Source organism: Kaistia sp. UC242_56 (genome assembly GCF_044452255.1).
GTDB lineage: Bacteria > Pseudomonadota > Alphaproteobacteria > Rhizobiales > Kaistiaceae > Kaistia > Kaistia defluvii_A.
In genome coordinates, this window is the sequence record NZ_JBIOAN010000001.1 from 222,914 (window position 1) to 279,891 (window position 56,978).

Genomic DNA, 56,978 nt, shown 5'->3' on the forward strand with positions numbered 1-56,978 from the left:
CAGCATCGCGATGATGACGCAACCATAGATCACCTGCCGCCCGGCCTCGGGCATCTGCATCACCGACAGGATCGACTGCAGCAGGGTGATCAGGATGACGCCGGCGATGGTGCCGAGATAATTGCCCTTGCCGCCCAGGATGTTGGTGCCGCCCAGCACCACCGCGGCGATCGCCGGCAGCAGGTAGGCGTCGCCCATGTTCTGGTAGGCCTTGTTGGAATAGCCGGCGAGCAGCACGCCGGCAAAGGCCGCCATAGCGCCGGAGAAGGCGAAGCAGCCGATCAGCACGCGGTTGGTGTTGACGCCGGAGAGATAGGCGGCGGATTCGCGGTTGCCCACGGCATAGACGGCGCGGCCGAAGGCCGTGCGCTTCAGCAAATAGATGACGAAGGCGCCGACCAGCGCCCAGACGAACAGCGCATTCGGGATGCCGAAAAGGCTGCGCTGCACGGCGATGAAATGCATCGCCTCCGTCGCCTGGTCGAGCGGCGCAAAGCCGCCCGTATGCAGCACCATCAGGCCCTGCACCACGGCGTTCATGCCGAGGGTGAAGATCATCGACGGTAGGCGGAGATAGGCGACGCCGAGGCCATTCAGCACGCCCACGACGGCTCCGCAGAACACGCCGAACGGAATGCAGAGCCAGACGCCGGCGGGGCCGCCCCAGCCGACCATGGCGGTCGCCATCATCGCGCCGAGCGTCACCACCCAGGGGATCGACAGGTCGATATGGCCGAGCAGGATCACCATCATCGCGCCGGAGGCGACGATGCCCAGGAAGGCGCCGACCTGCAATTGCTGCAGCAGATATTCCGGCGACAGGAATTCACGCGAATAGAGCGCGCCGCCGCAAAGGATCAGCAGGATGCAGCCGAAAGCGATCGTCACCGAACGATCGATGCCAAGCCGCGCGGCCAAGGTCGGACCTCTCACGGCCCCCGTGTCGACGCCGGTCACGAGAACAGCTCCAGTCGGTTGCGGACGCGCAGGATGCGGAAGGCGCCGAGGCTGACGGCGAAGAGCAGCACGACGCCCTGGAACAGAGGCTGCCAGAGCGGCGGCAGGTCGAAGACGAACAGCAGGTCCTCGATCGTGCGCAGCACGAAGGCGCCGAAGATCGAGCCGATGGCCGAGCCCCAGCCGCCGAACAGCGAGGTGCCGCCGATGACGACGGCGGCGATCGAGTTCAGCGTGTAGGTGCCGGCGATCGGCGCCGAGGCTTCGCCCGAATAGGTGTTGAAGGTCAGCATCAGCCCGGCGATCGACGCCAGGACACCGGCCAGCGTATAGGCCAGCAGCTTCGCCTTCTGCACCGGCACGCCCGACATGTAGGCGGCCTGCTCGTTCGAGCCGACGGCATAGGCAGCGCGGCCGAGCACCGAGCGGCGATAGGGGATCCAAACCACCAGTACGACGATTGCGAGCACGACCAGCGCCGCCGGAACCACCCCGAAGACCTGGCCGGTGAGGAGATCCGCGATATCGGACTGGACATCACCGCCCGGACCGGGACGGACGAACAGCGAGATGCCGTAATAGACCGCGCCGGTCGCGAGCGTCGTGATGATCGGCTGCAGCCGTCCCCAGACGACGATGGCGCCATTGATGAAGCCGGCCAGCGCGCCGATCAGTAGCACGGCGACGATGCCGAGCAGACCTTCGCCGACCGTGCCGACGACGATGACCGAGGCGATGCAGTTCGCCATCACGAACACCATGCCGACCGAGAGGTCGAGGCCGCGCGTCAGCACCGGCAGCGTCTGCGCCATGGCAACCAGCGCCAGCAGCACCGCCTTGTTGGCCGCCGTGGTGGCGACGGCCGGCGTCAGGCCGGCGCTGTGATTGGAGATGTAGAGCGTGAACATCGCCGCGAACAGGACGACCGCCGTCAGCACGCCGGCATTGTGGGCGAACCAGTAGCGCCAGTTGCTCATGCTGCCTGCTCCGACGAGTCGATATTGAGGGCGCTCTGCAGCAGGTTGCGCTCGTTGAGCGCCTCGCCGGCCAGTTCGCGCCGGATGCGACCGTCATAGACGACGAGCACGCGGTCGCAGCAGCCGATCAGCTCGGCATAATCGGTCGAATAGAACAGGATCGCTGCCCCCTGGTTCGCAAGCTCCCGCATCAGGCGGTAGATTTCCTGCTTGGTGCCGACATCGATGCCGCGCGTGGGATCGTTGAGCAGGATGATGCCCGGCGCCGTCATCAGCCACTTCGCCAGAACGACCTTCTGCTGGTTGCCGCCGGAGAGCGCCGAGACGGGCGCCTCGAGGTCCGGCGTCTTCACCCGGAGCCGGTCGACCATCACCTTGACGGCGGCGTTCTCCTTGTCGGCATCGATGCCGAAGCGACCGAGCAACTGCGGCAGGGCGGCGAGGGTCATATTGTCCCGCACGCTCATCGGCAGCATCAGGCCTTCGGTCTTGCGATCCTCGGGAATCAGCGCCATCGGCAGCGGCGCATGCATCGCCTGGCGCGGGCCATCTAGCGAGATCGGCTTGCCGTCGACGGCGACGGTGCCCGAAACGCCCTTCAGCACGCCGAAGAGAGCGAGCAGCAATTCGCGCTGGCCCTGGCCGTCGAGGCCGCCCAGGCCGACGATCTCGCCCTTGCGGAGATTGAACGAGACATCCTGGATCTCGCGACCCCAAGCGAGGTTGGCGGCGGCCAGCGCCACCGGTTTGTCGGTCGAGGGCTCCGGCTTCGGCGGATATTGGTGCGTCACCTCGCGGCCGATCATCATCTCGATGATGGCGTCGACGGAGCGCGCGCCCTTGGTGAAGGTTTCGATCTTGCGGCCATTGCGGAAGACGGTCGCCGTATCGGCCAGCGCCTCGATCTCGCGCATGCGGTGCGACACGTAGAGAATGCCGACGCCGGACTTCTTCAGCTCGCGAATGATGCCATAGACCCGCTCGACATCGTCGGCGGTCAATGCCGAGGTGGCCTCGTCGAGGATCAGGATGCGCGGATCGCGGCCGAGCGCCTTGGCGATTTCCACCATCTGGCGGCGCGACAGCGGCAGGTCGCGCACCAGCTCGAGCGGATGCACGTCTTCGCAGCCGACGCGCTTCAAGAGCGCCCTGGCGCGCTCGCGCTGGCCCTTGGCGTCGATCAGGCCGAGCCATTTCGGCGGATCGACGATGGAGAGGTTGTCGGCGACCGTCATCTCCGGCAGCAGCGACAATTCCTGGAACACGCAGACCACGCCGGCGCGCATCGCCTCGGTCGGCGATTTGAACCGGACCGGCCGTCCTTCGATGAAGACTTCGCCCTCGGTCGGATCGGTGACGCCGGAGGCGATCTTGATCAGCGTCGACTTGCCCGCGCCGTTCTCGCCCAGCACCGCCTGGATCTCGCCGGGATAGACGGAAAAATCGACCTCGGTCAGCGCGGCGACGCCGCCATAGCGCTTCGAGATCCGCTTGAGCTCGAGATAGGGCTTCCGGTCGGACAAGGATGGACCCGCAGAACTGGAGGACAGAAGAAGCCGGCGGGCCTCGAGGGCCCGCCGGTCGATCTCTCGGAAGATCTTACTTGTTCTCTTGGGTCTGACCCATGATTTCCTGGGCGGTGAAGTTGATGCCGCAATCCGGGAAGGCGTTGCCGACGAAGAAGTTGTCGGATTCCTTCGAGTAGAAATTCACGCCGTCCTTGAAGTCCGGGTCGTGGTCGATGGCGAGCGGCAGGGCGATCGACTGCGGCACGACATCGCCTTCGAGCGCCGCGATGGCGGTCTTGATGGCGACGGCAACCTGCGCCGGGCCGCTGCCGGCCGAGGTGCACTTCAGGCCATCGGCCGAATGCTCGGAGCAGAGCTTGCGGAAGCCGTTCTCCGTCTCGCCGCCGACCGGCACGAAGGCATGGCCCGCATCCATCAGCGCGCGAACCGTACCGGTCGAGCCGCCCTGAACGGTGACGCCATCGAACTTCTTGTGCACGGCAACGGCGTCGGCGGTAACTTTCTGCGCGGTGCCATCGTCCCAGCGGCCGATGACTTCGACCGTCTCGAACTTCTTGCCCGACTTGCCGAGCACTTCCTGCACGCCTTCATGACGGTCGCGGTCGACCGAGGTGCCGGTCACGCCGCGCACTTCGAGCACCTTGCCGCCATTCGGCAGGTGATCGACCAGCCACTGGCCCCAGAGTTCACCGAGGCCCTTCTGGTTGACGTTGACGTTGATCGCCTCGTCGGTGTCGAGCGTGTTGTCGAAGGCGACGAGCACGACACCGGCCGCCTTGGCGCGCTTGATCACCGGCTTGAAGGAAGTCGGGTTCTGCGCGTTGACGACGATCGCGTCATAGCCGGAATTGATGAAGTTATCGACGGCGGCGATCTGCGCGGCGACGTCGTCACCGGTCGAGACGACCTTGAATTCCTTGAGCTTGGCCTTGACGTCCGGCTGCTCGGCATAGGCCTTGGCGGTCTGGATCATCTGGATGCGCCAGGTATTACCGATGAAGCCGTTGGCCAGCGCGATGCGATACGGGCCTTCCTTCTTCGGGAATTTGAAGAACTTGGTCTCGGGCGTCCAAGGCTTGAAGCACTTGGCGTCGGCGCTCGGTCCCGCGACGATTTCGGGGCCTGCCGCATGCGCGGCGGTTGCCAGGGCGCCTACGGCGATCGTCGTCGCCAGAAGCTGCCGGATGAGCTTCATCATGTCGTATCCTCCCAATGGTATCTTTGTTTTCCGGCTGACGACGGTCGCGCCGATGGCGCGCTTCTCCCCGTCCTTCATCCGTCTCGACTGGCCTGCCTTCGATCGAAGCCCGCGCGCTCCGCATCTCAGATATGATGCCCTCTTACCGAGACGCGATGCTTCTTGCACGCAAAATGCGTCCTGGCGCGAGCGCCGTCCAGAACTTCTTTGCGCCACCTTCCGGGACTGAACGTCTCTTTGCGTCAGGCGGATGCTTACCCTTCGGAGCCACCCTCCCCGCACCCGTGCATCGGATGGCGATTGTCCATTCTACGGAGACAACCTTATTCTGACATGCCGGTTGAGTTTCGAGCCAGAAAGGCCATTTTCCTGCCAACGAACTCTTTGGGAGACCTCATCATGGATCTGAAGCTCAGCGGCTTCCATCATCTCACCGCGATTACAGCGGACGCGCCGGGCAATCTTGCCTTTTACACGAAGGTGCTCGGCCTGCGCCTGGTCAAGAAGACTGTCAACCAGGATGATACCAGCGCCTACCACCTCTTCTATGGTGACGGCGCCGCGACGCCCGGTTCCGACATCACCTTCTTCGACTGGCCGGTCGGTCCCGCGCGCCGTGGCACGCATTCGATCGTCCGCACCGGCTTCCGCGTCGATGGCGACAGCCTCGGCTGGTGGCGCGATCATCTGCGCGCCCAGGGCGTCAAGGCCGGCGACGTCACCGATCTCGGCGGTCGCCAGGGCCTGAACTTCGAGGATCCGGAAGGGCAGCGCCTGTCGCTGGTCGACAATGGCTCCAAGACGCAGGGACATCCCTGGGAACGCAGCCCGGTTCCGGCCGAGCATCAGATCCTGGGCCTCGGCCCGATCTCGATCAGCGTGCGGGATCTCGCCCCGACCGAACAGGTGCTGACCCGCGTCATGCACATGAAGAAGGTGCGCGACTATCCGCAGAGCGCCGTCTCGACCAACCAGGTGCATGTGTACCAGATGGCCGAAGGCGGACCGGAGACCGAGCTGCACGTTCTGGTCGAGCCCGATGCGCCGACGGCGCGTGAAGGCGCCGGCGGCGTCCACCATGTGGCCTTCCGCACGCCCGACACCGACAGTTTGCGGCTCTGGGCCGAGCGGGTGCGCGATTTCCGCATCGGCTCCAGTGGCGAGGTCGAGCGCTACTACTTCCGCTCGCTCTATTTCCGTGAGCCGAACGGCGTCCTGTTCGAGATCGCCACCGACGTTCCCGGCTTCACCGCCGATGAACCTTTGGAGACGCTCGGCGAGCACCTGTCGCTGCCGCCCTTCCTGGAAGGACGTCGCCAGTCGATCGAAGACAATCTGAAGCCGCTCTAGGCGCTTCGGAACGAAAGGAAGGCCGGATCGCGGGCAGACCGCGGTCCGGCCAAACGGGAAAGGGGACGGGACCACCATGACCATCGACAGGACCAGGGGCTCCGGCCCGCATTCGGGCCAGCGCATCCTGACAGCCGGCGCACCGATCGAGGCCGCGCGCGGCGCGGTCATCACCATCCATGGCAGGGGTGCCAGCGCCGATGACATCATCGGGCTTTCCGAGCATCTCGGCCAGGACGACATCGCCTATTTCGCGCCGCAGGCGGCCGGATCGGTCTGGTATCCGCAGCGCTTCATAGAGCCGAAGGCGCTCAACCAGCCCTGGCTCGATTCGGCGCTTGGCGCCGTGCACGCCCTGGTCGATGACATCGCCGCCGCCGGCATCGCCCGCGAGCGGATCGTGCTGCTCGGCTTCTCGCAGGGCGCCTGCTTGGCGCTCGAAGCGGTGGCGCGCAAGCCGGGCCGCTATGGCGGCGCGGTCGGCCTCAGCGGCGGGTTGATCGGCACGTCGGGCGAGCTCTGGGACGGCGCCGATGATCTGGCCGGGACGCCGGTGCTGCTCGGCTGCGCCGAACTCGACGGCCACATCCCGCTGTCGCGGGTGCAGGAGACGGCGGCGCGGTTCGAAAAGGCCGGCGCCAGCGTGACGACGCGCATCTATCGCGGCTCCGCGCATGGCGTGAACGCCGACGAGATCGAACTGACGACGGCGCTGCTTTCGGCGCTCTAGCTAGACCGCACCATGCCCTCTTCCGCAAGGCGGATGGCATGGTGTTGTTTTATCGGGGGAGCAAGAACCCGACCGGTCTGCAGGTCTCGACCTCAACATCCTGAGGAGGCTTGTGCGAGCAAGCCGTCTCGAAGGACGCACTGCCTGAGGGCCGAAGCTTCATGCTTGCTACTTTGCGTGCTTCGAGACGGCCCTACGGGCCTCCTCAGCATGTTGAGGACGGAGTTTCGCGATGTACTCTTCAGCGAGAAGCGAAGGGCAGATAACGGAGTCGGCCCCGCTCCCCTATGTCGGCGCGAGCCTGAAATCCTTGCTCTCCGGCAGGGTCTGGCCGCCATCGACGACGATAGTTGTGCCGGTGATGTAGGACGATTCATCGGAAGCCAGGAACAGGGCCGCATTGGCGATGTCGTCCGGCGTGCCGAGGCGGCCGAGCGGGATCGAATCCTCCATCCCCTTGATGAAGGCGGCGCTGCGGCCGGCCTTCATGCCTTCGGTCAATATGTTGCCCGGCTCGATGCCGTTGACGGTGATGCCGTAGCCGGCGAACTCCAATGCCGCCGCCTTGATGAAGCCGTTGATGCCGGCCTTCGAGGCCGAGTAGTGACCATGGCCGGGGCTGGTGACGCGCGGACCGGTGATCGACGAGGTGAAGATCATCCGGCCATAGCCCTTGGCCTTCATCGCCGGCAGGGCGGCGCGCGCCACCAGATAGGTGCCGCGCAGATTGACCCCCATCACCGCGTCCCATTCGTCCGGCTCGATGTTCTCGATCAGCGTCCAGGGATAGATGCCGGCATTCTGGACAACGATGTCGATGCCGCCGAAATGCGTGACGGCTTCGGCGACCGCCCGTTCTGCATCGGCCTTCTGCGAGATGTCGGTCTCGACGAAGCGCGCCTTGTCCGGCCCGCCAAGCGATGCGGCGAAGGCAGTGCCAGCCTCGACTTCGGTATCGGCAACCACCACGCGCGCGCCCTCGGCGGCAAAGCGCCGGGCGATCGCGCCGCCGATGCCGCGCGCGCCGCCGACGACCAGCGCGGAGCGGCCGATGAGCCGTTGGGGGGAATTGCTCATCAGGCGAGCCTCTTTCTGATGTTGAGCTTGAAGGTATCGAGCAGGACCGCCACCAGCACCATGCCGCCCTGGATGAGCTGCGTGAAATGCGCCGGCATGCCCATCAGGTTGATGGCCGTCTGGATCGAGGCGAGCAGGAGCACGCCCGCATAGACGCCCGGCAGGCTGCCGACGCCGCCCTTTAGGCTGACGCCGCCGATGACGACCGCCGCGAAGGTCTGGAACAGCATGCCGACGCCGAGATTGGCGGTCGCGCCCGAGGTGCGGATGGCGAGCAGCCAGCCGGCCAGGCCAGCGATCGAACCGGCCAGCACGAAGGTCATCGCGGTCAGCTTGTCGACCTTAATGCCGGCGCGGTAGGCGGCGGTCGGGTTGCCGCCGATCATCAGCAGATGGCGGCCGAACGGCGTGCGGTTCAGGATGAAGGCGAAGACCAGCGTGGCGAGGATCGCGACCCAGCCCATCAGCGGGATCTGCAGGAAGCGCTCGATCGCCAGGAAACGCAGCTCAGGCGGCAGTTCCTGCGCCGAGCGGCCGCCCGAAAGCGCCACGACCAGGCCGCGGCCCCAGATGAAGGCGGCGAGCGTGACGATGAAGGAATTCATCTTCAGCCGGACGACGAAGAAGGCGTTGCTGGCGCCGACCAGCGCGCCTACGCCCAGCGCGATCACCAGCGAGATCGGCACGACAAGCCAGGCGGGCGTGAAGGTGAAGCCGAAGCCGACACCGGACTTGGCGAACAGGATGCCCACCACCATCGCGGCCAGCGCCATGACGGATTCGATGGAAAGGTCCATGTAGCCGGCGATGATCAGCAGCGACAGGCCGATCGCCAGCGTGCCGACGAAGGTCGACTGCTCGACGATGTTGGCGAAGATTCCGATCTGGAAATAGTTCGGGATGGCCAGCGAGAACAGCGCCAGCACGGCGATGAGGATGAACCAGACGAGGTGATCGAGGACGAACTCGATCGCGGCCCTGCGGTTGGACGAGAGCATGGAGCGGCTCCGGGTGTTGCGCGATAGCGGGATCAAGGCGCGCGGTCGGCGGCATCCGGGGAGGCGGATGGGTGCGGGACCGGCAGGGACAGCCTGGCCTGGCCATTCCCGGACGAGCCGGAAAGGGGACGGCGGCGGCTGTCGTCCCGACCCTTGGCCGGGACGACGTATCAACGCCTGCGGCGCTTACTCGACCGACTTAACCGGGGCTTCCGGGGTCTTCATGTTGCCCCAGAACTTCGGATCGTCGACATTGGCCTTGGTGATGGCGGCACCCGGGATCTTGATGTTCGGGCCCCAGCTTTCCTCGGTCACGACACCCTGCAGGCCGAGCACGTCATAGGTGCCGGCCTTGATCGGCTGCTTGTTGACGACCTTGTCGGCGAACATGGCAAGCGCTGCGGCCTGGGCGAACAGCGGCTGCTCGACCTCAACCTGCTGCCAGCCCTTGCGGATCAGGTCGAGACCGACGGGCGCGCCGTTCGACGAGATCAGGAGGACGTCGCCGGGCTTCTTGCCGGCGGCTTCGAGCGACGCGACGGCGGCGACCGAGAGATGCGCGGCATGGACGAAGATCAGGTCGATGTCCGGATTGGCGAGAAGCTGGTCCGACACGATCGAGCCGGCGGCCGAGGCTTCCCACTGCATGGCCGGCTTCGAGATGATGGTGACGTCCGGAAACGCCTTCATCTTCTCTTCAAAGCCCTTCTGGATGTCGAGCGTATAGGGATCGCCGGGGTCGCCGAGGACCTGGAGAATCTTGCCCTTAACCGCGCCGTTCTTTTCCTTGAGCAGGCGCTCGGCCTCGCCGGCGGCGACATGGCCGATCTCGACGGTGCCGGCGACCGAAGTCAGGTCGCTTTTCGTCGAGGTGATCTGGCGGTCGAATTCCATCACCGGAATGCCGGCCGCGCGCGCGGCCTCGATCTGCGGCTTCAGCGCGTTGAAATCGACGGCGGCGAGTACGATCGCCGACGGCTTCAGCGCGATGACGTCATTCATCTGGCCCTGCTGCACGTCGGTCTTGTTGTCGGCGTTGAGCGCGACGGTCTCGTAGCCGACATCCTTCATGAACTTGGTGATCGCCGTCACCGAGCCGGTCTGGAATTCGTCCAGCAGGGTCGGCACGAGGTAATAGATCTTGCCCTTGTCGGCGGCCCAGGCGGCCGGGGTCAGGAAGGTTGCGGCGCCGAGCACGACGGCTCCCGCCAGAACACCCATCAATCGCTTCATATTGCTGTTCCCTTCGCTCTTGTTCAGTCTGGAAGTCCGGATGAGCTGTTAGCCAGCCCTATCCCGCGTGCTGGGCTTGACCGTTGGTCTGGTCTGCAGTCCGCGCGCGGCCGCCCAATGCCTCGCCGGTAATGAGATGCACGATCTGGTCCGGCGAGGTTTCCGTCGTGCGGACATCGCCTGCGACCATGCCCTGGCGGATGACGACCATGCGGTCGGCAACCTGGAAGGCCTGGCTCATGATGTGCGTGATGAAGACGACGCCGATGCCCTGGTCCGCGATGCGGCGGATCAGTTCGAGGCCGCGCCGCGTCTGCTCGACGCCGAGCGCCGCGAACGGCTCGTCGAGCAGGACCAGCTTGCCGCCCCAATGGACGAAGCGGTTCAATTCGATCGCCTGACGCTGGCCGCCGGAGAGATGCTCGACATTGGTGCGCAGCGACGGGATCTTGGTGCCGGCCGAAGCCATCGCCTGGGCGACGACCTCTTCCATCGCCTTTTCCTGCAGCACCGGAATGCCGAAATACTTCTTCACGATCTCGCGGCCCATGAAGAAATTGGCCACGACGTCGACATTGGTGCAGAGCGAAAGGTCCTGGTAGACCGTCTCGATGCCGGCCGCCTTGCCGTCGGCGGGCGAGGTAAAGTGCCGCTCGGCGCCGTCATAGATCACGCGGCCGGTGCTCGGCTCCAGGCCACCGGAGATGATCTTCACCAGCGTCGACTTGCCGGCGCCATTGTCGCCGAGCAGCGCGACGACCTCGCCACGACCGATTTCGAAGCTGATATCGCGCAGCGCCTGGATGGCGCCGAAGCTCTTGGAGATGTTCTCGAGCCGCAGGAGCGGTGCTTCGGTGGTCATGCAGCTACCTCTTTCTTTGCCGGGCCGGTCATGATCGGATCGCGGTCGGTCCGCTCCTCTTCGCCGGCGAAGAGGAGGCCAAATCGGGGAGAGAGAGCACCGGAAATCGCCAGCGCCGCCGCGCCGCGCAGGACCGCGTCCCGTCCGTTGCTGGAAAGCGTGAGACGCGGCGTTGTGCGGCCGCGGCGCTCGGCCACGGAATGCATCAGCGGCTCGGTTCCCGCGATCAGCCGCTCGAGCAGCGCGTCGGAGGCGAGGCCGCCAATGACGATCGTCTCGGGATCGAACAGGTTCTCGATCGTGGCGATGGCCGAACGCAAAACCGGCGCGGCTTCCGCGATCCAGGCATCGACCACGTCGAGATGCTCCGTGAGCGCGGTCTCGATGGTCGCGGTCGGATCCACCGCCTTGAGGCGACGGTCGAGCGCGTCGCGCGAGACATAGCGCTCCAGGCAGCCGCGATTGCCGCAGGGGCATGGGTCGCCGCCCGGCACAAGGGGCAGATGGCCGATCTCGCCGGCATTGCCATAGACGCCACGCAGCACCGTGCCGTCCTGCACGGTGGCCGCGCCGCCGAGGCCGACGCCGAAATAGATGTAATAGAACGCGCGGAAGTCGCGGCCGGCGCCGTAGAGACGCTCGCCCAGCGCCACAGCGCCCAGTTCGGCGCCGGCGAAGACCGGCAGGACATTGGCTTCGGCGAGACGCTCGCCTACCGCAATGCCCTTCCAGCCCTCCAGCGTGGTCGGCCCGACGAAGCTCATGGAATCGACGTCGCTCGGACCCGGCATCGCCACGCCGATCCCCAGCATGCGGCCATCGGGACGGAGCGCGCTCATTTCGGCGATCAGCGCCTCGAAGACGGGAAAGGTCGCTTCCGGCGAGACGCGGGACATCGGATGGTGACGTGTGCCGACAATCTTGCCGGCGAGGTTGACCAGGGCGGCGGAAACGCCGATCGGCGTCACATGCAGGCCGATAGCAAAGCCGCCTTCCGGGTTGAGCGTCAGATTGGTGCGCGGCAGGCCCCTGCCCTTCGGCGCCTCGCGCGAGCCCATGACGAAGCCCTGCAGCTCCAGCTCGCGGATGATGGTGGAAACCGTCTGGACGGTGAGGCCGACCTTGCGGGCGATCTCGCCACGAGCAATGGGCGCTTCCAGCCGGATCGTCTCGAGCACGATCCGCCGGTTATAGGGTCGCCCAAACTCCTGGTTCGTACCGCGCAGCGCCATCGTCGCTCCCATCCTTATGCCTCTACGTTAGGCGAGCCATTTATTAAGTCAAATGGATTTCTAGATTAGGCGGAAACGGTCCGGGAGCGGCTTCCAGGCCCTTGCACAAGTGGCGGGCAACCGGTGCAAAAGCCTGTTCGCAAGCTGTGCAAAGCCGGTGCAAAGAGCGCGGAAAAGCCTGTGCAGAAGGCAGGGGATAACGTTTGAAGAATCTGTGAGGGTCTTGTGGAGAAGTCCCCGCCCAGGCTGTGGTTTTGCGCTGGAAACCTTGTGCATGGGCTGTGGATGCAAGGCCACCCGCGCACAAAAAAGCCCCGGCGCGCGAGGCACCGGGGCGAATGTCCGTCGTTGGGAAGAGACGGCGCGCGGCCGGGTTTAGTCGGCCAGTTCGAACACGATGTCCTGCGCGCCCTTCCAGAGCGTCAGCTTGCCGAGCGCTACCAGGTTCTCGCGGCCTTCCGTGATCGTCAGGAAGTGGTTGCCCGAGAGCTGGCCGACCTTGGAGGAGAAGTCGACGCCGCCATAGGCGAGCAGGATTTCCGTCTCGCTGATGCCGCCGGGATAGAGGATGAACTCGCCGGGCGCCGGATGGCTGGTGTTGTTCTCGAAGCCGAGGCCGAGATCGAGATCGCCCAGCGGGATCCAGCAGCCCTCGCCGCTCCAGCGAACATGGATGATCTTCTCGCGATAGGGCAGCAGCGTCTTGAAGACGGCGCAGGTCTTCGGCGCCAGTTCTTCCTCGAGCTTGCCGTAGAAGGTGAACGGGCCTGCGGTGATTTTCAGCTTGGTCATTCGATCTCGTCTTTCTCGCTACGCTCGATGCAATCTTGGCGGTCGCCGCGCCCTCACCCTGACGTGATGCATTGCGACCCGCAACCGGTTCGAGAGACGGGAACAATCATCCCGGCCTCTCGTTTTCCGTGACCTGTCACCTAGCACGAGGTTCGACATGTCCGCTTCCCTCAAGATTGTCATTGCAGCTTCAACGCTGATCGCCATATCCGCCGCCATGCCGGGTGCTGCTTCCGCCGCGACCCGGACCGGCACGCTGGTGTGCAAGGTGGCGCCGGGCATGGGTTTCATCGTCGGATCGAGCAAGAAGCTCGATTGCACCTTCAACTCCAAACAAGGCGCCGAACGCTATACGGGCAAGATCAACAAGATTGGCCTCGATGTCGGCATGACGACCGGCGGCCAGATCGTCTGGGCCGTGATGGAGCCGTCCAGGCGGCATGGCGACCTGACCGGCACCTATGCCGGCGCAACCGCAGAGGCGACCGCAGGGGTCGGTCTCGGCGCCAATGTGCTGGTCGGCGGCGGCAACAATTCCGTCTCGCTGCAGCCGCTCTCCATCTCGGGACAGAAGGGTCTCAATCTCGCGGCCGGCATCGGATCGGTGACCTTGTCGCGAGCCGGGCGCTAGGCGGACCGCGGGCGACACCGGGTCGCACGGCGGGCGGACGAAACATTTAGGCTATGGCAACCAAATATGCCGTACGGTGACCCTGCTTGCTACTCTGGGCTGGGTCAACCAGAGGGTTGCGTTGGATTGACCCGTCATAACGAACCGGGTTGATCCAATGCAGTGTGAGCCGAGCACGGACGGCAAGATGTTCGACATCGCGCCGGTTTCGCTGTGGGAAGAAGACTACAGCGGACTCAAGGCACTGTTCGTCGAGTGGCGGGAGGCCGGCGTCACCGATCTTAGCGCCTATCTGCGCGCCGACCTTTCCCGCGTGAAGACCTGTTCCAGCCGCTTGCGCGTCCTCCGGGTCAACCGGAAGACGCTGTCGCTATTCGAGGCAGACAGCCTCGGTCATCTCGTCGACAATCTCGACCGCGTGTTTCGCGACGACATGCTGCACGCCCATATCGACGAACTCGTGCAGCTCTGGAATGGCCAGACCGAATTCACCAGCCACACCGTCAACTACACGCTGGGCGGCAGGCGCCTCGACATCCAGCTCAAGGGCACGCTCGTGCCCGGCTTCGAGACGAGTTGGGAGCGCGTGCTGGTCGCGATCGAGGATGTGACCGAGCGCGAGACCGCGCGCCGCGGCCTGGCCACGAGCGAGGAATATGCACGCGGCCTGTTCCACCATTCGCCGGTCTCGCTCTGGGTCGAGGATTTCTCCAGCGTCAAACGGCTGATCGACGAGATCCGGCTGAAGGGCATCATCGATTTCCGCGTCTTCACCGATGTGCATCCGGAATTCGTCACCCGCTGCATGAGCGAAATCCGCGTCATCGACGTCAACCGCCATACGCTGGAGCTGTTCGGCGCCGCCGACCTTCCCACCCTGCTGATGCATCTCGGCGACGTTTTCCGCGACGGCATGAACCGCCCGTTCCGTGAACAGCTGGTCGATCTCTGGGACGGCAAGCTGTTCCAGCAGCGCGAGGTGGTGAATTACGCGCTGGACGGTCGCGAACTGCATCTGCACCTGCAATTCTCCGTCCTGCCCGGCCACGAGCATGACTGGTCGCTGGTCCAGGTCGCGCTGACCGACATCACAGCCCGCAAGGCGGCCGAGGCCTATCTGGAATTCCTCGGCAAGCATGATGTCCTGACCAAGCTCTACAACCGCTCCTTCTTCGTCGACGAGCTGAACCGGCTGCGCCGCAACGGCCCGACGCCGATCTCGATCATCGTCGCCGACCTGAACGGGCTGAAGGCCGCCAACGACCAGTGGGGCCACGCGGCAGGCGACGAATTGCTGCGCCGCGCCGGCGAGGTGCTGGGCAAGCTGGTGACGACGCCGGCGCATTCAGCCCGTATCGGCGGCGACGAATTCGCCATCCTGCTGCCGGGCACGGACGAAGCCGGGGCGGAGAAGACGATCGAGGACATCCGCCGCCTCGTCGACCTCAACAACCAGTATTATTCCGGCAGCGCGCTGAGCCTGTCGCTCGGCGCGGCGACCAGTGCTCCCGGCGAGTCGCTGGAGGATGTGGTCAAGCGCGCCGACGCGCGCATGTATGAGGAAAAGCACCGCTACTACGGCCTGACGCCGCTGGAAAGCCGTCGCGAGGCGGCACTCGCCGAAGCCGGCCAGCAATCCTGACGTCGGGCGGGGCCGTTTGGCCTCAGTCCACTGTGGACAGAACGCCGCGCTGGGGCATCTGCTGCAGCGCCGTGACGATCCGTGCCTATAAGATGCTGGTGTAGGATGCAGCAATGCAACCGGCTGATGGCGTCACGGAGCGCCGGCGCGAATGGAGGAAAGCAAGATGACCCAGCCTGGCAACGACACCACCGACGGCGAAATCGGCTACCAGGAGCGCGAGGCCGTCGCTGTCTTCGACAGCGAGAAGGCCCTGAACGCGGCGGTCGATGCCTTGATGCAATATGGCCTCCGGCAGAAGGACCTCAGCGTCCTCGCGCCGTCCGAGAAGCTCTCCGCATCCAATCCCACCACCGCGCTCGAAGACAAGGACGACGCCGCCCGCGCGGCTTACGTGACCCCGGATTCCCGCGTCGAGGGCCTTGCCGCCCTGACTGGCGGCCCGGCCCTCGTCACGGGCCTCGGTGCGGCGCTCGTCGCCGGCACGGTCGGCCTGGCACTGATCCCGACGCTGGCGGTCACGATCGGCGGCGCCGCCGCGACCGGATCGGTCGGCTTCATGCTGTCGCGCATCTTCGGCCGCAAGCATGCCGACGCCATTCAGCAGCAGCTCGCCAATGGCGGCCTGCTGCTTTGGGTGCATGCACCGGACACCAAGGACGATGCGAAGATCCTCGAGATCCTGACCCAAAATGGCGGCCGCGACGCCCATATCCATGTCGTGCACCGCAACTGGGGCATCGACGAAGTGCCGTTCAAGGACGCGAACCCGGACCCGCTGCTGAAGCTGTAACGGCCGATCCCGTTCTCACCTTCGACCAACGGCCGGCCATGCAGCGCATCGCCGGCCGTTTGATTCAGTCGTGATAGACGACCGACCGGCCGCCATCCATCGTCAGCACCGAGCCGGTGCTGAACGCGGATTCGTCGCTCGCGAGATAGACGGCGGCGAACGCCACCTGCTGCGGCGTGCCGATACGACGGACGGGGATCAGCCCTTCGATCCGGCTGCGGGCCGCGGCCGGATCGGGGAATTCGGCCAACCAGTCCCTGACCTTGTCCGTCTCGATATAGCCCGGCGCGATGGCGTTGATGCGGATGCCCTTCGGCGCATAGTCGACGGCGAGAGAACGGGTCAGGCCGAGCAGGCCATGCTTCGCCACAGGATAGGGGAAGGTGCCGGGGATGATCGCGAAGGCGTGGGTCGAGGCGATATTGACGATCGAGCCCTGCCCCGCCTCCAGCATGCCGGGCAGCACGGCGCGGATCATGTGCCAGGCGCCTTCGAGATTGACCGCCATGCAGCGCTGCCACGCTTCGTCGGTCAGTTCCATCGGATCGGCGAAGACATTGATGCCGGCATTGTTGACCAGCACATCCACCCGGCCATAGCGCGCGAGCACGGTCTCGACGGCGGCTTCGACCGAGGCGCGTACGCCGATATTGGCCTCCGCCGTCACGACGGTGGCGCCGGCTTGCGTCATCTCGGCTGCGAAGGCAGCGAGCGCCGGCGCGTCGATGTCGACCAGCCCCAGCGAGGCCCCCTCGGCGGCGAACTGGCGGGCGATGGCCGCGCCGATGCCGCGCGCCGCCCCGGTGACGATGGCGATCTTGTTTTCCAGGCGTGCGGTCATTTTGGATCCTACCAGTCGACGATGGTGCCGTCGGGCAGGACGGCCTCGCGGGTCGGGAACGGCTCCTGCTTCCAGGGATGCTTCGCTGCCACCGCCAGGTCGACCTCGACGCCGAGGCCCGGGGCATGCGGGATCTGCCACGCGCCGTCGACGCGCTCGATCGGTCCCTGCACCACCTCGAAATACCATGGTACCGCGCCGGTCATCTCTTCCTGGATGATAAAATTGGGCGTGGCGATATCGAAATGCAGCGCCGCGACGCCGGCGATGGGGCCGAGCGGATTGTGCGGGGCGAGGCCGATGCCGGCCACCTCGGCCAGCGCCGCGATCCGCCGCGCCTCGCTGAAGCCGCCGCAATGGCAGAGGTCCGGCTGCGCCACGGTCATGGTCCGCGCCTCGATATAGGGCGCGAATTCGGCCGCGCTCGTCAGACGCTCGCCATGCGCGATCGGCACTGGCGAGGCATCGGCGATCACCTTCATCGAGGCGACGTCGCCGGGCGGGATCGGCTCCTCGGCGAACATGACGCCGAACGGCTCGAGCGCGCGCAGATAGGAGAGTGCTGCGCCGGCCGAGGCGCAGCGGCCGTGGAAATCGACCATCAGTTCGATCTCCGGCCCGACCGCCTCGCGCAGCGCGCCCATACTCCGAACGAAATCGTCGATCGCCGAAGGGGTCGCCGTGTAGTGGGTATAGGGCACGTTGACGACCTTCATCGCCTTGTAGCCCTGCTCCTTCACCGCGAGGCCGCGCTCAACCAGCGAGGAGGCATCCATCGAATGATAGACGGCATCCATCTGGCCGAGGCCGAGATGGGTGTAGATCGGCACGCGGTCGCGCACCTTGCCGCCGAACAGGCGCCAGACGGGCACGCCGAGCGACTTGCCGAGAATGTCCCAAAGGGCCATCTCGATGCCGGACAGCGCCGTCATGCCGATGACGCCGAGCGGCTGCCAGAAGCCGTGCTTCTTCATCGCGCGCACGGCGTGCTCGATGTCGCGCGGGTCGAGGCCGAGCAGGATCGGCTCGAGGTCGGCAATGGCACCGACAATGGCGCGCGCCTTCCATTCCAGCGTCGCCTCGCCCCAGCCATAGAGGCCCGGCTGGTCGGTCAGGACGCGGACGAACACCCAGTTCCGCATCTCCGCATTGACGACATGCGTCTCAATCCTAGTGATCTTCATGGATGAGGTCCTAGCGCCGGCCGAGGGAACGGGAGCGCAGATTGTCGAGAAGAACCGCGAGCAACAGGATCAGGCCGCGCACGACATACTGGTAGAAGGCCTGGATGTTGAGCAGGTTCATGACGTTCTCGGCAATGCCCAGGATGAGCACGCCGACGATGACGCCGGTGATCGCCGCACGGCCGCCGGCGAGCGACACGCCGCCGAGCACGCAGGCCGAGATGACCGAAAGTTCCAGCCCGGTCGCCGCATTGGGCTGGCCCGAGGTGATACGCGAGGCGAGCAGGATGCCGGCAATGGCGCAGACAAGACCCTGCAGCGTGAAGATCCAGATCCGCATCCAGTCGACATTGACACCGGCCAGCCGCGAGGCCTCGGGATTGCCGCCGATCGCCAGCGTGTTGCGGCCGAAGACGGTGCGGTTCAGCACGAAGCCGAAGACCACGAACAGCGCGACCATCACCCAGATCGGCGTCGGCACGCCCAGGAACTTCGACAAAGCGAGCTGGTAGAACGACGCGTCGTTGATGCCGACGGCGCGGCCATCCGAGGAGATCAGCGCCAGGCCACGCACGATCTGCATCGTGGCGAGCGTCGTGATCAGCGCGTTGATCTTCAGCTTGGCAATGACGACGCCGTTGACGAAGCCGACAAAGGTGCCGAAGCCGACGGCGATCAGCAGGCCGAGCGGGATCGAGCCGGTGGCGTTCGAGGCCATGACGGCGACCATGCCGGAAAAGGCGACGATCGAGCCGACAGAAAGGTCGAAGTCGCGCGAGGCCAGGCAGAACATCATCGTGCAGGCGACGATGCCGATGGTGACGACCGACTGCAGCAGACCGAGCATGTTGCGCTCGGTCAGGAAGTTCGGGACCGTCAGCGACACCACCGCGAAGGCGATGGCGAAGATCACGACGAGGCCCTGCTCGCCGAGCAGGATGCGTTTCAGGGAACCGGTCATCAGGAAACCTTCTGGATGGGTTCGGCGGCAGAGCGGTCCGGCAGCGCGGCCGCGAGAATGGCGCGTTCGTTGAACTCGGGACGATCGAAGGTGGCGGCGATGCTGCCGCCGCACATGACGGCGACGCGATCGGAAATGCCCATCACTTCCGGCAACTCGCTCGACACGACGACGATGGCGAGGCCCTTTTCGGCCAGCGAATAGAGCAGGTCGTAGATCTCCGCCTTGGCGCCGACGTCGATGCCGCGCGTCGGTTCGTCGACGATCAGCACCTTGACGTTCTCCTCCGCCAGCCAGCGGGCGAGAATCACCTTTTGCTGGTTCCCGCCGGACAGGTTGACGATGTCCTGCTTGCGCGACGGGGTGCGGATGCGGAGGCTCCGGATGAAGCCATCCGCCAGCGCCGCTTCCTTGCCGAGGTCGAGGATGCCGAAGGGCGAGAAGTGCCGCCGCGCCGAGATCGAGATGTTGTCGGAAACCGAGCGGCCCTGGACGATGCCGTCGAACTTGCGATCCTCCGGGCAGAGCACGAGGCCGGCGCGGATCGACTGCCGGGGGTCGCTCGCTGCGACCGGCCTGCCGTCGATCGCGACGCTGCCGGCGCCGCGGGAATCGGCGCCATAGACGAGGCGCATCAGTTCGCTGCGGCCGGCGCCGACGAGGCCGAAGAAGCCGAGGATTTCGCCGGAGCGCGCCTCGAAGCTGACCGGCTTCGGCAGGCGGGTGCCGGAAAGCCCGGTGACCTTGAGGCGGACCTCGCCGATGGCACGTCCGCGCCAGCCCCAGATGTCGCTGATCTCGCGGCCGACCATCTCGGACACGATCTGGTCGCGCGTCACGCCTTCCATCGTCGCGTGATGGGCGGCAAGCCGGCCGTCGCGCAACACGGTGCAGCCGTCGCAGAGGCGGAAGATCTCGTCGAGGCGGTGCGAGATGTAGAGGATCACCTTGCCCTGCTCGCGCAGCCGGTCGATCAGCTTGAACAGGATCTCGCTTTCGCGCGAGGAGAGCGACGAGGTCGGCTCGTCCAGCGCGATGACGCGGGCATCCTGCATCACCGCCTTGGCGATCTCGATCATCTGCCGCTCGCCGATCGACAACGCCGCGACCTTGGTGCGCGGGTCGACCTCGATGCCGATATCCCGGAGCTTGCTGCCGACATCCTCGACCAGTTCGCGAAAACTGATGATGCCGGCCTTCGCCGGAAAATGGCCGAGCCGCAGGTTCTCGGCAACCGTCAGGCCGGGCACGAGCTGCAGCTCCTGATGCACCACGGTCACGCGGGCGGCGAAGGCGTCGCGGGTCGAGTGGAAGTTCTGGGCGGCGCCCTCGATCCGGATTTCGCCGGTATCGGCGCGCGTATCGCCGGAGAGGATCTTGATCAGGGTCGACTTGCCGGCGCCGTTCTCGCCCATCAGGCCGTGAACCCGGCCCTTGCCGATGCCGAAGGAGATGTCCGAAAGCGCCTGAACGCCCGGGTATCCCTTGGAGATATTGGAAAATTCTAGAAAGTGCGTCATGTCCCGACCCCTCCCCGCAAACGAGAACCGGCGGCGGAACGGATCCGCCGCCGGAATATCCGAGGCCGCGTGACTACTCGATGCCGAGGTCCTTGCGGACGGCTTCGTAATTGTCGCGAAGGGCAAGCTGGCCGGCGGTGAGCGTGAGCGCCGGCGGCGCCTTGTCGTTGGCGATCCAGTCATACATGTTCAGCGCCGTCTCATAGCCGTGACGCTTCGGCGAGATGATGACGGTGCCGACGAAGCCGGTGGCGTCGGCCTTCTTGAACTCGTTGATCGCGGATTCGGCGCCGCCGATGCCGACGCCGATGACATTGGCGGCCGGGATGCCGACGCTTTCGGTCGCGCGGACGGCGCCGAGCACGGCTTCATCGTTGAGGCCGAAGGCGACCCAGTTCTTGATGTCGGCATGCTTGTTGAGCACGACGGTGGCGGCGTTCAGCGCCGCTTCCGTATCGGTCTTGGCCTGCGGCGCGTCAAAGATGTTCTCGGCCGGGAAGCCGGCGGCCTTCAGCGCGGCAATGGCGCCATCGACGCGGTCGGCGGCGGTCGGCAGCTGGTCATAGGAGACGCGGATCGCGCCGACTGTCTTCGGGTCCCAGCCGCGCTTCTTGATCTCGGCCGCGATCGCCTCGCCAACGGCCTCACCGATCTTGGTGGCCGAGATGCCCATATGCGGCACGGCTTCGAGCGGCTTGCCATCGGCATCGACCAGACGGTCGTCGACCGTCATGACCTTCAGGCCATTGGCCTCGGCCTTGGCTACGATGCCCGGGCCGAGCTTGACGTCCGGGGTGCAGACGATGAAGCCCTGCGCGCCCTGGGCGCCCAGATTGTCGATCGCCGACTGCAGCTTCTCGCCGTCCTCGGCGCCGATCTTGACGAGGGTGAAGCCCTTCTCCTTGGCCGCGACCTCGGCGAACTTCCACTCGTCCTGGAACCAGGGTTCTTCCGGCTGCTTGACGATGAAGCCGATCTTGACGTCGGCGGCATAGGCCGACGACAGGGCGATCATCACGGCTGCACCAGCCATGATGGCACTCTTCCAAAGGCGCATTGTTCTCTCTCCCACGAGAATTCGTTCCACCGCCTCTCCGAGCGGGGGTGAGAATCCATATTTCGAATCATCATACCCGTCAACTTCTGTTGTATGATTATATAAGCGCAGGATCCGCCCTTGATCCCGTGGCAGCCGCGTGGGATTGGCAGGGAGCCGATCCCAGAATGACGACACCCGAACCGAGTCCGATGACGAGCCCAGCCGAGACCACCGCCGAGACGGGTGCCGACACGCTTGTCCGCCGCGCCAAGCCGCGCGTGCAGAAGGAGATCATCGCGACGCTGGCGCGCGCCATCGCGTCCGGCCGTTTTCCGCCCCACAGCAATCTGCCGCGCGAAAACGACCTCTGCGCCGAATTCGGCGTCAGCAGGACGGTGATCCGCGAGGCGTTGAAGGTGCTGGAATCGAAGGGGCTGGTACGCGGCCGTCCGCGCGTCGGCACCACGGTGCGCGACAAGGAGGACTGGAACCTCCTCGATCCCGACATCGTCGACTGGATGGGGACGGGATTTCTGGATCCGGCGCTGCTGATGTCGATCCTGGAGGCGCGGCGCGCCATCGAACCGGCGGCCGCGGCCCTGGCCGCGACACGCGCCACCACGCAGGAGATCGCCGATCTCGACCACGCCTGGCAGCGCATGGCCGGCGCGGTCGACGACGAGGCCTTCACGGAAGCGGATGTGGCGTTCCACACCGTGCTGCTGAAGGCGAGCCACAACCGCGTCTTCGCGCAGTTCTCGGGGCTGATCCACGCCGCCATGCAGCGTGCGCTCGGCGCTTCCAATCGCTCGGTCGCCAACCACGAGGAAGCGCTTCGCGTGCATCACTGGCTGGTCGAGGCGCTGCGCCTTCGCGACGAGCCGGGAGCCCGCCTGGCCGTCAACGCCATCCTCGACCTCGCCGAACGCGATCTCCGCGCCGCCGCAGCGGCGGAGAGCTGATGGCCGGCAGCCAGGCTGCCGGCCCGCTTTCGATCGGTCAGGCCGTCAGGGCGGCGGCGTTGTCGTCCGCGTAGGTCGCGACCGAACGCGGCGCCTTGCCGGTCAACGTCTCGACATCGCCCGTCGGGGCCGCCGTCCAACCCTGGCGCACCGGATAGAAGATCGAGGTCAGCAAGCCGGCATAATCGGCCGGCACGCCGGCGCCGGTCAGCAAGGCGATGAAGGCGTCATCCTCGACCGGCTTGTAGGCGACCGGCTTTCCGACCACGCCGGACAGGATTTCTGCTGCATCGGCATAGCCCAGCGCTTCGGGGCCGGTCAGGTTGAAGGCGCGGCCGTCGAAGCGGTCGGTCGTCAGGGCCGCCGCCGCACTGGCCGCGATGTCGCGCACGTCGATGAAGCTCGACTTGCCATCCGCCGCCGGCACGGCGATCACGCCATGGTCGAGGCCGGCCTTCCAGTAGGTATGGAAATTGTCGGCGAACCAGTTCGGCCGCAGGATCACATAGGGCACGCCGGATTTCTCAATGGCGATCTCGACCTGGCGATAGGGGATGGAATCGTCGGCCTGGACGCCGAAGACACTCTGGAAGACGATCTTGACGTTTCTCGCAGCGGCGGCCTCGACCACCGGCAGCAGCATTTCCTTCGCCGCGACATAGCCGGCCGGCAGCATCAGATAGAGGCGGTCAACGCCGTCGAAGGCGGCTGCGACGCTGGCGGGATCGGCATAATCGAAGGCAACGCCCTCGGCGCCCTCGACCGGCTTGCCGGAACGCGACGCGGCTTTGACCGCCTCGCCCTTGGCCAGCAGCGCCTGGACCAGCGGACGACCGACATTGCCGGTGGCGCCGAGTACGAGGATCTTGTTCGTCATCTCTTCCATCCTAGTTTCATTTGGAAACCTTGTTTCGATTTGCTACATACTGCCGATCGAGACGGGGCAAAAGAGAGCACTTTTGGCTCACATGGTTTCCTCGGGGATACCGGGGCAGGAGAATGCAATGGAAACGTCGATTCTGCAGCGCGCCTATGACGTCTATGAAGACCGCTGCCCCACGCGGCTGGTGCTGGACCGGATCGCCGACAAATGGGCGCTGCTGATCCTCGACCGGCTGCAGGGCGAGCCGGTGCGCTTCAACCACATCCGGCGCGACATCAAGGGCATCTCGCAGAAGGTGTTGTCGCAGACGCTGAAGAAGCTGGAGCGAGACGGGCTGGTCTCGCGCACCGTCTTCGCCACCGTGCCGGTGACGGTCGAATACGCGCTGACGCTGCTCGGCCGGACGCTGACCGAAACGGTCGCGACGCTGGCCCATTGGGCCGAGCGCAACATGGACGCCGTTCTGACGGCCCAGAAGACGTATGACGCAGCGGCCGAGCTGCGCTGATCGCTGCGCTCGATTGCCATCATCCTGAGGTGCCCGAGCGCAGCTCGGGCCTCGAAGGACGCACGGTCGAGGGGGCGGGATCGATTGCACAGCCTACCTGCGTGCTTCGAGACGGCCCTTCGGACCTCCTCAGCATGATGAGGGAGGTGTCTCGCAGCCGAGAAACGGCGGAGGCGCAGGAGTGCCCCCTCCCCAAGACCGCCTAGGGCGGTCTTGACCCTCCCTCAAGGGGAGGGTTCAAGCATCCGGCCAGTCTCAATCCCAGGCGAGCGCGCCGCCGTTCTGGTATTCGATGACGCGGGTCTCGAAGAAGTTCTTTTCCTTCTTCAGATCCATCGCTTCCGACATCCAGGGGAACGGGTTTTCCGTCTCGGGGAACACCGGCGCGAGGCCGAGTTGGGCGCAGCGGCGGTTGGCGATGAAGTGCATGTAGCTCTCGCACAGCGCCGCATTCAGGCCGAGGAAGCCGCGCGGCATGGTATCGCGGCCATAGGACGCCTCCAGCTCGGCCGCCTCGCGGATCATCGAACGCAGCTCGTCCTGGAACGAAGCCGTCCAGAGATGCGGGTTTTCCGCCTTGATCTGGTTGATGACGTCGATGCCGAAATTCAGGTGAATGCTCTCGTCGCGCAGGATGTACTGGTACTGCTCGGCGATGCCGACCATCTTGTTGCGGCGGCCGAGCGACAGGATCTGCGCGAAGCCGGTGTAGAACCACATGCCCTCGAAGATGACATAGAAGGCAACGAGATCGCGCAAAAACGCCTGGTCGGTCTCGGGCGTGCCGGTCTTGAAATCGGGATCGTCGAGATGCTGGGTGTGCTTCAGCGCCCAGGCCGCCTTGTCGGTGATCGACGGCACTTCCCGGTACATGTTGAACAGCTCGCCCTCGTCCAGGCCGAGGCTTTCGACGATGTACTGGAAGGTGTGCGTATGCACCGCCTCTTCAAAAGCCTGGCGCAGCAGGTACTGCCGGCATTCCGGATTGGTGAGATGGCGGTAGATCGCCAGCACGATGTTGTTGGCGACGAGAGATTCTGAGGCGGCGAAGAAGCCCAGATTGCGCTTGATGGCGCGGCGCTCGTCCTCGGTCAGCCCGTCCTTCGACTTCCAGAGCGCGATGTCGGCCTGCATTGAGACCTCGGTCGGCATCCAGTGATTGTTGCAGCCGGCGAGGTATTTTTCCCAGGCCCAGCGATATTTGAGCGGCAGCAACTGGTTCACGTCGGCGCGACAATTGATCATCGCCTTGTCGTCGACGGAGACCCGGCCGCCGGCGCGGTCGATGGCGCCGAGGCCGGTGGCATCGGCGATCGGTTCACCCTGCCCGGCTGCCGCGAAAGGCGCGCCCGGGGCGGGAGCGGATTTGGGTTCGGACCAATCGAGCATGGTCAACTCCTTGGAATTTTGATGGCGCAGCATGAAGCGCGGCCGAGAGGTCTTGTTTTCACCTCTCCCTGAGGGAGAGGTCGACGCACGAAGTGCGGCGGGTGAGGGTTTAGGGAACCATCCGGAGAGGCGGAAAAGCCCCTCACCCCAGCCCTCTCCCGCAAGCGGTAGAGGGGGCGACCGAGCCTCTCCTCGGCGCCGGCTGAAAAGCCCTCGCCCGCTTGCGGGAGAGGGTTGGGTGAGGGTCTTGTTTGCGTACTGCCCCTACTGGCAGGCTTCGCAGTCGGGGTCGTCGATGGAACAGGCCTGGCCCCAGGCTTCGCCGATCGGGATCGCGATCGGCGCCGGCGCCAGCTTCGCAGCCGGCACCACGATCGGCGCAGCGGCGACCGGGGCGGTGGCGAGCACGGCCGAGACCGAATTGAGCTTGCCGTCCGTACCCTTCAGGGTCGACTTCTCGACATGCGTCGCCGAGCGCGAGCGCAGGTAATAGGTCGTCTTCAGGCCGCGCTGCCAGGCGAGGCGATAGAGCGCGTCGAGCTTCTTGCCCGAGGGATTGGCGATGTAGAGGTTGAGCGACTGCGCCTGGTCGATCCACTTCTGCCGCCGCGCCGCCGCTTCGATCAGCCAGGCCGAGTCGATCTCGAAAGCGGTCGCGTAGAGCGCCTTCAGATCGTCCGGGATGCGGTCGATCGGGCCGATGCTGCCGTCGAAATATTTGAGATCCGACACCATCACCTCGTCCCAGAGGCCGCGCGCCTTGAGATCATGCACCAGCGCCGCGTTCACCACGGTGAAGTCGCCCGACATGTTCGATTTGACGAACAGGTTCTGGTAGGCCGGCTCGATCGACTGCGCCACGCCACAGATGTTGGAAATCGTTGCCGTCGGCGCGATCGCCATGGTGTTGGAATTGCGCATGCCGACCGTCTTGACCCGCTCGCGCAGGCCTTCCCAGTCGAGCACGGTCGAGCGGTCGAGCTCCAGCCCGCCGCGCGCTTCGGCCAGCAGCTCCACCGAGTCGATCGGCAGGATGCCCTGCGACCAGAGCGAGCCGTCGAAGCTCGGATAGCGGCCGCGTTCGGCGGCGAGATCGGTCGAGGCCGAGATCGCATGGAAGGAGATCGCCTCCATGCTCTCATCGGCGAAGCGGACGGCGGCCTCAGAAGCATAGGGAATGCGCAGCGCCTGCAGCGCGTCCTGGAAGCCCATCAGGCCGAGGCCGACCGGGCGGTGGCGCAGGTTGGAACGGCGGGCCTCGGGGATGGTGTAGAAATTGATGTCGATGACATTGTCGAGCATGCGCATCGCCGTCTGGACGGTGCGCGCCAGCCGGTCGAGGTCGAGGCCGTCGCCGACGATGTGATGGGCGAGGTTGATCGAGCCGAGATTGCAGACCGCGACCTCGTCATTCGACGTGTTCAGCGTGATCTCTGTGCAGAGATTGGACGAATGCACGACGCCGGCATGGCGCTGCGGCGAGCGGATGTTGCAGGGATCCTTGAACGTGATCCAGGGATGCCCGGTCTCGAACAGCATGGTCAGCATGCGGCGCCAAAGATCGGTCGCCTTGACCTCCTTATGGACACGCATCTCGCCGCGCTTCGCCTTCGCCTCATAGCCTTCATAGGCGCGCTTGAATGCGGGCCCGTAAAGATCGTGCAGATCCGGCGTCTCGTCGGGCGAGAACAGGATCCACGGACCATCCTCGGCAACGCGCTGCATGAACAGGTCCGGCACCCAGTTGGCGGTGTTCATGTCATGCGTCCGGCGGCGGTCGTCGCCGGTGTTCTTCCTGAGATCGAGGAATTCCTCGATGTCGACATGCCAGGTCTCGAGATAGGCGCAGACGGCGCCCTTGCGCTTGCCGCCCTGGTTGACGGCGATCGCCGTGTCGTTCGCCACCTTCAGGAACGGCACCACGCCCTGGCTCTCGCCATTGGTGCCCTTGATGTGGGCGCCGAGGCCGCGCACGCGCGACCAGTCATTGCCAAGCCCGCCGGAATACTTCGCCAGCAGCGCATTGTCCTTCACCGACTTGAAGATGCCTTCGAGATCGTCCGGCACGGTGGTGAGGAAGCAGGAGGAAAGCTGCGGCCGCAGCGTGCCCGAATTGAACAGGGTCGGCGTCGAGGCCATGAAGTCGAAGGACGACAGCAGATTGTAGAACTCGATCGCCCGCGCCTCGCGGTCGATCTCGCGGATCGCCAGCCCCATGGCGACGCGCATGAAGAAGGCCTGCGGCAGCTCGATGCGGGTGCCGCCGGTCTGCAGGAAATAGCGGTCGTAGAGGGTCTGCAGGCCGAGAAACTGGAAGTTCAGGTCGCGCTCGGGTTTTAGCGCAGCGGCGAGGCGGACCAGATCGTAGCGGCCGAGTTCGCCATCGACCAGTTCATGCTCGATGCCGACCCGGATGAAGGCGGGGAAATAATCGGCATAGCGGCCGGCCATCTCGCTCTGCGTCGGCTGGACGGGAATGCCCTGCACGAAGGAAACCGCCTCGGCGCGCAGCATGTCGAGCAGCAGGCGGGCGCTGACAAAGGCGTAGTTGGGCTCGCTCTCGACCAGCGTGCGGGCCGCCATCACCGGCGCCAGCGCCAGTTCGGCCAGCGAGATGCCGTCATAGAGGTTGCGGCGGGTTTCCGAGAGGATCGCGGCTGCGTCGACATCGGCAAGCCCGGCGCAGGCCTCGTCGACGACGAGTTGCAGGCGGCGCTCATCCAGCGGACGCAGCACGCCATCGGCGCCGCGCACCTGCAGCAGCGGCGCGCCGACCGGGGCGACCGCCTCGGCGGTGCGGCGGGCGCGGGCGCGCTCCTCGCGATACAGAACATAGGCGCGGGCGACCTTGTGGTGCTCGCCGCGCATCAGCGCCAGCTCGACCTGGTCCTGCACGTCCTCGATATGGAGCGCGCGATCGGAGCCGACGCGGCGCGTCAGCGCGCTGACGATCTGGCCGGTCAGGTCGTCGACGATCTCATGCACGCGGCGCGAGGCAGCGGCGCTGTTGCCCTCGACGGCGAGAAACGCCTTGGTCAGCGCGACGGCGATCTTGGACGCATCGAAATCCGACAGCGAACCGTTGCGGCGGATGACGTGAAAGGCCGGCGTGGCGGCGGCGGAAGGCTTGGACGGTACGGGGGCCGGCGAAAGCGAAGGATAGGAGGCGACCGGCGCGCTACGGTCTTGATCAATCGTCTGTGTCATCGGCTTCAGCCCAAAATTGGTTGGGAGCAAAGGCCGAGCGAAGCGAACAGGACGAACGGCCCCCAAAAAGGCCGCACGAAACCAGCGCTCCACCGGGACACCCCGCCCGAGGATTCTTTCAGTCTGTCGGGGCAGGTTTCCTGGCTCACGGGTCGTCGCTCTGCCCACCTTCCCGGGACCTTTCGGTCCCAGTGGTCTCTCCGGGCAGACACTCGCCGTTCACAGTTGCGGGGGCAGCTCCGGCTCCACCCTTTCGGGCGTTCCGGCATTCCCTCTTAGCCCTGGGTCTTGCGACTCAGGAGAACCTCGACACGCAGATGTAGACGCCCATGCGCCTCCATCGTCAATATCTAGTTATTGTTGACAGGATTGCGAATCGGCGGCCCGGCCGCATTCCGAAGCCGACCCGCCAATTCCCGGCTGTGGAAATTCCTCCCAACTGCCGCTTTAGCTGGCGCTCGCATACATGCCGGTGGTGCGGAACTCGGTCGGGCTGGTGCCGAAGAAGCGGCGAAACACCTTGGCGAAATAGTTCGAATCGTCGAAGCCGGACAGCACCGCCACCTCCTTGACCGACAGCACCTGCTGGCCGGCCAGCAGACGGGCGGCGCGTCGCATCCGCTCCTGCAGCACGAATTCGGCCGGCGGCATGCCCTCGCTCGCCGCGAACATGCGCGAGAAATGCGCCCGGCTGAAGCCCGAGAATTCGGCCAGTTCCGGTACGGAGAGCGGCTTGTCGAGATTGGCGAGGATGTGCTCGACCACGCGCTGGATGACGCCATTATCGGCCAGCGACGCGCCATGCGAGCCGAACACGTCGTCATAGAGCGCGGTCGCCGCCTCATAGGCGACGGCCGAGGCGGCGCCGGGCGTCTCGCCGCCGCCATCGATCAGCCGCAAGCTGCAATCGGCGAGATGGTCGATCGTGTCGGGCCGCAGCCGCAAGACCGGCCCCGTCGCCTCCAGGATCTGCCGGTGGATGCGCAGCGCCTCCTGCCCGTTCATCGAAATCCAGAAGAACTCCCAGGGGGTTCCCGGCTCGACCGAATAGCAGTGATTGTGCGGCACGACGACCAGCATCGTTTCGCCCGGCCCGATGCGGTAATGGCGCCGGTCGTAGCGCAGCTTGCCGGAGCCGGCGACGGTATGCTGGAGCACGGTGAACGGCGTCTGGCCCCGCTTGCGACCGTCCCAGCTATAGCTCGAATCGGTGCGGATTTCGTAGCCCGTGCTGGTCGGCATGGTGTGCAGCCGGTGGCGGCCGCGGGGCAGCGATACGGTCTTCATGACCGGGGCACGCTGGGCCAATTCTCCGAGCATAAAATCACCCACGAAAGCACAAATTCTCTCTGGTTCACGCATGAACCTTGCGCATACTAGCCTCGAGCCAAGCGGCCGGGCGATAAAAAAGAGCAGCACCATGAGCCAATACCACCCGAGGCTGCCGAAACCCCGCCGAAATCGAGGCAATTCCGTACCTTTCTGACCGCCCCATTCGAGCTCTCTTGCCAGGAACCGCGCCCAGGGCGCGCCGGCCGCCTCCGAGGAACCCCAGAAACGCCATGTCCAGTTTCAAGATCGCCATCATCGGCGCCGGCAGCGTCGGCTTCACCAAGAAGCTGGTCTCCGACATCCTCTGCGTGCCGGAACTGCGCGAGGTCGAATTCGCGCTGACCGACATCAGCGAGCACAATCTGACCATGGTCCGGCAGATCCTCGACCGCATGGTCGCGGAGAACAAGCTGCCGACCAAGATCACGGCGACCACCAACCGGCGCGAGGCGCTGACCGGCGCGCGCTACGTCATCAGCTGCGTGCGCGTCGGCGGGCTCGAGGCCTATGCCGACGATATCCGCATCCCGCTCCAATATGGCGTCGACCAGTGCGTCGGCGACACGATCTGCGCCGGCGGCATTCTGTACGGCCAGCGCAACATCCCGGTCATCCTCGACTTCTGCAAGGATATCCGCGAGGTCGCCGAGCCGGGCGCGCGCTTCCTGAACTATGCCAACCCGATGGCGATGAACACCTGGGCGGCGATCGAATACGGCAAGGTCGACACGATCGGCCTCTGCCATGGCGTGCAGCATGGCGGCGAACAGATCGCCGAGGTGCTGGGCGCGACCGACGAGAGCGAGCTGGAATTCATCTGCTCCGGCATCAACCACCAGACCTGGTATGTCGACATCCGCTTCCGCGGCCGCAAGATCGGCAAGGACGAACTGGTCGCCGCCTTCGAGGCGCATCCCGTGTTCTCGCAGCAGGAGAAGGTCCGCATCGACGTCCTGAAGCGCTTCGGCTTCTATTCGACCGAGAGCAACGGCCATCTGTCGGAATACCTGCCCTGGTACCGCAAGCGTCCGGACGAGATCCATCGCTGGATCGACATGTCGAACTGGATCCATGGCGAGACCGGCGGCTATCTCCGCCACTCGACCGAGACCCGCAACTGGTTCGAGACCGACTTCCCGAAGTTCCTGGAGGACGCCGGCAAGCCGCTCGACCCGAAGAAGCGCTCGAACGAGCATGCCAGCCACATCCTCGAGGCGCTGGAGACCGGGCGCGTCTATCGCGGCCACTTCAACGTCAAGAACCGGGGCATCATCACCAACCTGCCCGAGGATGCGATCATCGAATCGACGGGCTTCGTCGACCGCTTCGGCCTCAACATGACGGCCGGGATCAAGCTGCCGGAAGCCTGCGCCGCCACCTGCCTGTCGTCGATCAACGTCCAGCGCATGGCCGTCCACGCCGCCGTCACCGGCGATGTCGAGCTCTTGAAGCTTGCCGTTCTGCATGACCCGCTGGTCGGTGCGATCTGCTCGCCGGACGAGGTCTGGCAGATGGTCGACGAGATGCTGGTCGCCCAGGCGCGCTGGCTGCCGCAATACGCCCACGCCATCGACGACGCCAAGGCGCGCCTCGCCAACAAGACCGTCGCCACGCGCGACTGGCAGGGCGCAGCGCGGCGCGAGGTCCGGGGCATCGAGACCGTCCGCGCCGAGCGGGCCAAGGAAAAGGCCGAGGCGGCAGAGTAGCCGCCGGGCCGAACGCTGGATCCGGCGCGGCGGGAGGAGCCATCGCGCCGGATCGGCAACCCATGTCGCGCCCTTGGGACGGCGCTGCGCGGGAGGCCGCCATGGAAGGCAGAAGAAACGGGTGCCGGCGCGTCGCGCCGGTGCCGTTCAAAGGGGAGGAACTATGAACAGATACGCATTGGCTCTTGGTGGAGCCGGCCTGCTTCTGGGCGTTTCGGTCCTGGCCGCGCAGGCCCAGGTGAAGCCGCCGATCACGCCGCCCGATCCGCCGAAATTCGACGCCCAGGGCAAGATCGACTATGTCGGCGCGGCCGACATGCTCGAATTCAAGGCGCTGCCCGAATATCACGAGCCCGATTGGGTCACGAAGAACTTCGTCTCGACCGGCAAGCTGCCCGCCGTCAAGGACCGCCTCCCCAAGGAGCCGATGGTCTACAAGACCGGCAACATGGTCGATGGCCTCGGCGTCTATGGCGACACGATGCGCCATGTCATCGGCGGCCGCCCGGAAGGCTGGAATTATATTGGCGGCCAGTCGCAGGGCTGGGGCGGCATCGATATCGGCCTCTCCGAATGCCTGACCCGCTCGGGTCCGCTGTTCCAGATCAAGGCGGATGAGCTGCAGCCGCTGCCGAACCTCGCTAAGAGCTGGGAATGGTCGGAAGACGGCCACACCCTGACCATGCACCTCATCGAAGGCGCGAAGTGGTCGGACGGCCAGCCGTTCACCACTGCCGACGCGATGTTCTACTGGGACGACAACGTCAACGATCCGAACGTCACGCCGCTGAACGGCGCCGCGCCCGGCTCGTTCGGCGAAGGCACGACGCTGAAGGCCGATGGCGACTACACGCTGATCTGGACCTTCAAGGAAGCCTTCCCGAAGCAGTATCTCTACCAGATGGCCTATGGCACCTTCTGCCCCGGCCCGGCGCATATCCTGAAGCCGCAGCATCCCAAATACTCGAAGAACACCTACGAGCAGTACAAGAACGCCTTCCCGCCGGAATACATGAACATTCCGGTGATGGGTGCGTGGGCGCCTGTCGAGTATCGCCCCGACGATATCATCGTCATGCGGCGCAATCCCTATTACTGGAAGGTCGACGAGGCGGGCAACCAGCTGCCCTACCTGAACGAACTGCACTACAAGCTCTCGACCTGGGCCGATCGCGACGTCCAGGCCGTGGCCGGATCGGGCGATTTCGCCAATCTCGAGCAGCCGGAAAGCTTCGTCGAGGCGCTCAAGCGCTCGGCAAGCGCCGACGCGCCGGCCCGCCTGGAGTTCGGCCCGCGCATCATCGGCTATTCGCTCTATCCGAACCTCTCGGCCAATGGCTGGGGCGAGCCGGACGAGCGCGCCCAGGCCGTGCGCGAGCTGAACCGCAACGAGCATTTCCGCAAGGCGATCACCTCGGCGGTTGATCGCAAGCGCCTCGGCGAGTCGCTGGTCAAGGGTCCATTCACGACCATCTATCCCGGCGGCATCTATTCCGGCACGACCTACTACGACAAGGATTCGACCGCCTACTATCCCTTCGATCTCGAAGGCGCCAAGGCTGAACTGGCGCTGGCGGGCCTGAAGGACACCGATGGCGACGGCATCGTCAACTTCCCTGAGGGAACGGCGGGCGGCAAGAACGTCGAGGTGACCCTCCTCGTCAATGCCGACTACCAGACCGACAAGAGTCTCGCCGACGGCGTCGTGGCGATGATGGAGCCGCTCGGCATCCGCGTCCTGCTCAACCAGGTCGAGGGCAAGCAGCGCGACGCGCTGCAGCAGGGCGGCCAGTTCGACTGGATGATCTTCCGCAACCAGGAAGACCTGACCTCGGTCGTGCAGAAGACCGTCAATCTGGCGCCGCTCGGCCCCAAGACCAGCTGGTTCCACCGTGCCGGCAAGGACGGCCAACTCGACCTGCTGCCCTTCGAGCAGGAGATCGTCGACGTCGTGAACAAGTTCATCACGACGCCGGACGCGAACGAGAAGCTGGCGCTGATGAAGCAGTTCCAGAAGCTCTACACGGAGAATGTCTACGGCATCGGCCTGACGCAGTATCCGGGTGCGCTGATCATCAACAAGCGCTTCGCCAACATCCCGAAGGGCGTGCCGATCAACCTGTTCAACTGGGCCGAGGACAGCATCATCCGCGAGCGCGTGTTCGTCCCCACCGACAAGCAGGGCAAGTACGAACTGTTCCCGGAAACGCTGCCCGGCGCGCCCGGCGACAAGGGCGGACCGGCCAAAGGATAAGTCCGCGCCGATCCATCGATCCGGACAAGGGGGCGGGCTGCCGCCCCCTTGTTCCCCTCTAGCCCAGAACAGGGAGCTGTTGCCCCAATGTTGCGCTTCCTGACCATGCGGATTCTCTCGGCGATCCCGGTGCTGTTCGTTCTCAGCGTCGTGACCTTCGCCATCATCCAGGCGCCGCCCGGCGACTATGGTGATTTCATCCGCGCCCAGTTGATGAACCAGGGCGGCGCCTCCGCCGTCGTCGCCGAGGCGCAGGCCGAGGCCTATCGCCAGGCGCATGGCCTCAACGATCCCGTCATCCTCCAGTATTTCAAATGGCTCTGGGGGATCCTCACCCGCTTCGATTTCGGCGACAGCTTCTTCTACAACAAGCCCGTCTCGACGGTCGTGGCCGAACGGCTGCCGCGCACCCTGCTGCTGGCGCTCACCTGCCACATCCTGGCGTCGATCATCGGCATCACCTTCGGCATCATCGCCGCGACCCGCCAGTATAGCTGGATCGACTCGGTGCTCTCCTTCGTGTCGTTTCTCGGCATGACCGTGCCTCGCTTCCTGATCGCGATCATCATCGTCTACCTGCTCGCCTTCAAACTGAACGTGCAGGAGATCGGCAGCTTCTTCTCGCCGCAATATGGCGGCGCGCCCTGGTCCTGGGCCAAGTTCGTCGACCTCGTGAAGCATGTCTGGCCGGTCGTCGCGATCGCGACCTTCGGCGGCCTCGCCTACAACATGCGCGTCATGCGCGGCAATCTGCTCGACACGCTCAACGCCCAGTATGTCGAGACGGCCCGCGCGAAGGGCCTGCCGGAATCGCAGGTGATCCTGCGCCATGCCGTGCCCAACGCGCTGCACCCGCTCGTCATGTATCAGGGCGTCGTGCTGCCCTACATGCTGACCGGCGAGATCGAGGTGGCGATCGTCTTCTCGCTCGCCACCGTCGGCCCGGCCATCGTCAGCTCGATGGCGGTCGGCGACGTCTATGTCACCGCCACCTTCATGCTGGTTCTGGCGACAACCCTGATCATCGGCAACATCATCGCCGACATGCTGCTGGCGCTGCTCGACCCGCGCGTGCGCCTGGGCGGAGGCAAGGAATGACCGACGTGACCGAGACCACGGCCACCGTGCCGCCCGCCGCTTCGCCCGCCGTGCCGAGCGCCCGCTTCGCGCATGGCAATGAGGGCTATTTCGCCCTGGTCTGGCGCCGCTTCCGCCGCTCCGTCATGGGCATGATCGGTCTGGTCATGGTCGTCGGGCTGCTGCTGATGGCGCTGTTCGCGGATTTCGTCGCCCCCGTCGATCCGCGCGCCAACGGCATCGGCTTCGCGCCGCCCGATCACATCAGCTTCTTCAAGCCGGACGGCTCGTTCAGCCTCATCCCGCGCATCTATCCGATCGTCGAGACGGACGAGCTCGATCCGGTGACGTTCCAGCCGATGAACGGGCCGGACCTCGAAAACCCGCATGTGCTCAGCCTGTTCGTGCGCGGCTTCGACTACAAGATCCTGTGGCTGATCCCGTCCAACATCCATCTGTTCGGCTCGCGCGACGGGGCGCCGATCCACCTGCTCGGCACCGACAAGTTCGGTCGCGACATTCTTTCTCGCGGCATTGTGGGATCCCGGATCTCGCTCACCATCGCGCTGATCGTCGTGTTCATCACGACCACGGTCGGCACCACGATCGGCATCACCTCGGGCTATATGGGCGGGCGGATCGACGCCTGGGTACAGCGCTTCGTCGAGCTGGTGCTGGCCTTCCCGCAATTGCCGCTCTACCTGGCCCTGACCTCGCTGATCCCGATCACCGCGCCTTCCAACGTCTTCATCGCCTTCGTCATAGGCGTGATGGCGGCGCTCGGCTGGGCGCAGCTCTCTCGGGAGGTGCGCGGCAAGACGCTGGCGCTGGCCCGCATCGAATATGTCCGCGCCGCCATGGCGATCGGCGCCGGCGACGGGCGGATCATCTTCCGCCACATCCTGCCCAACGTCATGAGCCACGTCATCGTCGGCGTGACGCTGGCGATCCCGACCATCGTGCTGCTGGAATCCTTCTTGGGCTTCCTCGGCTTCGCCGTGAAGCCGCCGCTGATCTCCTGGGGCCTGATGCTGCAGGATACCGGCGCCTTTTCGGTGATCGGCTCCTATCCGTGGATCCTCTCCCCCGTCGTCTTCGTGCTGATCACCGTCTTCGCGTTCAACGCGCTGGGCGATGGCCTGCGCGACGCGATCGACCCCTACTAGGCGGAGCCTCATGGCCTTGACCCCCAACGAATTCGCCCCGGCCGAACGCTACGACCTGAACGCGCATGGCCGCGAGCTGATCCTCGATGCCCGCAATGTCGCCGTCACCTTCAAGGTCGAGGGCGGCTCGGTCGAGGCGGTGCGCGACGTGTCGTTCCAGCTGCACAAGGGCGAGACGATCGCCATCGTCGGCGAATCCGGATCCGGCAAATCGGTGACGGCGCGCACCATCATGGGGCTGCTGTCGAAGCGGGCCACCGTCGCCAAGGACGCGCGCATCGAGTTCGAGGGCAAGAACGTGCTCGCCTTCAACCCGGTCGCCAAGCGCAAGCTGCGCGGCAACCGCTTCGCGATGATCTTCCAGGAGCCGATGAGCTCGCTGAACCCTGTCTACACGATCGGCCAGCAGATCGCCGAGGTGCTGCACATACACAACCGCAAGATGACCCGCGCCGACGCGAAGGCGCGCGTGCTCGAACTGCTCAAGGAAGTGCAGATCCCCGACCCGGAAGCGCGCATCAAGCAATATCCGCATCAGCTTTCCGGTGGCCAGCGCCAGCGCGTCATGATCGCCATGGCGCTCGCCAACCGCCCGGACATCCTGATCGCCGACGAACCGACCACCGCCCTTGACGTCACCGTGCAGGCGCAGATCCTCAACCTGATCCGCGAATTGCAGAAGCGCTACGGCATGGCGGTGATCCTGATCACCCACGATCTCACCATCGTCCGGCAGTTCTCCGACTATGTCTATGTGATGCAGCATGGCGAGGTGAAGGAGCACAACGTCACCGAGACGCTGTTCCAGAGCCCGCGCCACGCCTATACGCGCCACCTGCTCGCCTCCGAGCCGAAGGGATCCGCCAACCCGCTGCCCGAGGGCACGCCGGTGATCCTCGAAGGCCGCAATGTGCGCGTCGCCTACACGCTGAAGCGGGGCGGCATGTTCAAGCCGGACTTCTTCCAGCTGCTCGCCTGCGACAATCTCAGCCTCGAATTGCGACGCCACGAAACCCTTGGCATCGTTGGCGAATCCGGTTCAGGCAAGACCACGTTCGGCCAAGCGCTGATCCGGCTGATCCAGCATTCGACCGGCGAGATCGTCTTTGACGGCGAGACCATCCACGACAAGGACCGCAAGGCGATGCGGCCGCTGCGCTCGCGCATGCAGATCGTCTTCCAGGACCCCTTCTCGTCGCTCAACCCGCGCATGTCGATCGGGCAGATCATCGAGGAAGGGCTTGTTGTCAACGACATCGGCTCCAGCCGCCAGGACCGGCTCGACCGCGTGCGCCAGGCGCTGCGCGATTCCGGCATGCCCGACACCATCCTGTCGCGCTTTCCGCACGAGTTCTCCGGCGGCCAGCGCCAGCGCATCGCCATCGCCCGCGCCATTGCGCTGGAGCCCGAATTCATCCTGCTCGACGAGCCGACCTCGGCGCTCGACCTGTCCGTGCAGGCGCAGATCATCGATCTCCTGCGCAAGCTGCAGGACGAGCGCGGCCTCTCCTACCTGTTCATCTCGCATGATCTGAAGGTGGTGCGCGCGCTCTGCCACCGCGTCATCGTCATGCAGCACGGCAAGATCGTCGAACAGGGGCCGGTCAGCGAGGTGCTGACCCGGCCGCAAAGCGAATACACCGCCCGCCTCGTCCGCGCCGCGTTCGAAATAGCCGCCTAACGAATCTGCCTACCCCGGAGCTTCTCCCCATGACTGCCAATCCCAGGATCACCTTCATCGGCGCCGGCTCGACCGTGTTCATGAAGAACATCGTCGGCGACGTGCTGCAGCGCCCCGCGCTGTCGGGCGCCACCATCGCGCTGATGGACATCAACCCGCAGCGCCTCGAAGAAAGCGCCGTCGTCGTCCGCAAGATCGCCTCGACCCTCAACGCGAAGGCCAGGGTCGAGACCTATACCGACCAGAAGAAGGCGCTCCAGGGCGCCGATTTCGTCGTCGTCGCCTTCCAGATCGGCGGTTACGATCCCTGCACGATCACCGATTTCGACGTGCCGAAGCGCTACGGCCTGCGCCAGACCATCGCCGACACGCTGGGCGTCGGCGGCATCATGCGCGGCTTGCGGACTGTCCCGCATCTCTGGAAGATCTGCGACGACATGCTCGTCGTCTGCCCGAACGCCATCCTGCTGCAATACGTCAACCCGATGGCGATCAACACCTGGGCGATCACGGCGAAATATCCGACCATCCGCCAGGTCGGCCTCTGCCACTCCGTGCAGGGCACGGCGATGGAGCTGGCACTCGACCTCGACATTCCCTACGAGGAAATCCGCTACCGCGCCGCCGGCATCAACCACATGGCGTTCTACCTGAAGTTCGAGCATCGCCAGAAGGACGGCTCCTATCGCGACCTCTACCCGGACCTGGTCCGCGCCTATCACGAAGGCCGTGCGCCAAAACCCGGCTGGAATCCGCGCTGCCCCAACAAGGTGCGCTACGAGATGCTGACGCGCCTCGGCTATTTCGTCACCGAAAGCTCCGAGCACTTCGCCGAATACACGCCCTATTTCATCAAGGAAGGCCGCGAGGACCTGATCGAGAAGTTCGGCATTCCGCTCGACGAATATCCGAAGCGCTGCATCGAGCAGATCGCCCGCTGGAAGACCCAGGCCGAGGCCTACCGCTCGGCCGACAAGATTGAGGTGTCGCAGAGCAAGGAATACGCCTCCGAGATCATCAACTCTGTCTGGACCGGCGAACCCTCCGTCATCTACGGCAATGTCCGCAACAATGGCTGCATCACCTCGCTGCCGGCCGATTGCGCGGCGGAAGTGCCCTGCCTGGTCGACGCCTCGGGCATCCAGCCGACCTATATCGGCGAACTGCCGCCGCAGCTGACCGCGCTGATGCGCACCAACATCAACGTGCAGGAACTGACGGTGAAGGCGCTGCTCACCGAGAACCGCGAGCACATCTACCACGCCGCGATGATGGACCCGCACACCGCCGCCGAACTGGATCTCGACCAGATCTGGCATCTCGTCGACGACCTGCTGGCCGCCCATGGCGAATGGCTGCCCGAATGGGCCCGCGGCGCCGCCAAGCAGCGGGTCGCCTGATCCGAAGCTGGATCTTCCTTCTTCACCTCCCCCTGAGGGGGAGGTCGACTGCCAAAGGCCGGCGGGTGAGGGTTTACGGCCTCTCCGGATGGTTCCCTAAACCCTCACCCGGAGCTTCGCTCCGACCTCTCCCTTGAGGCGAGAGGTAGAGGAGAGGACAGCCAAGTCAGAGCGTGGCGTAGCCTGCCCCTCCCCCGGCATGCGACGCGCAGGGGCCCCGGCGTTTCTCCGCCGGGGCCTTTTCGTTTCAGGAGAGCGCGGCGGCAATGGCGGAGCTGGCCATGACCGAGGCAAAGACCACCAGCGCCACGGCGGCAAAGCGCGAGACGCGCGCCGGGGTTGCGAAGCCGCCGGCCGAACGCGACAGCGAACTGCCGAGCGTGATCCAGCCGCAGGCGACGCCGACGACGAGCACCGAGAACAACCCCGCAAAGCCCGGCAGGCTGGCAAGGTCGCGTGGAAAAATCAGGAAGGCGAAGATCAGCGCCTTGGGATTAAGCAGCGTGGTGACGAACACCCGCCGGACCGAGATCGGCGCCCCGCCCGGCAGCGCCTCGCGCGCCGCCTGACGCCAGAGCGCCACCGCCGACCCGGCGAGATACAGGCTGGCCACGATTTTCGACAGGATCGGCACGATCGGGTGCTCCGCCGCCAGCGGCCCGACGATCCCCATCAGGATGCCGATTGCCAGTCCGTAACCGGCGAGTTCGGCCGGCACCAGGCGGAGCGAGCGGCGCATGCCGATCGCGGCGCCGGAGGTCGCCAGCAGCGTGTTGGTCGGCCCCGGCACGGCGAGCAGCGCCAGCACGGCGAGGATGAAGGTCGGGACCGCCGTCATGCGACGTCCCGCTCGCGCGGTGCCATGGGCTCAGCGGCCATGCTGGTTCACATGCTCGAGAAATTCGGCATGGCCGAGCGCTTTTGAGGCCGCCTGCCGGTATTCCTTCACCAGGCTGTCGACGGTCTCGCGCGCGAGGGCGCGCAGGGCCGGCGATTTGGCCATCTCGGCCCGCGCCACGGCCGGGTCGAGCAGGCCAAGCCCGTCGAGGACGGGATAGTGCAGCTGCGTCTCGACATGCGGCAAACCGTCGAGGAAATCGCCGAAATGCTCGCGCCGGGGCATTTCGCGCTTCCAGTGCGCAAGGCGCTCCTTCGTCTCCGGATGCAGCCGCTCCGCCTTCACATTGCGCCAGAACGGTGTGTCGTCGCGCTCGGTGACGTAATGCGTGTTGACGAAGGTGCGGAAGTCGTCGACCTGCCGGCCGACGCGGCGGTTGTAATCTGCGCGGTCGGCCGCGGTCATCGCCTCCGGCCGCTTCATGTAGCGCTGGGTGAACAGCATCATCTGCACGATGGTGCCGTGGATCGAGGTCGATTCCAGCGGTTCCAGGAAGCTCGACGACAGGCCGACGGCCAGGCAATTGCCGATCCAGGCATTTTCCAGCCGGCCGATCTGGAAGCGTATGTCGTCGCGCACCTCGATCTCGCGGCCAAGCGTCGCCTCGACCTCGCGCTTCGCCTCCTCCGGCGTCTTGAACGCGTCGGAATAGACATAGCCGCAGCCATAGCGGCCCTGGGTCGGGATCTGCCAGATCCAGCCCGCTTCCTGCGCCCAGGCATGGGTGTAGTTGTTGATCTCCTCGCCGGGCTTGATGTCGAGCCAGAACGGCAGCGCCCGGTTGACCGGCAGTTCCTTCTGGTAGGAGATCCAGGGCGCGTTCAGTTCCTGGACGATCAGCCGCTTGCGGAAGCCGCTGGCGTCGATGAAGAAATCACCGGCGAGGCGCTCGCCGCTATCGAGCTGCAGGGCGGTGATGTCGCCGCTCTCCCTGTGGCGCTCGACGCCCTGGATCACCGCGTCGACGATGGCGACGCCCCGGGACTTCGATTTCAGGAATTTGCCCACCCGCGCCTGGTCGAAATGGAAGGCGTGGTGGAACGGCCCGAGCGCCACCAGCGAACCGTCCGCCTTCCTGGCATAGGGCGCTTTCTTCTGCTCCAGCAGCGGCCCGAACAGGTGCATGTCCTGCACCTTGCGGCCGGCGGCGACGCAATAGACGTTGAGATAATCAGACGGCGCGCCCGGTGGCGCGGCGATGACCTGATGCGGGTCGTCGATCGGGCCGTAATAGGTGAAGCCCTTGCGGCGCCAGTCGGTGTGGCGGATGCCGAGCTTGACGGTGGCGCCGGTCTCGCGGAAGAATTCGAATTCGTCGATGCCGAAATGCTGGAACAGCACTCGCATCGCCGCCGTGCTGCCCTCGCCGACGCCGACGGTGGGAATCCTGGAGGATTCGACCAGCGAGACACGGATATCGAGTTTTTGCCGCCGGGCGCTGTCCTCTATGATGAAGGCGGTGAGCCAGCCGGCGGTGCCGCCGCCGACAATGACGAAATGTGCTGGTTTCGCCAAGCGGCCGTCCTCCCGATGGTCAGCCGGGAGAACCTCGCGGTCTCCGGCCCTTTTGCATCAGTCTAGGACGCAAACTTTCCCCGCCTCCAGAGCGATTTTGGCTCATGGCGGGTAATCCTGTGCTGGAGCGCAAAGCAGGATACGCCTGCACAGGCGCGCTCGCTCGCCCTCCCTGAGGGAGAGGTGAAGAAAGCGTCGAAGCGAGCACGTTCAAGGCGTGTCGTCTGCTCCCTCCCCGGCATGCGGCACGAAGGCCCCGGCGTTTCCCCGCCGGAGCCTCATTTGTTTGGCCGTCCGAACCTACCAACCCGCTCCGCCATCATCCTGAGGTGCTTCGCGTGAGCGAAGCCTCGAAGGAGGCTCCAGCGGGCACGTTGGTGTTCCCTGGACCCTCCTTCGAGGCCCGGCTCTGCCGGGCGCCTCAGGATGATGGTCGAGTGTTCGGATTCACGCTTCGGGCCTTCGCAGAAAGAGCACCCCTACCGCCCCATGAAGACGCGGCGGGCGATCTGGTCTTCGAGGCTCAGCCAGCGGCGCGAGACTTCGTCGTCGCTATGGCGCGACGCCTCGCGGGCCTCGCCCTTCAGCGCCTTGAGCCGCTCGACCGGCAGCTCGATATGCGCGTCGAGCTCCTCGGCCATCCCAACGAAGCGCTCGGCCGCCGCCACGCCGCCCAGAAGCGGGGCCGCGTCCTCGGCGATGAAGCGCTCCCAGCTCAGCGTCGGCTCGTAGCCGAAGCGGGCGAAGGCGAGATAGGAGAGCTCGACCGTGGCGTGATAGGGCGACGGCTCGCCCCAGACCGTCAGGCCCTCCATGCCGACATCGGCGCAGAACTTGTTCATGTCGGCGAAGGTGCGGCCGTTGAAGGCGTAGCGCTCGGTGCGGCGGTCGCCGTTCCACTGGCAGGCGAACTGGCAGCGCAGCACGTTGGGCTGCGTCGGCAGGCGTTCAACATCGGCCCGCGTGAGTTCCTTCTGCAACCGGCCCCAGAAGGTGCGGTTGGTGGTGTGCTGGTAGATCGCGCCCTTCGGCATGCTGCGCTGGGCGTCATGCGCGACGGGATCGAACAGATTGTCCCACTGCAGCTCGCTGTAGATCCAGGCGTCCGGCTTCTTCGCCTTCGCCGCGCGGTAGAGGCGCGGGAAATTCTCCGCCATGTCGGTATGCGACCATGAATCGCCATGGTCGTCGACGCGGCGGGCGGCCTCGGCCTCGTTGTTGCGACGGGCGACGCAGCGCGCGCAGCCGCAGACGCCATAGTCGCCGCTCTCGATGTTAACGCCGCCGATCTCGAAGGTGTCGGCGAGCCAGGAGACCGCCTCCTCCATCCAGTCCATGGTCTCCGGCGCGCTCGGGCAGGCGCTCATGGTGTAGTCGGAGCGCGGAAAATTGAGCGGGAAGTCGAGGTCCGCGATTTGGAAGCCGACGCCCTTTTCCATCGTCGCGGCATGCTGCGGATTCTTCTTCAGCCAGGTCGCGAGGTTGTAGGGGTGGTCGCCCTCCCAATAAACGCCGCCATAAGAGCCGATGGCGATGCCCGGCACGATGCGCACGCCGCGCTCGGTCGCGTAACGGCAGAGTTCCTGCGCCGCTTCGATGCCGCCATGCGAATTGCGCAGGAAGCCATAGATCACGACCGAGGGAATGCGATTGCGGCTCGCGAAATCGACCAGCCTGGTGTAGTCGGCCAGGAAGCCGGCAGGTGGCTTGCCATAGGGGTTGAAGACGCCGATCTCCTGGTGGCCGACCTGCGACAATTCCCAGTTGGTCGAATGGTCCCAGGTCCAGAAGGTGCGATAGGCAAGGCCCGGTGCGACGCGACGCTCGCCGGTCGGCACCTGCACCGCGCCACCCTCGACCTTCGCGCGAGAAATCAGCTCTTCCGCGCCATAGATGACGCCGGAGAAGGGACCGCCGGCGATGGTGATCTCGGCATTCGAGCCGTCCTTCGGCCGCACGGTGAGCGTGAAGGCGCCCTCGGCCAGCGACCGGTCCTCGACCAGGCGGATGACCGGCAGGCTGGAGGATGCCGCGGCGGCGGGCACGAATTCGAGCATCGGAAACGCCGCGCGGAGCCGCCGTGCCGCATGCGCGTGCCGTTCGCCGCCCTCCAGCCCAACCCGTCCCGCGATCCGAACCTCACCCGTACCGACCATCCTGTCATCCTCCTCTGGACTGCCGCGCGGCCACTGCCCGCGTTGTTGACAGGATTGCCCATCTCCTATCAAATATCAACGTCGACTATCGTCAGTGATACAAATAGACAGTTTCAAGCTGCCGGATCCGCTCTGGCGGCGCTTCGGAGGGTGGCATGACGGCTGGCTTGAATCTCGAACAGACCTGGCCGATGCCGAGCCGTCCGCGGCCGATCACCCTGATCGGCGCCGGCGACATCGTCAGCAGCGCCCACATGCCCGCCTATCGCAAGATCGGCCTGCCCGTCGCCGGCATCTTCGATCTCGACCCGGCCAAGGCGCGCGCGGTCGCGGACCAGTTCGACATCCCCGTCGTCTATGAAAGCATGGAGACGGCGATCGCCGCGCGCAGCGAGGACACGGTGTTCGACCTCGCTTTGCCGCCGGTGGCGATCCTCGGCGCCGTCGAGCAACTGCCGGTCGGCAGCGTGGCTCTGATCCAGAAGCCGCTCGGCGCCAATCTCGCCGCGGCGCGGCAGATCCTCTCCGCCATCGACGCGCGAAAAATCACCGCCGCCACGAATTTCCAGCTCCGCTACACGCCTTCCATGCTGGCGATCCGCGACGCGGTCCGTCGCGGCCTGCTCGGCGACATCGTCGAGCTGGAAGTCCGGCTCGCCGTCTACATGCCGTGGGAGATGTGGTCCTTCATCCCGCATCTCGACGCCGTCGAGATCCCGCTGCATTCGATCCACTATCTCGACTGGATCCGCTCGATCCTCGGCGAGCCCGACAGCGTCTATGCCAAGGCGGTACCGCATCCGCGCTATCCCGACCTCAAGGATGCGCGTTCCAGCATCATCCTCGATTATGGCCCGAAGGCGCGCTGCTGCCTGTCGCTCAACCACACCTATAATTACGGCCCCAAGCACATCGACGCGACCATCCGCGTCGAGGGCACCAAGGGCTGCGCCCATCTCGATCTCGGCTATCTGCACGACTATCTGAAGCCGGTGCCGGAGAAGCTCGAAGTGATCGTCGAGGGCGGCGAGTGGACGACGATTCCGCTGGTCGGCGAGCGCGTGCCGGATGCGTTCGGCGCGGTGATGTCGAACCTGCAGCGCTTCGCCGCCGGCGAGGACAGCGTGCTCGACACCGACGTGCACGATTCGATCCGCACCATGGCCCTGGTCGACGCCTGCCTCGCCTCCAGCCGCCTCGGCGGCATCGTTCCGCAGACGGTGTAGGGGACGACCCAAGGCGCGGCATCTGGCTTTCACCTCTTCCGGGGAAAGGGGTCGACGGCCAAAGGCCGGCGGGTGAGGCCTGCCCATCGCTCAGGACCGCATTGCGCGGACCAGCCTCGTCGCCCCGGCGAAGGCCGGGGCCCATAGCCGCCATCCTCGCAGGCCCTGCCTCCGCCGGCTGGACAGCTGCCGGTGTTTCTGGATCCCGGCCTTCGCCGGGATGACGGCTGAGCGCGGCGGCTTGCGCCAGAACAATCCTTAATATTATCAGCACCTTGGCCCGTCGCGTCTGGCTCGACGGATCACTTTTGCCTGCCGCTCTCGCCACCCGATCGACAACGCTCTTTCTTATAAGAAATTACTATTTCAATAGAAAAACCGCTGTGCTAGCGTTGCCGCATGGCCGCGCAAAATCCCGCTTCAAGGGAGGCGGCCATGGCGGGGTGACAGGGATGCTGACCGCTTCAATCGCGCCTTCTTTCGACTGCCTCGCGCAAGCGATGGCGGCGCTGGAAGCGTGCCGCTCGGCGACCCGAAGGAAGGCCAGACCCAGGCGGCGGATTGCTCTCCGCCGGGTCCGGTCCGGATTCCAGAACAGCAGCGCGACCAAACCTGACGGAAGGGACACACCATGACATCGACCTCTCTCGCGGCCGGAGGGCGCCGCCGATCGGCCCGCGCCATGCTCGCCGGCCTCGCCTTCGCCTCGATGACGGCCTTGGCCGGCCCGGCGGCGCTGGCCGCCGACACCACGACGATCCGCGTCCTGAACTGGGAGCCGGGCGGCGCGGATTACTGGAAGGCGCTGGTCGCCGAATTCGAGAAGCAGAACCCGGATATCAAGGTCGAGCTCGAGACGGTGCCGTTCGACCGCTATCCGGAAGTCCAGGGCCCCTACATCACGACCAAGAGCGGCCCGGACGTAATGGAGAACAATGCCGGCCTCGAACTGTTCGACCGCCGCCGCGCCTATGCCGAGCTGCCGCCCGAAGTGCTGGAAGCCGGCAAGGACCTGATCACCTATAGCGGCGGCTGCCTCAACTTCGACACGACGAAAGCCTGCTACGGCCTGCCCTTCGGCTACCAGGGCAACGTCATGTACTACAACAAGAAGGTGCTCGCGGAAGCCGGCCTCGATCCGGCCAACCCGCCCAAGACCTGGGACGAGATGGGGGCGGCGTGCGAGAAGGTGAAGGCTTCAGGCAAGACCTGTCTCGCCATCGGCCTTTCCGGCATCTTCCCGGCCTATTGGGACTTCCCGGAAATCGCGCGCAACTACCTGACCGAAGACGACATGCGCGCCATGCTCGCCGGCAAGATGCCCTGGACCGACCCGAAGATGGTCAACGTCCTCAAGGGCCTGGCCTCGATCACCGAGAAGGGCTGGACCAATTCCAGCGCCCCCTCGATCACCATGCTGCCGGACGGCGCCGACATCTTCCAGAGCGGCAATGCCGCCTTCGCCGGCACGATCATCTCCGACGCGGTGAACTGGGCCGCCTTCGGCAAGGTGCTGGGCGACGAGAACCTCGGCGCCATGCGCTGGCCGACCCTCGTCGCCGACGCGCCGCTGGCCAACAGCTTCTCCGGCATCGAGAGCTCGGTCTTCGGCGTCACCTCCTGGAGCGACAAGAAGGACGCCGCCTTCAAGTTCGTGAAGTTCATCGCCGGCAAGGAGAACGCCGAACTGCTGACCAAGATCGCCGGCGGCATCTCGCTCAACAAGAACGTCGATCCGTCGGTCATGCCGAAGTCGCAGGCGCTCTCCCAGATCCTCGAGATCATCAAGACGCCGACGCTGCATGCCGGCGTGCTGCTTTCCGGACAGGAAGCCGACGCGCTCGCCCGCGGCTGGCAGGAGGTCGCGCTCGGCCGCCTGTCGGTCGAGGACTGGACCGGCCGCATGCAGAAGGCGCTCGAGCAGAGCCCGAGCAAGCGCCAGTAAAGCTTCGCGCACGCAACAAGGGAGGACGGCCCCGGCCGCCCTCCCCGTCTCCCCCAGCAACAGGCAGGAATTTCGATGGCTGAAACGGCCAATCTGGCGACCGCGCCGAACCGGATGGCGAAACGCGACCCACGCCGCGCAAGGGCGGCGGGCTCGCGGCGGGTGTTCATCCGCAAGGAGACGCTGATCGCGCTTCTGTTCGTGCTGCCCGGCCTGGCGCTGGCGATCCTGTTCAAGCTGGTGCCGCTGCTGCGCGGCATCTGGCTGAGCTTCCTGGAGACGCGCGGCTTCGAGGACCCGACCTTTGCCGGCTTCGCCAATTACCGCACCATGCTGGCCGACCCGTCGGTGCATGACTCCTTCCGCAACGCGCTGATCGCCTTCGCGACCCTGCCCGTCTGGATCGTGCTACCGCTGGTGCTGGCCTTCCTGCTGTTCCAGAAGACGCCGGGCTGGAAGTTCTTCCGCGCCGCGTTTTTCCTGCCCTACATGATCGCGCCGATCGTCGTCGGCATCATGTTCCGCCAGATCCTGGCGCCGGACGGCCCGCTCAATGCGGTGCTGCGCGCCATCGGCCTGGCGCCACTCGCCATCGAATGGCTGAACGGCCCGACCAGCGCGCTGCTGGCGCTGACTGCGGTCGCGCTCTGGAGCTTCTTCGGCCTCGGCGTGCTCACCTATCTCTCGGGCCTCTCGACCGTATCGGAAGAGGTCGTCGAAGCCGCCAAGCTCGACGGCGCCGGCTTCTGGCGGCTGCTCTTCCACATCATCATGCCGCTGCTGAAATCGGTGATCGGCTACTGGGCGGTGCTGTGCACCTCCGGCATCCTGATCTGGATGTTCCCGCTGATCTACGCACTGACCAAGGGCGGGCCGGGAACGGCGACCGTGCTGCCGGAATTCCTCGTTTTCACCACGACGTTCCAGTTCCTCGATCGCGGCCTCGGCGCTGCCATCGGCATGGCGCTGTTCGTCTTCGTTGCCATCGTCTCGGCCTTCGTGGTCCGCCGCATGTATGTCGAAGGAGCGCAGAAGAAATGACCCCGCCCGCCGCCTCCGACAAGATGACGGTATCCTCGATGCGCATCGTGCTGACGCGCTGGCTGGTCACGGCGGTGCTCGTCGTGCTCGCCGTGGTGACGCTCTATCCGCTTGTTTTCACGGTAATCAATTCGCTGAAGACCCGCGCCGCCTATTCGGCCGATCCGCTTGGCTTCCTCACCGACATCACCTTCGAAAACTACATCGAGACCTTCGAGCGCATGCAGGTCTGGCGGCTGCTGCTGAACAGCATCATCACCACGGCGGGCGGGCTGGTCCTCTCCACCGTCGCGGCGCTGTTCATCGCCTATGCCGTCACCAAGCTGAAGATGCGCGGCGGCAACTACATCTTCCTGTTCGTCATCGCCATGCTGGTGATCCCGAGCCAGGTGATCATCTATCCGCTCTACGAGACCATCCTCGATCTCGGCTTCGGCGGCACCTATCAGGGCCTGATCCTCGCCTATGCCGCCTTCGGCCTGCCGCTCGGCACCTATCTGCTATCGGCCTATTTCCGCGCCATTCCCGACGAGCTGATCGAGGCGGCGCGGCTCGATGGCGCCGGCGACATCCGTATCCTGTTCTCCATCCTGCTGCCGATCTCGACGCCGGCGATCGCCGCTTTGTCGATCCTCAACTTCGTCTGGATGTGGAACGATTTGCTGCTGCCGCTGGTGATCATGGGCGGCTCCGACAAGAAGACGCTGATGGTCGGCGTGGCGCTGCTTTCCGGCCAGTATGACGTCTCGATCCCCCTGATCAGCGCCGGGCTGATCGTGGCCCTGGCCCCGGTCATCCTCGTCTACATGCTGTTCCAGCGCCAGATCCTGTCCGGCGCCATCGCGGGAGCCGTCCGATGAAGCGCGATCCGAAGCCGGGCGAGCCGGTCCTTTTCCTCTATCGCCTGAAGCCCGGCGCGGGCCCGGAATATGACCGCTGGCACGCCGCCGTCTGGCCGGAACTGCTGGCCGAGATCGAGGCGGCCGGCTTCGAGGACTACCAGATCTGGCGACACGAGGAGATCGTCGTGTCGCGCCTGCGCGGCCGCCACGGCTACCGCGCGGCGGAGGCGATCATGCAGGCGAGCGCGATCCAGAAGCGCTGGACCGCGACGCTGTCGCATCTGTTCGAAAGCTACGAGACCACCGACGGCGAGCCGCTCTGGCTCGACGAGGTGTTCCGCCTGGCGGTCAGGCCCGACAGTGACGCTTAAGCGCCTAGCCGCCGACCGGGCCGCCGGTATTGGCGAGTGGGAAGCGCGGCTCGGCCAGATGGCCGCCGAACAGGGTGGTGATGCTGGCGGCCGCCTCGTACAGGATCCGCGTCGCATCCTCCATCGGCACCTTCTCGGTCGCCGAGGCGAGGAACGGCATGGTGATCACCGCCGGCGCATGGCCCTCGGCATCGAGAATCGGGAAACTGATGTCGGTGATGCCCTTCAGCGCCTCGCCGACGATCATCTCGTAGCCGACCGAACGCACCACCTCGACCCGCTTCCTGAGCCAGTCGATCTCGCTTTTCGGCGCGGTCTGGCCGATCGCCTCGAACAGCCATTCCTGCATGGACGGCGCCTGGTAGGCGATCAGCAGGCGGCCGGATGCGGTGCGGATCGCCGGGTTCTGCGTGCCGACGCGCAGGCGGAAGCCGAGCGGCGCGGGGCTGTCGACCTGCGCGACGACGCGGATCGACAGGCCGTCGAGCACGGCCAGGTGAAAGGCCTGGTAGGCCTCGATCGAGGCGCGGTTGATCACCGGCCGCGCCACGTCGATCAGCCGGCGCATCGGCGGATAGCGATAGGACAGGTCGTGCAGCTTGGTCGAGAGCACCAGGCTTTCCTCGCCCGGCGGGCGCTGGATGTAGCCGCGCCGCTCCAGCGCGACGACGACCCGGTAGACCTCTTGCAGCGAACGGCCGAGCTGCTGCGCGATCTGGCTCGGCGTCACGCCCTCGGAGAGGCTGGCGAGCAGTTCCAGCACGTCGAGGCCCTTTTCCAGCGCCGGCGCGCTGTAAGCCGGCTTCGCCACCTTGCCGGCGGCCGCCGCCTTCGGCGCCTTGGGCTTGTCGGCCTTGGGTTTAGCCGCCTTAGGCTTGCCGGACTTGGCAACGGGCTCGTCCGCCAGCGCGGCCGCCTGCCGTTCGGTCCCGACTTCGCCCGCACCCTTCCCGCCGGATGGCCGCTTCGCAGTGGTCATAGCGTTTCTCCTTTGGTTCAGGTCATCGCCGGGCTGGCGCCGGCGCGCAAGATGGCATTTGCGTCAGCATGCCCCCGCATTGTATCAAATATCAACTCTTGATATCATCAGTGATAGAAAATAGGGTCACACCATCCGCCGACCCGATCGGTTTCCCTCTCGATCTCACCCCTTGGTCGTCCCCGCACAGAGCAGAAAATGGGCCTGAACGCTAAACAACTGGCACAATGCACCGTCGACTTCGACAAGGACGGCAAGCAGAGCGGCTATTTCAACCTGCCGCTTTCCGTTCATGACGACGCCTGGGGCGTGATCCGCGTACCGCTCGCCGTCATCAAGAACGGCGTCGGCCCGACCGTCATTCTCGAAGGCGGCAATCATGGCGACGAATATGAAGGCCCGATCGCGCTTGGCGAACTGATCCGCGATCTCGACCCCGGCAAGGTCGCCGGCCGGCTCATCTTCGTGCCCGCGATCAACCTGCCGGCCGTGCTGGCCGCGCGCCGCACCTCGCCGATCGACGACCTCAACATGAACCGGACCTTTCCGGGCGACGCCAACGGCACCGCGACGCAGCAGATCTCGGCCTTCGTCAACGACGCCCTGTTCCCGATGGGCGACGCGTTCCTCGACCTGCATTCCGGCGGCTCCTCGCTCGATTTGATGCCGAGCTCGGTGATCGAGCCGGTCGCCGATCCCGTCCAGCACGCCAGGAACGTCGCCGCCGTCACCGCCTTCGACGCGCCGCTGATCGTCGTCATCGACAACCGCGGCGACCACCGCACAGCGACCGCTTCGGCGGCCCGCGCCGGGCTGACCGTGGTCGGGACCGAGATGGCCGGCGGCGGCACCGTCTCGCTCGACGCGCTCGACATCTGCCGCCGCGGCGTGCGCAACGTGCTGTCGCATCTGGGCGTGCTGCCGCCGGAAATGGCGGCGGCGCCGCGCCATGAGCAGCGCCTGTTCGAACTGCCGGGATCCGACGCCTTCGTGCTGGCCGACGATGACGGCGTGTTCGAGCCCTTCCACAGAAACGGCACGATGGTGTCGCGCGGCCAGCCGGCCGGCCGCATCCACTTCCTGTCGCATCCCGACCGCAAGCCGGCCGAGCTCGCTTACGCCGCCGACGGCATCCAGTATGGTCGCCGCCAGCCCGGCCGGGTCCGCCCCGGCAATTGCTGCCTTGTCGTCGCCTCGCCCTATGGGGGTTCGCTGAAATGATCCATCTCGCCGATATCCAGGCCGCGGCCGCGCGGATCGCGCCGCATATCCGCCGCACGCCGAACATTCGCGCCGATGCACTGGCCGAGCCCGTCACCGAGGCGAACCTGTCGCTGAAGCTCGAATGCCTGCAGCCGACCGGCTCGTTCAAGGCGCGCGGCGCCACCAACAAGCTGCTGACGACGCCGAAGGAAGAGCTGGCCGGTGGCGTCGTTACGGCCTCCGGCGGCAATCATGGCCTCGCCACGGCGCGCGCCGCGAAGCTCGCCGGCGTGCCCGCCACCATCTTCGTACCCAAGAGCATCACGCCCGCCAAGGTCGACAAGCTGAAGCGCTGGGGCGCGACGGTCGAGATCATCGGCGACATCTGGAACGAGACCAACCTGCACGCGCTGGCCTTCGCCAAGGAGAACGGCGCCGCCTATTTCCATCCCTTCGCCGACCCGGCCGTCATCGCCGGCCAGGGCACCACGGCGCTGGAACTGCTGGAGGAACTCCCTGACGTCGACACCGTGCTGGTGGCGATCGGCGGCGGCGGCCTGATCTCCGGCATGGGCGTCGCCATCAAGGCGCTGAAGCCGTCGGTTCGGATCATCGGCATCGAGCCCGTGGGTTCGCCGACGCTGAAGGCCTCGCTGGACGCCGGCCGTGTCGTCCGCCTCCCGACGATCACCAGCCGCGTCGCCACCATGTCCTGCGCCGAGACGGACCAGGGCGTGTTCGAGCTGGTGCGCGACCATGTCGACGAGATCGTGCTGGTCTCCGACGAAGACATGCTCGAGGCGAGCCGCTGGCTGTGGTTCGAGATGGGGATCGCCGCCGACCTTTCCGGCGCCGCCGCCATCGCCGCGCTGCGCGCCAAGGTGCTGACCTTCCCCGCCGGCCACACGGTTGGCGCGCTGGTCTGCGGCGCCGGTCCCGACGCGCTGGTCTGACCCCGGCCTTGCCCGAAAGCCGCCGTCGCGCAGCCCGCGATGGCGGCTTTCGGGCGCCGAATTATTTTGAGTCGAAGAATCCGTCCAATCCGGTACCATGCTCCGCGAGGAACAGGGACCTACCGGCTCAGGCGTGGCAACAACGTCGTCGCAGGTCCCCCGAGAAGGAGGGGCCGCCATGGGGTTCGAGCGCCGGTTTGCGCCCGATTTCGAGGTCATCGTCTGCGCGCCGTCGGAATCGTTCCGATGGAACGTGCACGACTATCCGCATCATCTGGCCAAGTGGCACCACCATCCCGAATATGAGCTGCACCTGATCCAGTCCAGCTCGGGCAAGATGATGATCGGCGACCATGTCGGCGACTTTCAGGCGGGCTGCCTGGTTCTGACCGGCCCCGACCTGCCGCATAACTGGGTCAGCGCGAGCCAGCCCGGCGAGCGCATTCCCGATCGCGACATGTTGATCCAGTTCAGCCCCGCCTTCGCGGAGAAGGTTTCCGACCTCTGCCCCGAATTCGGCGATGTCGCGACCCTGTTCGCCGACGCGGCGCGCGGCGTCGAATTCAGCGGCGAGACGGCGGAAGCCGGCCGCCGCCTGCTGCGCGAGATCGGCGGCACGCACGGGCCGCAGCGGCTGGTGCTGTTCCTCGAACTGATGACCGTGCTGGCGCAGACGCCGCGCGAGCGAAAGGTCCTCTCGCGCGCCGCACCCAGCTTCGTCGCCCAGACGCGGTCGTCGGAAAAGCTCGAGATCGCGATCAGCCACATCCTGAAGAACTTCGCCAGCGAGATCCGCCTGTCCAAGGTCGCCGCGCTGTGCGGCATGGAATCGAGCGCCTTCTCGCGCTTCTTCAAGAAGCAGACCGGCCACACCTTCGCCCGCTACGTGAACTGCTCGCGCGTCCACGCCGCCTGCAATCTGCTGAGCCAGACCGAGAAGCCGATCACCGACATCTGCTTCGAGGTCGGCTTCAACAATGTCGCCAATTTCAATCGCCAGTTCGTCAAGATCTGCGGTCAGTCGCCCTCTACCTACCGGCGCGATTCCCGCCGTATCGGCACGATCACGCGCTTCGATCACCGGGTCGGCGCAACCGTTTGAGGGGGTTCGGGGGGCGGTGCGGCGCCGCCCGGCCCTCCGACAAAAATGTACAGATGCGACGGCAAACGCGCGTGGTGAGCCTGTTCGCCCTCTTCTAGAGTTTGCCCTGAAGCACGCGGCGGATTGGCAAGACCAGCCGTCGGCAAGTCCGAGGCTCGGAGGAGAGCCCCGCCAGCTTCGGAAGGCTAAGCATGCGGCGCGCGCCATCGAGGAGATGGGGCGTTTGAGGTCCGGCTCGTGCGAATGGGCGCGAATGTTCATGCCTGCTTCAAGGGAAGCGGCCGGATCGCCGTCGACAATCCGAGGGAGGACGAGGAATGTCTGGTTTGAAGCGTATGATGCTCGGCGCGATCGCGGCGGGCCTGATGGCCGGCGTAGCGCCGGCAAAGGCGGACTTCTGGTCCGATGCCGGCAAGGAACTGACCGGCGCGACCATCCGCGGCGTCTCCGAGAGCACGCCGCCTTCCAACTACGTCAAGAACGTGCTGGCCCCCGCCTTCACCAAGGCGACCGGCATCAATGTCGAGTTCGAGGCGACGTCCTGGGACCAGATGTATGACAAGGCGATCAAGGACATGGAGGCCAATACCGGCATCTATGACTTCGTCTATATCGAGCAGGATGCCGTCTACGGCTATCTCGCCCGCGACTTCCTGGTCGACATCACCAAGTTCATCGCCGACAATCCGAAGCTGAAGGCGCCCGATTACGATCCGGCCAACTTCACCACCTTCGCCAACTACTTCAAGGGCAAGGACGGCGACCTGTTCGGCGTGCCGATGGAAGCCTTCATCAAGGTCTACCTCTACCGCAAGGACCTGTTCGAGGATCCGGCGGTCAAGGAAGCCTTCAAGGCGAAGTACAATCGCGACCTGGCGCCGGCCAAGAACCACGCCGAATATGTCGAGATCGCCGACTTCTTCACCCAGTGGGGCAAGGACAAGGGCATCGAGCTCTGGGGTTCGACGGTCCAGGCCAATACCGGCCACCCGGCGTCCTGGTATGAATATGTCGAGAGCGTCGCCCCGACCTTCGGCGTCTACAACTGGGGCATCGATGCCTCGAACAACTACGCCGCCACCGTCGAGCATGGCGGCAAGATGAACAGCCCCGAGGCCAAGAAGGCGCTGGAATTCTGGGTCGGCCTGCTGAAGAACGCCCCGCCGGAATCCACCGCATCGACCTGGGACGAGGTCGCCGCCACCTTCGGCGCCGGCCGCGCTGCGCAGGGTCTCGTCTATGGCGAGAACGCTGCCTGGATCGCCACCGACGAATCCAAGTCGAAGGTCGTGGGCAAGGTCGGCGTCGCGTTGCCGCCGGTCGAAGCCGGCGTGATGGAAGCCGCCGAAGCCGGCACCGGCTATATCGGCTACTATGATGGCGGCGCCTTCGGCATCCCGCACTCGTCGAAGAACAAGGCCGCGGCGGCTCTGTTCCTGCAGTACATCGCCCAGCCTTCGGTCCAGGCCGATTGGGCCGTGGCCGGCTCCCGCATCACGCTTCAGTCGACCTATGACGACCCGAAGGTCCAGGCGCAGGACGCCAAGACGGACGGCTACTACACGCTGATGCGCGACCAGGGCAAGCTGTTCGCCGGCGCACCGCCCTATCCGTTCCACAACCAGGTTCGCGAAGCGGTTGCCCCGATCTTCTACCAGGCGATCACCGGCGAACTGACGCCGTCCGACGCCCTCGACCAGATGGCCACGACGGCGGAAGCCGAACTGACCAAGCTCGGCTACCGCAAGTAAGCCTCCCGACGACGGCGGGCGGGATTCCCCAGGGAATCTCGCCCGTCTTTTCCGGCCCGCGATCCCCTCGCTCCGCCGGAGGCGAAGCGCCCGGGTCGACGCCGGGCGCCGTCCCGTGGCAACTGGAGACAGCTTCATGCGCTCTCAATCCGTCGGCTGGCTGTTTCTCGCCCCGACCATCCTGATCCTGTTCGTCTTCGGTGTCTGGCCCTTCATCTATGTGATGGTGATCAGCTTCTTCGACTGGAACAGCTTTGCCGCCGACCCGACGATGCGTTTCAGCGGCGTGCAGAACTACCGCGCCCTCGTCTTCGACACGGGCTTCCTGATGGCGCTGTGGAACACGCTGAAATTCGGCATCTTCGCCGTCACCAGCCAGGTCATCCTGGGCTATCTGCTGGCGCAGCTGTTCATGAAGAACTTCCCGCTCAAGGGACTGTTCCGCACGGTGCACACCCTGCCGCTGATGATCGCCCCCGTCGCCGTCGGCGCCACCTGGCGGTTGATGACGGTGCCCGGCCTCGGCCCGATCCCCTACTATCTCGACAAGTGGTTCGGCTATGAATTCCTGATCAGCCGCTATGTCGGCCAGGCCTTCATGACCACCGTGGTCATGGACATCTGGCACTGGACGCCGCTGGTCACGCTAACGCTGCTGGCCGCCCTGTCGTCGATGCCGAAGGAACCGTTCGAGCAGGCGCAGATCGACGGCGCCAACCGCGTCCAGACCTTCTGGTACGTGACGCTGCCGATGCTGAAGCCGGCGATCCTGTCGGCCGTGTTCATCCGCCTGATGGATGCCATGCGCACCGTCGACGAGGTCTGGATGCTGACCGGCGGCGGCCCCGGCTCGGCCACCCGCTATATCGGCCTCTATATCTGGCGCGTCGTCTTCCCCAAGACGGATTACGGCTATGGCTCGGCCATGTCGCTGATCACGCTCTACCTCACCATCGTGATGTGCTGGCTGCTCTATGCCGGTCTCGTCGCCCGCCGCGATCTGAAGAGGCCAGAATGACCCGTCCACGCCCGCTTCTGTCGATCCTGTTCTGGACCGTCTCCAGCCTGGTGACGCTGTTCCCGATCTACTGGATGTTCATCGTCTCGGCAAAGAGCCGCGTCGAGCTGTTCGGCAAGCCGAACTTCATCATCACGACGTTCTTCTCCGAGAACTACATCAAGACGCTGACCGACCCGACCTTCCAGAAATACATGTTCAATTCGATCGTGGTCGCCACGACGAATGCGGCGCTCGTGACGACGCTGGCCCTGTTCGCCACCTATGCGCTGACGCGCTACAAGCTGACGGGCAAGGAGAACATCTTCTTCTGGACGATCACCAACCGCATGGCGCCGCCGGCGGCCTTCCTGCTGCCGCTGTTCCTGCTCTATACGCAGGTCTTCGTCGTCGGCGACTGGAAGCTGTTCGACACGCGCACCGGGCTGATCCTGCTCTATTGCGTGTTCAACCTGCCCTTCGCGATCTGGACGCTGCGCGGCGTGATCGACTCGATCCCGCATGAGCTGGACGAGGCCGCCTATGTCGACGGCGCCAAGACCTGGCAGGTGATCTGGTACGTCATCCTGCCCTTGGCCAAGCCCGGCCTTGCCGTCACCGGCATCCTGACCTGGGTGTTCGCCTGGAACGAGTATCTGTTCGCCGCGACGCTGACGAGCGTGCATGCCCGCACCATCACCACGGGCCTGGCCGAATTCGTCACCGTCACCGGCACCAACTGGGGCCAGATGGCGGCTACCGCCATGCTGACGCTGATCCCGGCGATCGCCTTCCTGGCCTTGGTGCAGAAGCATATCGTCGCCGGCCTGACCTTCGGCGCCGTAAAGGGATGAATGCGATGAGCCTCGATACGCCAGCCAAGCTCCC

General features: G+C 65.5%; 48 protein-coding genes and 1 riboswitch (2 of these 49 running past the window's edge). Of the genes, 25 read left to right on the forward strand and 23 right to left on the reverse strand.

The window, feature by feature from the left end; translation table 11 throughout:
* The 4 genes from ACHMWQ_RS01100 to ACHMWQ_RS01115 all read right to left on the reverse strand — a co-directional run.
* Positions 1-957, reverse strand: the 5' portion of a protein-coding gene (locus ACHMWQ_RS01100) for an ABC transporter permease (RefSeq protein WP_354553834.1). Its footprint begins 36 nt before the window's first position; the window shows 957 of its 993 coding nt (coding positions 1-957); its start codon is at positions 955-957; its stop codon lies beyond the left edge, outside the window.
* Positions 954-1,934, reverse strand: coding sequence for an ABC transporter permease (locus tag ACHMWQ_RS01105; protein ID WP_396306068.1), 981 nt, complete (start codon positions 1,932-1,934; stop codon positions 954-956). Before ACHMWQ_RS01105 ends, ACHMWQ_RS01100 begins: the two co-directional genes overlap by 4 nt.
* The gene (locus ACHMWQ_RS01110) at positions 1,931-3,457 is read right to left on the reverse strand and encodes a sugar ABC transporter ATP-binding protein (RefSeq protein WP_354553837.1); all 1,527 of its coding nucleotides are present in this window, start codon (positions 3,455-3,457) and stop codon (positions 1,931-1,933) included. Before ACHMWQ_RS01110 ends, ACHMWQ_RS01105 begins: the two co-directional genes overlap by 4 nt.
* A 76-nt stretch (positions 3,458-3,533) precedes the next feature.
* Complete coding sequence (locus tag ACHMWQ_RS01115; protein WP_396306069.1) at positions 3,534-4,661, reverse strand: sugar ABC transporter substrate-binding protein; 1,128 nt, start codon at positions 4,659-4,661, stop codon at positions 3,534-3,536.
* 399 nt (positions 4,662-5,060) lie between these two features.
* Here ACHMWQ_RS01115 and ACHMWQ_RS01120 point away from each other — a divergent pair, with 399 nt between their 5' ends.
* Both ACHMWQ_RS01120 and ACHMWQ_RS01125 read left to right on the forward strand, forming a co-directional pair.
* The gene (locus ACHMWQ_RS01120; protein WP_396306070.1) at positions 5,061-6,011 is read left to right on the forward strand and encodes a ring-cleaving dioxygenase; all 951 of its coding nucleotides are present in this window, start codon (positions 5,061-5,063) and stop codon (positions 6,009-6,011) included.
* A 76-nt stretch (positions 6,012-6,087) separates the two neighbouring features.
* The gene (locus tag ACHMWQ_RS01125) at positions 6,088-6,741 is read left to right on the forward strand and encodes a dienelactone hydrolase family protein (RefSeq protein WP_354553839.1); all 654 of its coding nucleotides are present in this window, start codon (positions 6,088-6,090) and stop codon (positions 6,739-6,741) included.
* A 285-nt stretch (positions 6,742-7,026) separates the two neighbouring features.
* Here the strand turns inward: ACHMWQ_RS01125 and ACHMWQ_RS01130 are convergent, their stop codons facing one another.
* The 6 genes from ACHMWQ_RS01130 to ACHMWQ_RS01155 all read right to left on the reverse strand — a co-directional run bounded on the left by ACHMWQ_RS01130 (position 7,027) and on the right by ACHMWQ_RS01155 (position 12,935).
* Positions 7,027-7,818, reverse strand: coding sequence for an SDR family NAD(P)-dependent oxidoreductase (locus tag ACHMWQ_RS01130; RefSeq protein ID WP_396306071.1), 792 nt, complete (start codon positions 7,816-7,818; stop codon positions 7,027-7,029).
* The gene (locus tag ACHMWQ_RS01135; RefSeq protein ID WP_396306072.1) at positions 7,818-8,816 is read right to left on the reverse strand and encodes an ABC transporter permease; all 999 of its coding nucleotides are present in this window, start codon (positions 8,814-8,816) and stop codon (positions 7,818-7,820) included. Before ACHMWQ_RS01135 ends, ACHMWQ_RS01130 begins: the two co-directional genes overlap by 1 nt.
* Before the next feature lie 186 nt (positions 8,817-9,002).
* Positions 9,003-10,049, reverse strand: a complete 1,047-nt coding sequence (locus ACHMWQ_RS01140) for a sugar ABC transporter substrate-binding protein (RefSeq protein ID WP_354553843.1) — start codon at positions 10,047-10,049, stop codon at positions 9,003-9,005.
* Between the two features lie 58 nt (positions 10,050-10,107).
* Complete coding sequence (locus ACHMWQ_RS01145) at positions 10,108-10,911, reverse strand: ATP-binding cassette domain-containing protein (protein ID WP_396306073.1); 804 nt, start codon at positions 10,909-10,911, stop codon at positions 10,108-10,110.
* Entirely contained in the window at positions 10,908-12,143 is a 1,236-nt protein-coding gene (locus ACHMWQ_RS01150) for an ROK family protein (RefSeq protein WP_396306316.1), read from the reverse strand. The genes ACHMWQ_RS01145 and ACHMWQ_RS01150 overlap by 4 nt, the downstream gene beginning before the upstream one ends.
* A 375-nt stretch (positions 12,144-12,518) precedes the next feature.
* Positions 12,519-12,935, reverse strand: coding sequence for a DUF3830 family protein (locus ACHMWQ_RS01155; protein WP_266331473.1), 417 nt, complete (start codon positions 12,933-12,935; stop codon positions 12,519-12,521).
* Between the two features lie 157 nt (positions 12,936-13,092).
* Between ACHMWQ_RS01155 and ACHMWQ_RS01160 the strand changes: the two genes are divergently transcribed.
* From ACHMWQ_RS01160 to ACHMWQ_RS01170, 3 genes are all read left to right on the forward strand, one after another.
* The gene (locus tag ACHMWQ_RS01160) at positions 13,093-13,566 is read left to right on the forward strand and encodes a DUF992 domain-containing protein (protein WP_396306074.1); all 474 of its coding nucleotides are present in this window, start codon (positions 13,093-13,095) and stop codon (positions 13,564-13,566) included.
* Between the two features lie 157 nt (positions 13,567-13,723).
* Positions 13,724-15,208 carry a diguanylate cyclase domain-containing protein gene (locus ACHMWQ_RS01165; protein ID WP_396306075.1) on the forward strand — a complete coding sequence of 495 codons (1,485 nt, stop codon included), beginning with the start codon at positions 13,724-13,726 and terminating at the stop codon, positions 15,206-15,208.
* Positions 15,209-15,374: 166 nt separating this feature from the next.
* Complete coding sequence (locus ACHMWQ_RS01170) at positions 15,375-16,001, forward strand: hypothetical protein (RefSeq protein ID WP_396306076.1); 627 nt, start codon at positions 15,375-15,377, stop codon at positions 15,999-16,001.
* Between the two features lie 64 nt (positions 16,002-16,065).
* Here the strand turns inward: ACHMWQ_RS01170 and ACHMWQ_RS01175 are convergent, their stop codons facing one another.
* The 5 genes from ACHMWQ_RS01175 to ACHMWQ_RS01195 form a co-directional block, all read right to left on the reverse strand.
* Positions 16,066-16,842, reverse strand: a complete 777-nt coding sequence (locus tag ACHMWQ_RS01175) for an SDR family oxidoreductase (RefSeq protein ID WP_396306077.1) — start codon at positions 16,840-16,842, stop codon at positions 16,066-16,068.
* An 8-nt stretch (positions 16,843-16,850) separates the two neighbouring features.
* On the reverse strand, positions 16,851-18,026 hold the full coding sequence (locus ACHMWQ_RS01180) for an enolase C-terminal domain-like protein (protein WP_354553851.1): 1,176 nt from the start codon (positions 18,024-18,026) through the stop codon (positions 16,851-16,853).
* 10 nt (positions 18,027-18,036) lie between these two features.
* The gene (gene araH, locus ACHMWQ_RS01185) at positions 18,037-18,987 is read right to left on the reverse strand and encodes an L-arabinose ABC transporter permease AraH (RefSeq protein WP_396306078.1); all 951 of its coding nucleotides are present in this window, start codon (positions 18,985-18,987) and stop codon (positions 18,037-18,039) included.
* Positions 18,987-20,507, reverse strand: a complete 1,521-nt coding sequence (gene araG / locus ACHMWQ_RS01190; protein ID WP_396306079.1) for an L-arabinose ABC transporter ATP-binding protein AraG — start codon at positions 20,505-20,507, stop codon at positions 18,987-18,989. Before araG ends, araH begins: the two co-directional genes overlap by 1 nt.
* 73 nt (positions 20,508-20,580) lie before the next feature.
* Complete coding sequence (locus ACHMWQ_RS01195; protein ID WP_396306080.1) at positions 20,581-21,564, reverse strand: arabinose ABC transporter substrate-binding protein; 984 nt, start codon at positions 21,562-21,564, stop codon at positions 20,581-20,583.
* A gap of 191 nt (positions 21,565-21,755) precedes the next feature.
* On the opposite strand from ACHMWQ_RS01195, the gene ACHMWQ_RS01200 reads away from it, so the two are divergent.
* On the forward strand, positions 21,756-22,508 hold the full coding sequence (locus ACHMWQ_RS01200) for a FadR/GntR family transcriptional regulator (RefSeq protein ID WP_396306081.1): 753 nt from the start codon (positions 21,756-21,758) through the stop codon (positions 22,506-22,508).
* Between the two features lie 37 nt (positions 22,509-22,545).
* On the opposite strand, the gene ACHMWQ_RS01205 is transcribed toward ACHMWQ_RS01200, so the two are convergent.
* Complete coding sequence (locus ACHMWQ_RS01205; RefSeq protein ID WP_396306082.1) at positions 22,546-23,385, reverse strand: SDR family oxidoreductase; 840 nt, start codon at positions 23,383-23,385, stop codon at positions 22,546-22,548.
* 127 nt (positions 23,386-23,512) lie between these two features.
* Between ACHMWQ_RS01205 and ACHMWQ_RS01210 the strand changes: the two genes are divergently transcribed.
* Positions 23,513-23,899 carry a winged helix-turn-helix transcriptional regulator gene (locus ACHMWQ_RS01210; RefSeq protein WP_396306083.1) on the forward strand — a complete coding sequence of 129 codons (387 nt, stop codon included), beginning with the start codon at positions 23,513-23,515 and terminating at the stop codon, positions 23,897-23,899.
* Between the two features lie 255 nt (positions 23,900-24,154).
* Here the strand turns inward: ACHMWQ_RS01210 and ACHMWQ_RS01215 are convergent, their stop codons facing one another.
* The 3 genes from ACHMWQ_RS01215 to ACHMWQ_RS01225 all read right to left on the reverse strand — a co-directional run bounded on the left by ACHMWQ_RS01215 (position 24,155) and on the right by ACHMWQ_RS01225 (position 29,815).
* Positions 24,155-25,288, reverse strand: a complete 1,134-nt coding sequence (locus ACHMWQ_RS01215) for a ribonucleotide-diphosphate reductase subunit beta (protein WP_354553860.1) — start codon at positions 25,286-25,288, stop codon at positions 24,155-24,157.
* Between the two features lie 264 nt (positions 25,289-25,552).
* A complete protein-coding gene (locus ACHMWQ_RS01220; RefSeq protein WP_396306084.1) occupies positions 25,553-28,495 on the reverse strand; it encodes a ribonucleoside-diphosphate reductase subunit alpha in 2,943 nt (980 codons plus the stop codon).
* Between the two features lie 112 nt (positions 28,496-28,607).
* Positions 28,608-28,819: riboswitch (cobalamin riboswitch) on the reverse strand.
* 123 nt (positions 28,820-28,942) lie between these two features.
* Entirely contained in the window at positions 28,943-29,815 is an 873-nt protein-coding gene (locus ACHMWQ_RS01225; RefSeq protein ID WP_396306085.1) for a helix-turn-helix domain-containing protein, read from the reverse strand.
* A 242-nt stretch (positions 29,816-30,057) separates the two neighbouring features.
* Here ACHMWQ_RS01225 and ACHMWQ_RS01230 point away from each other — a divergent pair, with 242 nt between their 5' ends.
* The 6 genes from ACHMWQ_RS01230 (at position 30,058) to ACHMWQ_RS01255 (ending at position 39,111) form a co-directional block, all read left to right on the forward strand.
* On the forward strand, positions 30,058-31,533 hold the full coding sequence (locus ACHMWQ_RS01230; protein WP_396306086.1) for an alpha-glucosidase/alpha-galactosidase: 1,476 nt from the start codon (positions 30,058-30,060) through the stop codon (positions 31,531-31,533).
* A 163-nt stretch (positions 31,534-31,696) separates the two neighbouring features.
* Positions 31,697-33,787 carry an ABC transporter substrate-binding protein gene (locus ACHMWQ_RS01235; RefSeq protein ID WP_396306087.1) on the forward strand — a complete coding sequence of 697 codons (2,091 nt, stop codon included), beginning with the start codon at positions 31,697-31,699 and terminating at the stop codon, positions 33,785-33,787.
* Between the two features lie 87 nt (positions 33,788-33,874).
* Entirely contained in the window at positions 33,875-34,885 is a 1,011-nt protein-coding gene (locus tag ACHMWQ_RS01240; RefSeq protein WP_396306088.1) for an ABC transporter permease, read from the forward strand.
* On the forward strand, positions 34,882-36,030 hold the full coding sequence (locus ACHMWQ_RS01245) for an ABC transporter permease (protein ID WP_396306089.1): 1,149 nt from the start codon (positions 34,882-34,884) through the stop codon (positions 36,028-36,030). Before ACHMWQ_RS01240 ends, ACHMWQ_RS01245 begins: the two co-directional genes overlap by 4 nt.
* A 10-nt stretch (positions 36,031-36,040) precedes the next feature.
* Positions 36,041-37,711, forward strand: coding sequence for an ABC transporter ATP-binding protein (locus ACHMWQ_RS01250; RefSeq protein ID WP_396306090.1), 1,671 nt, complete (start codon positions 36,041-36,043; stop codon positions 37,709-37,711).
* A 29-nt stretch (positions 37,712-37,740) separates the two neighbouring features.
* Complete coding sequence (locus ACHMWQ_RS01255; RefSeq protein ID WP_396306091.1) at positions 37,741-39,111, forward strand: alpha-glucosidase/alpha-galactosidase; 1,371 nt, start codon at positions 37,741-37,743, stop codon at positions 39,109-39,111.
* A gap of 247 nt (positions 39,112-39,358) precedes the next feature.
* Here the strand turns inward: ACHMWQ_RS01255 and ACHMWQ_RS01260 are convergent, their stop codons facing one another.
* From ACHMWQ_RS01260 to ACHMWQ_RS01270, 3 genes are all read right to left on the reverse strand, one after another.
* Positions 39,359-39,949 (reverse strand): LysE family translocator, encoded by a 591-nt coding sequence (locus ACHMWQ_RS01260; protein ID WP_396306092.1) that lies wholly within the window; start codon positions 39,947-39,949, stop codon positions 39,359-39,361.
* Positions 39,950-39,979: 30 nt separating this feature from the next.
* Complete coding sequence (locus tag ACHMWQ_RS01265; protein ID WP_396306093.1) at positions 39,980-41,524, reverse strand: tryptophan halogenase family protein; 1,545 nt, start codon at positions 41,522-41,524, stop codon at positions 39,980-39,982.
* A 479-nt stretch (positions 41,525-42,003) separates the two neighbouring features.
* Positions 42,004-43,680 carry a hypothetical protein gene (locus ACHMWQ_RS01270; protein WP_396306094.1) on the reverse strand — a complete coding sequence of 559 codons (1,677 nt, stop codon included), beginning with the start codon at positions 43,678-43,680 and terminating at the stop codon, positions 42,004-42,006.
* Between the two features lie 155 nt (positions 43,681-43,835).
* On the opposite strand from ACHMWQ_RS01270, the gene ACHMWQ_RS01275 reads away from it, so the two are divergent.
* The 5 genes from ACHMWQ_RS01275 to ACHMWQ_RS01295 all read left to right on the forward strand — a co-directional run bounded on the left by ACHMWQ_RS01275 (position 43,836) and on the right by ACHMWQ_RS01295 (position 49,105).
* Positions 43,836-44,906 (forward strand): Gfo/Idh/MocA family protein, encoded by a 1,071-nt coding sequence (locus tag ACHMWQ_RS01275; RefSeq protein WP_396306095.1) that lies wholly within the window; start codon positions 43,836-43,838, stop codon positions 44,904-44,906.
* A gap of 631 nt (positions 44,907-45,537) precedes the next feature.
* Positions 45,538-46,851, forward strand: a complete 1,314-nt coding sequence (locus tag ACHMWQ_RS01280) for an ABC transporter substrate-binding protein (protein WP_396306096.1) — start codon at positions 45,538-45,540, stop codon at positions 46,849-46,851.
* A 75-nt stretch (positions 46,852-46,926) separates the two neighbouring features.
* Positions 46,927-47,892: a carbohydrate ABC transporter permease gene (locus tag ACHMWQ_RS01285; protein WP_396306097.1), complete on the forward strand. Its 966-nt coding sequence runs from the start codon at positions 46,927-46,929 to the stop codon at positions 47,890-47,892.
* The gene (locus tag ACHMWQ_RS01290) at positions 47,889-48,752 is read left to right on the forward strand and encodes a carbohydrate ABC transporter permease (protein ID WP_396306098.1); all 864 of its coding nucleotides are present in this window, start codon (positions 47,889-47,891) and stop codon (positions 48,750-48,752) included. Before ACHMWQ_RS01285 ends, ACHMWQ_RS01290 begins: the two co-directional genes overlap by 4 nt.
* Positions 48,749-49,105 (forward strand): L-rhamnose mutarotase, encoded by a 357-nt coding sequence (locus ACHMWQ_RS01295; protein WP_396306099.1) that lies wholly within the window; start codon positions 48,749-48,751, stop codon positions 49,103-49,105. Before ACHMWQ_RS01290 ends, ACHMWQ_RS01295 begins: the two co-directional genes overlap by 4 nt.
* Positions 49,106-49,109: 4 nt before the next feature.
* Here the strand turns inward: ACHMWQ_RS01295 and ACHMWQ_RS01300 are convergent, their stop codons facing one another.
* Positions 49,110-50,084: an IclR family transcriptional regulator gene (locus ACHMWQ_RS01300; protein ID WP_396306100.1), complete on the reverse strand. Its 975-nt coding sequence runs from the start codon at positions 50,082-50,084 to the stop codon at positions 49,110-49,112.
* Between the two features lie 198 nt (positions 50,085-50,282).
* On the opposite strand from ACHMWQ_RS01300, the gene ACHMWQ_RS01305 reads away from it, so the two are divergent.
* The 7 genes from ACHMWQ_RS01305 to ACHMWQ_RS01335 form a co-directional block, all read left to right on the forward strand.
* A complete protein-coding gene (locus tag ACHMWQ_RS01305; protein ID WP_396306101.1) occupies positions 50,283-51,305 on the forward strand; it encodes a succinylglutamate desuccinylase/aspartoacylase family protein in 1,023 nt (340 codons plus the stop codon).
* Entirely contained in the window at positions 51,302-52,240 is a 939-nt protein-coding gene (locus ACHMWQ_RS01310; protein ID WP_396306102.1) for a threonine/serine dehydratase, read from the forward strand. The genes ACHMWQ_RS01305 and ACHMWQ_RS01310 overlap by 4 nt, the downstream gene beginning before the upstream one ends.
* Before the next feature lie 178 nt (positions 52,241-52,418).
* Entirely contained in the window at positions 52,419-53,342 is a 924-nt protein-coding gene (locus ACHMWQ_RS01315; RefSeq protein WP_354553886.1) for an AraC family transcriptional regulator, read from the forward strand.
* 365 nt (positions 53,343-53,707) lie between these two features.
* Complete coding sequence (locus tag ACHMWQ_RS01320; RefSeq protein ID WP_396306317.1) at positions 53,708-55,093, forward strand: extracellular solute-binding protein; 1,386 nt, start codon at positions 53,708-53,710, stop codon at positions 55,091-55,093.
* Between the two features lie 136 nt (positions 55,094-55,229).
* Positions 55,230-56,111 carry a sugar ABC transporter permease gene (locus tag ACHMWQ_RS01325; RefSeq protein ID WP_354553888.1) on the forward strand — a complete coding sequence of 294 codons (882 nt, stop codon included), beginning with the start codon at positions 55,230-55,232 and terminating at the stop codon, positions 56,109-56,111.
* Positions 56,108-56,944 carry a carbohydrate ABC transporter permease gene (locus ACHMWQ_RS01330; protein WP_354553890.1) on the forward strand — a complete coding sequence of 279 codons (837 nt, stop codon included), beginning with the start codon at positions 56,108-56,110 and terminating at the stop codon, positions 56,942-56,944. Before ACHMWQ_RS01325 ends, ACHMWQ_RS01330 begins: the two co-directional genes overlap by 4 nt.
* 5 nt (positions 56,945-56,949) lie before the next feature.
* On the forward strand, positions 56,950-56,978 hold the beginning of the coding sequence (locus ACHMWQ_RS01335) for a DUF2160 family membrane protein (protein ID WP_396306103.1). It continues 178 nt past the right edge of the window; 29 of the gene's 207 nt are visible here — the first part of the coding sequence; its start codon is at positions 56,950-56,952; its stop codon lies beyond the right edge, outside the window.

Bases quoted from the DNA above. Each gene is read 5' to 3' on its own strand.
- ACHMWQ_RS01230 (WP_396306086.1), top strand. From the start codon at position 30,058: ATGTCCAGTTTCAAGATCGCCATCATCGGCGCCGGCAGCGTCGGCTTC.
- ACHMWQ_RS01140 (WP_354553843.1), bottom strand. From the start codon at position 10,049: ATGAAGCGATTGATGGGTGTTCTGGCGGGAGCCGTCGTGCTCGGCGCC.
- ACHMWQ_RS01220 (WP_396306084.1), bottom strand. From the start codon at position 28,495: ATGACACAGACGATTGATCAAGACCGTAGCGCGCCGGTCGCCTCCTAT.
- ACHMWQ_RS01120 (WP_396306070.1), top strand. From the start codon at position 5,061: ATGGATCTGAAGCTCAGCGGCTTCCATCATCTCACCGCGATTACAGCG.
- ACHMWQ_RS01225 (WP_396306085.1), bottom strand. From the start codon at position 29,815: ATGCTCGGAGAATTGGCCCAGCGTGCCCCGGTCATGAAGACCGTATCG.
- ACHMWQ_RS01315 (WP_354553886.1), top strand. From the start codon at position 52,419: ATGGGGTTCGAGCGCCGGTTTGCGCCCGATTTCGAGGTCATCGTCTGC.
- ACHMWQ_RS01250 (WP_396306090.1), top strand. From the start codon at position 36,041: ATGGCCTTGACCCCCAACGAATTCGCCCCGGCCGAACGCTACGACCTG.
- ACHMWQ_RS01240 (WP_396306088.1), top strand. From the start codon at position 33,875: ATGTTGCGCTTCCTGACCATGCGGATTCTCTCGGCGATCCCGGTGCTG.
- ACHMWQ_RS01155 (WP_266331473.1), bottom strand. From the start codon at position 12,935: ATGACCAAGCTGAAAATCACCGCAGGCCCGTTCACCTTCTACGGCAAG.
- ACHMWQ_RS01260 (WP_396306092.1), bottom strand. From the start codon at position 39,949: ATGACGGCGGTCCCGACCTTCATCCTCGCCGTGCTGGCGCTGCTCGCC.
- ACHMWQ_RS01305 (WP_396306101.1), top strand. From the start codon at position 50,283: ATGGGCCTGAACGCTAAACAACTGGCACAATGCACCGTCGACTTCGAC.
- ACHMWQ_RS01285 (WP_396306097.1), top strand. From the start codon at position 46,927: ATGGCTGAAACGGCCAATCTGGCGACCGCGCCGAACCGGATGGCGAAA.
- ACHMWQ_RS01290 (WP_396306098.1), top strand. From the start codon at position 47,889: ATGACCCCGCCCGCCGCCTCCGACAAGATGACGGTATCCTCGATGCGC.
- ACHMWQ_RS01205 (WP_396306082.1), bottom strand. From the start codon at position 23,385: ATGACGAACAAGATCCTCGTACTCGGCGCCACCGGCAATGTCGGTCGT.
- ACHMWQ_RS01175 (WP_396306077.1), bottom strand. From the start codon at position 16,842: ATGACCGCACGCCTGGAAAACAAGATCGCCATCGTCACCGGGGCGGCG.
- ACHMWQ_RS01150 (WP_396306316.1), bottom strand. From the start codon at position 12,143: ATGGCGCTGCGCGGTACGAACCAGGAGTTTGGGCGACCCTATAACCGG.
- ACHMWQ_RS01195 (WP_396306080.1), bottom strand. From the start codon at position 21,564: ATGCGCCTTTGGAAGAGTGCCATCATGGCTGGTGCAGCCGTGATGATC.
- ACHMWQ_RS01115 (WP_396306069.1), bottom strand. From the start codon at position 4,661: ATGATGAAGCTCATCCGGCAGCTTCTGGCGACGACGATCGCCGTAGGC.
- ACHMWQ_RS01235 (WP_396306087.1), top strand. From the start codon at position 31,697: ATGAACAGATACGCATTGGCTCTTGGTGGAGCCGGCCTGCTTCTGGGC.
- ACHMWQ_RS01160 (WP_396306074.1), top strand. From the start codon at position 13,093: ATGTCCGCTTCCCTCAAGATTGTCATTGCAGCTTCAACGCTGATCGCC.
- ACHMWQ_RS01105 (WP_396306068.1), bottom strand. From the start codon at position 1,934: ATGAGCAACTGGCGCTACTGGTTCGCCCACAATGCCGGCGTGCTGACG.
- ACHMWQ_RS01130 (WP_396306071.1), bottom strand. From the start codon at position 7,818: ATGAGCAATTCCCCCCAACGGCTCATCGGCCGCTCCGCGCTGGTCGTC.
- araG (WP_396306079.1), bottom strand. From the start codon at position 20,507: ATGACGCACTTTCTAGAATTTTCCAATATCTCCAAGGGATACCCGGGC.
- ACHMWQ_RS01215 (WP_354553860.1), bottom strand. From the start codon at position 25,288: ATGCTCGATTGGTCCGAACCCAAATCCGCTCCCGCCCCGGGCGCGCCT.
- ACHMWQ_RS01295 (WP_396306099.1), top strand. From the start codon at position 48,749: ATGAAGCGCGATCCGAAGCCGGGCGAGCCGGTCCTTTTCCTCTATCGC.
- ACHMWQ_RS01330 (WP_354553890.1), top strand. From the start codon at position 56,108: ATGACCCGTCCACGCCCGCTTCTGTCGATCCTGTTCTGGACCGTCTCC.
- ACHMWQ_RS01125 (WP_354553839.1), top strand. From the start codon at position 6,088: ATGACCATCGACAGGACCAGGGGCTCCGGCCCGCATTCGGGCCAGCGC.
- ACHMWQ_RS01300 (WP_396306100.1), bottom strand. From the start codon at position 50,084: ATGACCACTGCGAAGCGGCCATCCGGCGGGAAGGGTGCGGGCGAAGTC.
- ACHMWQ_RS01270 (WP_396306094.1), bottom strand. From the start codon at position 43,680: ATGGTCGGTACGGGTGAGGTTCGGATCGCGGGACGGGTTGGGCTGGAG.
- ACHMWQ_RS01210 (WP_396306083.1), top strand. From the start codon at position 23,513: ATGGAAACGTCGATTCTGCAGCGCGCCTATGACGTCTATGAAGACCGC.
- ACHMWQ_RS01165 (WP_396306075.1), top strand. From the start codon at position 13,724: ATGCAGTGTGAGCCGAGCACGGACGGCAAGATGTTCGACATCGCGCCG.
- ACHMWQ_RS01145 (WP_396306073.1), bottom strand. From the start codon at position 10,911: ATGACCACCGAAGCACCGCTCCTGCGGCTCGAGAACATCTCCAAGAGC.
- ACHMWQ_RS01325 (WP_354553888.1), top strand. From the start codon at position 55,230: ATGCGCTCTCAATCCGTCGGCTGGCTGTTTCTCGCCCCGACCATCCTG.
- ACHMWQ_RS01310 (WP_396306102.1), top strand. From the start codon at position 51,302: ATGATCCATCTCGCCGATATCCAGGCCGCGGCCGCGCGGATCGCGCCG.
- ACHMWQ_RS01135 (WP_396306072.1), bottom strand. From the start codon at position 8,816: ATGCTCTCGTCCAACCGCAGGGCCGCGATCGAGTTCGTCCTCGATCAC.
- ACHMWQ_RS01170 (WP_396306076.1), top strand. From the start codon at position 15,375: ATGACCCAGCCTGGCAACGACACCACCGACGGCGAAATCGGCTACCAG.
- ACHMWQ_RS01200 (WP_396306081.1), top strand. From the start codon at position 21,756: ATGACGAGCCCAGCCGAGACCACCGCCGAGACGGGTGCCGACACGCTT.
- ACHMWQ_RS01255 (WP_396306091.1), top strand. From the start codon at position 37,741: ATGACTGCCAATCCCAGGATCACCTTCATCGGCGCCGGCTCGACCGTG.
- ACHMWQ_RS01180 (WP_354553851.1), bottom strand. From the start codon at position 18,026: ATGAAGATCACTAGGATTGAGACGCATGTCGTCAATGCGGAGATGCGG.
- ACHMWQ_RS01245 (WP_396306089.1), top strand. From the start codon at position 34,882: ATGACCGACGTGACCGAGACCACGGCCACCGTGCCGCCCGCCGCTTCG.
- ACHMWQ_RS01275 (WP_396306095.1), top strand. From the start codon at position 43,836: ATGACGGCTGGCTTGAATCTCGAACAGACCTGGCCGATGCCGAGCCGT.
- ACHMWQ_RS01280 (WP_396306096.1), top strand. From the start codon at position 45,538: ATGACATCGACCTCTCTCGCGGCCGGAGGGCGCCGCCGATCGGCCCGC.
- ACHMWQ_RS01320 (WP_396306317.1), top strand. From the start codon at position 53,708: ATGGCCGGCGTAGCGCCGGCAAAGGCGGACTTCTGGTCCGATGCCGGC.
- araH (WP_396306078.1), bottom strand. From the start codon at position 18,987: ATGACCGGTTCCCTGAAACGCATCCTGCTCGGCGAGCAGGGCCTCGTC.